This is a genomic window from Streptomyces sp. NBC_01454 (genome assembly GCF_036227565.1).
Classification (GTDB): domain Bacteria; phylum Actinomycetota; class Actinomycetes; order Streptomycetales; family Streptomycetaceae; genus Streptomyces.
Window position 1 is genome coordinate 282,194 of sequence record NZ_CP109462.1, and the last position, 54,482, is coordinate 336,675.

Below are 54,482 nucleotides of genomic sequence, written 5' to 3' on the forward strand. Positions count from 1 at the left end.
GATCTGGGCGGGCTCGGCCTCCCGCGTGGTGGTGATGTCGCCCTCCTGGCCGCCACCGGTCCAGTGGACGGTCCAGGTCGTGACGGCCGTGACGGTGAACGCCTTGCCGGGCAGGGAGTTGGATGTCTTGGTGTAGCGGTAGCCGCAGTCGGGACTGGGCTGCCCGCCGAAACGTTTCTCGTACGGCGTGCCCGCGGTGGTGCACACCTCGGAGCCGCCGTCGCCCATCGTGTACGCGATCTTCTTCACGTTGGCGGTCGCGGTGACGGTGATCCCCGGTGCGGACGCGCTGGCGGTCACCGGGCCCCAGGTTCGAGGGGCCTTGTTGTTCCAGATCCACACCGGCATGCCGACCAGGCCGGTCTTGCCCGCCTTGGGGGCGCTGCCGATGTCGGCGCCCAGGAGCCGCATCTTCTTGATCGCTTCCTGCGCGAGCTCCTCGGCCGTCGGGCCGCCGCCGAAGCCCGGCGGCGGGTTCAGGCTCCAGGTTGAGCCGCCCATGAGTTCACGGCCTGCGCCGGGGCAGGTCACGTTGTAGACCTTGCCCTTGGCGCGCTCGGCGTCGGTGGCGGGTGCCGCGGTGCCCCATTCCCAGTCGGCGGCGTCCTTGGCCGGCTGCGGCTCAAGGATCTCCCAGTAGCACTGGCCGGCCGGGTTGAACCAGCCCATGTCCGCGTCGTAGCAGGGGACTTCGCCGATGTTGTCCCACTCGATGTAGCACTTCGCGGAGCCGCCCCCGCCCCCGCCGTCCGGCTTCCCGCCGGGCTTCGGCTTCTCGCCGTTGTCGCCACCCCCGCCACCGCCCGCGTTGATGTCACAGTCGGGGACGAGCTCGGGGCACGTGACGCCCCCGCCGGGCTTGCCGCCACCGCTGGCGGCGGCCGGAGCGGCGGAGAGACCCAGGTGAAGAGGAACGGCCACGGCCGCGGCCGCGAGGAGAGCCCCGCGGCCGCGCAGGCTCAGCATGTTGACCCCTTGTCTATCGTGGAATCGGTGATCATCCACCGGCCGCTGCCGAACTGGGCCTTGGACGTCTGCACCTTGCGCCGGTTGTCACCGTCGAGCTGGGACTTCTTGCCCGTCTTGCGGTTCTCGGGGACGAAGGTGCTGCTGTCGACGCAGTCGACGATCGTGGCGCTCTTCGACTCGCCGCCCAACGACAGCGTGACCGTCGGGTTGTCCTTCAGCTTCGGCTCGCCCTTCACCACCAGGTCGTTGTTCTGGTAGTAGAAGGCGGCCGCCCGGACCTTCGCCAAGGCCTTGTCGGCGGCGTACTTCTCCAGCTCGGAGCCCTTGAACGAGCCGCTTCCGTAGATCTTGACCTGTTCCTTCCACATGCCGTGGTAGGCCGCCAGCACCTGCTCCCGGGCGACCTGCTCCGGGCCGGCAGACGGTGATGCGCTGGTGGTCGCGGGAGCGGACGGCTTCTTCGCGGCCGAGTCGCCCCCGCCTCCGCAGCCGGCCATGAGCACGACGGCGCTCAGACTCACTGCCACCGCGCTCGCGCCGGTCTTGGTGATCTTCGGAACGGTTACCTTGACGGACAGTGCCATGGGCATATCCCCCTCAATCGTGGTCGTGACGGTGCACCGTCCGGCACACCCGGCTGCAGTCCGGGCCTACCCAGTCAGGCGCGTGCGAGCTAAGGAGCGTACGTGGTCAACCTGCGTACCGGCATGGTCATTTCCCGCCGCCGGCCCCGTCCGGGAGGCGCCGAGAGAGCGGTACGCCGCGTATGGACCGCCGACCGGGCCACCACCTCGTACGGCTTGCGGAGTGCTTCGGCGGCCTGCCGAAGGACCCGGGCCTCCGCGGCGGCGAGCCCCCGCTCGGTTCTGGACCAACGGGCCTGCGGCAGTCCCAGGATCCGTGCGAGGTCGCCCTGCCTGAGGCCGGCCTCCACCCGGAGGCGAGCCAGATCCGCAGTGTCGACCGGGACGAGCAGCACGCGGACCTCGACACCGAGCGCTCTCGCCAGCGCCGCCACCGTGCTCAACTGCGGAGTGCGGCGTCCGAGTTCGTACAAGCTGATGTGCGCCGCGCTCAGGCAGGGCTCGTGCCGGGATGCGGCCTGCGCCAGCCTCTCCCTCGACAGATTCGCACCTGTCCGTTCGCTCAGCAGTGAGGCCGGAGCAAAGTCGGTCACCCCACGACCGGCCACCGTCACGTCCTTCCCGCGCGAACACGGCTCCGGGAGCCCTCGCGCTCCCCATCACCGCGGCCGACACGGACGCATTTGAACGCATGTGACACCCCCTCCGCACGCAACAGCACAGCCTTCAACCACCACCGCCCTGCCGTGAATCTGAGCGGTGATCACCCCGAATCTGACACCGGACCCCAAACCCGTCAAGATCGTTTTGTGATGCTTTCTCCGTTTTGTTTCATTGAGTATTTGCAGGCCGGCAACAGCCCCTGAATCGTGCGGACGTCACTTCGGAGCTGCCGACGTCCGGGCCTCCCCGCGGCGCGCCGCGTGCCGCTTCACCGCGGAACCGGCCGCCGCGGCACGCCGGTGTGCCGCCTCGACGACGGCGAACGAGGCGAGGAACGCGTAGAGGCACGCGGCGACACCCGCGCAGAAGGCGCCGAGCGCGGCGGGCAGCACCACCAGGCGACCCCACGGCGCCGGCAGGTAGATCGTCGTCATCAGCGTGCCGACGAGGCTGACGGCGAGCAGAGTGAAGAGCATGGCCCGCCCGACGGCGCGCGCCGTGGTCATCTCGGCGGACGGCCCTCCTGCGCCGGCCCCGCGCCACAGCAGTCGGCGCACGCGTGCGACCCGGCCCCGCGCTGCGGAGACGACGACCTCAGAAAATGGCTTCATGTGAATCCCTCGGACGGTGGGTGGGTGCCCGCCCCCTGCCAGGAGCCAGGGACGTGGGCGTGGGTGAGCGGACCGGTCAGGACGGCACCTATACGGCGATGGCCTCGGGGTAGCCCGCGGGCAGCGTGGGGTACCGGGACTGGACCAGGGCGAGCGCCGCCAGCGTCACGCCGCAGGCGATCCGGCCATCGGCCAGCCACCGGGGCATCTCCTCAGGTGCGATCCAGACGGGCTCGCTGACGGACTCCATGGCCTCCGGCCGGGCTGACTGCGCCGCCGTCGTGTCCACCGGCGCGACGAAGACATGGATCGAGGAGGCGATGATCCCGGTGTCGGCATGAATGAGGCCGAGCCGGCGCGGCGCCTGGCAGATCAGGCCTGTCTCCTCGCGCAGCTCGCGAGAGGCGGCTGCAGCGAGTTCCTCGTCGCCCTCGACTCCGCCCCGCGGGAACTCGAGAGACGCGGCATGGACGGGGTAACGGTAGGCGGGCACGAGGGCGTACCCCTCCGGGCCGACCGGAACGACGACGACGCCCTCCTGATTCCACTGCCACCGCAGGTACTGGCCGGCGGCGCCCGACGGCGCGACCACGTCGTCGTTGAACAGGGTGCCGAAGCGGTTGCGGAAGACAGCGACCTCCCGGACACGTCGTATGGGCGCCGGAACGTCGACGGGCTGTGCGGACCTGGGCCCGGTCACTGTGGTCACTTTGGCCTCCTTCGGGGGATCTTCAACGCCTATAGAGGTGCCGAGATCAGGCGGCGTGTGACATACCTGGCGGAACTTTTTCCCGCGCGCGGCGCCCAGGGGGCGGCCGCCGGCCGGGTACCTGGACACGGGCCAGCCGGACTCCGGCCCAGCTCGAAGGCGGCACCCGGTGTTCCCCGACCGCACCGAATCAAGGGCGGCGCCCTCCGGCTCGGTACCGACGCACCCGGCTGCCCCGCCCGCTCGGCACCGGGACTGAGCAAGCCGACAAGGGAGACGAGAACAACTTGGCCAAGGGCTTCCGCCGAACCACACCCCTGATCCGCCAAGGTCATCGCACTGGCTCTTTTGGCTCAGCTTGACTGGAGATTCACGGGGCGGGCTGGTCGAGGGGCGCGAGGGTTCGATATCCGTGGGCGTGGCTGAGCAGGTACAGCGCTGCCTGGAGGATGAGCGCGACGCGGTGCCTGGGCGGGGTGTCGATCAAGCCGTGGCAGACGTTGTTGCGCAGGTTCATGCCGCGGTCGGGGTCGACGAGGACAAGCTCCAGGGCGCGGCTCCAGTCTGCGGGATACCCGGCGGCCGGCATGCGGCGGATGAGTCCGCCCAGTTGGTCCACGGTGCCGGGTGTCTGCCCTTTGGCCACGGACACCATCGGGACTCGGGGGCGCAGGAGCTGTCGGAGGATCTGCTCAACCTGTGGCAGGGCGACGCACGCCGCCGCGTCGAACTCCCCCAGCCAGAAGTACCGGAAGGCGTAGGCGAGGGTTCGGGCGCGAGGCTCGGGCAGCACGCTGTCGTGGGCCAGGGCGGAGATCAGCTCGGACTCGTCGGGTACGAAACGCTCGTGGATACGGTCGAGCTGGTGGGCGGCGAGGTGCCCGAGGAAGTCCAACGCGAGGACCTGCAGTTCGACGGCATGGTCGTCGTCGGCGTCGACGGGCGGGGCGACCTGGACAGGTCCGGCGATGTTGATGCGCGTGCGCGGAATCCGCAGCAGGCCTTCCTGTGAGCGGGCGTCGTCAGCGTGCTCGCGCATCGCCGGATGGACGTCTACCGCAGTGCGCCACAGGGCGCTTCGCAGGTCTACAGCGGCGTCGATGTGCGCCCGCGCGCCGTTGAACAGTGCACGCGGGGGAGCGATTCCGCGACGGAGGCGGGTCCATCCCAGGGAGTCCGGATCGGTGTTCTGCAGGGCCATCTCGGCACGCACCCGCAGCTCGGACAGACCTCGATCCCGTGCTTCGGTCGCGGCCTGGGTCAGCAGGAGGTGGCGACGGAGGCCAGCGTTGATGTCGGCGTCGGCGGCATCGAGCAGGGCCTCGACGATCGCGGTCTCGATGTCGGTTCGGCGGGACCCGGGCGCCACCTCCCGCAGCAGCAGCTTGAGAAAACCGACATGGGCGTGCACATCGCCGGCATAGCGACGTGCGGCGCGTTCCGCGAAGTCCGTGATGTCGTAGCGCTGAACGCGCAGTCCTTCCAGAAGGCTGTCCACGATCGCCGGCTCGTCCTCGGGGTCGGCCAGGACCCGTTCGATCAGGGCGACCACGTCCTCAGTGACGCGCTTCTGCAGATCGGTCTGGTTGAAGGACCGGGCGAGCTCTCCGGCCCAGCGCAGGCACTCGGTCGCGAGCACCAGCCCGGGGACACGCTCGGGGGCGGCGAGCAGACGCGGTGCCGCGTCCAGGTACCCGGTGGCCGCGCCCCGGGCATGATCGGGCTTGCGGCCGTGTCCTGCGGCCAACAGCAGATGATGAAGGCGACCCCGGAGGAACGGGTCGCCCACGGCATCGGCGTACGCGCTCCAGATCTCCAACTGGTCGGCGGTGACCTCGGCCAGGCTCACAGACCACGACCTGAGCGGGCCGCCGAAGAACATCCCGGTGAAGTCCTGCGTCTTCCCGGTCCCAGACAGCCGGACCCGCAGCGCAGCGAGCAGCGCATCGCGCTGCTGCTCGACGGCCGTGTTCGTGCCGATGTCCGCGGCTGCGAGCACGATGGCCATGGCCTCATAGGAAACGGTGTCCTTCGCCGCTTCCGTGAGCGCGCCGAGAACACTCGGCTCGACCTGCGGCATGGGAGCCTCACTTCCGTCGTTGCCAGTATCGGCACGGGCTCCGGGCCGGCCCCACCGATTTTCTCTGGTCCGGTTCTACTCGGCTTCCGGGGCGCCTTCGCCGAGTCACCTGCCTCCCCGCCGTCCGAGCTCAGCGAGGCCGCCGTCCTTGCCGTGGCCGAGCAGGACTCCTGCGCGATCTCTCCTACTGGCTCGGGGCACGCAGCAGGCCCGCCGGCAGGTAGCCGGAGCGAACATTCAGCTCCCAGCCGTGTGCGTGCACGGCGAGGGCGGCCAGAGCGACGGCTTCGACCGGTAGCAGCGTCTTCGGTGCGGGATCTGCACCGGCCCTGTCGCGGTGTTCCAGGAGACGGCGGGTCAGGGCCCGCTCGAACGTGGCCTGGTCGTCGTCGAGGAGGACGCGCAGCAGCCGCTGGTCGGGGGTCAGCGTGCCCGCCTCATCGAGCCGCGCGGCGGCCGTGGCGCGCTCCTCAGCCTCCGGTTTGCGCACGGGCGGCACCCCAGGAGCGACCCAGGGCGACCGGGACGTCTCCACCAGGTGGAGGTAGAAGCCGAGGGCGTCCATCTCGGCCAGTTCGGCCGGGTCCGAGACCGAGTTCAGGGGCGAGTACGGCAGGCCGGAGTGGAACATCGGAGCGTAGTCCTCTTTCAGCAGAGGGCCGATCATCCGCTCCTGTTCCCAGATCAGTCCGGTGATCACGCTCAGCGCGAAGGTATCCACCCATGTCCCCGCCGTGGGCGCCTGGTCCACCGCGTCGCCGAAGGCGAAATCTTCGCTGCTGAGCTCCCTACCGATGAGGGGGAAGAAGACCTCGAAGTCCCCGTTGGGGCAGGTCCCAAGTGTTAGGACACCGAGCGCGCACTCCGCCGCCGTCCGCAGAGCCAGTCGGCCCGGCACGCTCTCCAGCGCGGGATCCTGGAGGGTGAGGGCGCCGACGTAATCGAGGAGCTCGTCACCCATCGCCTGAATTTCCTTGATGGACAGACTGTCGTAGCGCAGTCCGTGCCAGCGGCCGAAGGTCCGCCCGTCGATGTCCTCCAGGGCCTGACCGGTTCGGTCCTCGCCGACCTCGTGTCGCGTCACTTCCTGCACAGCTGCCGTCCTCCCCGTCAACAAGGGCAGCAGGGATCCTGCCGTCGCATGTCGCTGATCTTCAAGGCTTCATCTTCTCCGATGCGGCGGTCCGTTGTGCTGCAGTCCCCGCCCAGCGGGCCCTTGGCGTCCCCCCGCAGTCAGTGTCGGGTCGCAGCCGGGCGCTGACGGTCCAGGCGTCAACGTCGCAGCGGGTGAACCCGGTGGTCCTGCGCTGGGCATGGCTCGCCTTCCCCTAGGCTGTCCGACGTGCCCGATTTGACTGAACAGCAGGCGAGTGAACTGGCCGTTGCCGCTGCTGCTGCCGCCGTATTTCCCGTGCAGCGTGCCGTGAGTCCGCTGCTGTGCCGTATGGCCTCCGTGGACCCGGTGACGGGGCGGGCCGCCAACACCGCGGTGCTGCTGGACCTGGTGCGCGGCGACGAGGTCCACTTGCGTGCCGCGTTCGAGGTCGCCGGCCGCATGCTGGCCGGTGACGTCCGACCCGACGGCCAGGTCGTCTCGGTGGGCAACGCCGCCGACGATCCGATGATGCTGTTGGCCAGCGGCATCGTCCAACTGTGCATGCGCGGAGAGCCAGATCAGGCCTGGGCTCAGGTCGAACCACTCCATCCCGCCAAGCGGGCCGCTGTCCTGTCCATCCTGGCCGCCTTCCTCAACTACCAGTTCGCCGGTCTCGACCCGCTCGTCCTGGCAGCCGGAGAGTAGAACCGCGCCCATCCCACGCTCCGGCCACCGAGTGCCGCACGTGGCTCGTGTTCCGCCCGCGTGCCCGGACAGGCTCGAAGGCACCCCGGATGATCCAGGTCCCTGACAATGCCGGTATGGGCGAACTCCACGATGATGACCCGTCCGCCATGGAGGACACCGTCCTCGCCGTCCGGGTCAGGGTGTGCACGCAGGCTCGGGGCCATGACGCTGAGGATGTCGGGAGGGCGCTGCGCACTGCCGAATACAACGCGGGCTGGGCGCGCCACGGCGTCTCCGCGGCCCCCGACGGGTCGGCCGCGGAGACCGAGTGGGATGTCGAAGGGCGGGAGTGGCAGCGTCTCTTGGGCATGGTTGCTTCGGTCAGCAGGTATGACCCGGCCTGTGATCCCGTGGCGGTGGCAGCCCTGGAGGAGACGGCGCGGCGCGAGCGGGCGGCGCGGCGCGCCCGCGAGGCAGCCGACCAGGAAGCGCGGGATCGGCGCGACCGTGCCCTGAGGCGCGCGGACGAGCTGCTGGATCTGGCAAGGGCCGGAGCGCTGGACGACCGTGTTCCGAGCGCACCGGAGGACGCAGCCGTCTGGCGGTGGCTGCGCGGGCACCCGCGGAACACTGTTGCCCGCGTGGACGCCTGGATGGCACGTGCTGTGGCCAGCCGCGCCGGGGCGATGGCTGACCCGCTCACCCGGGCGGCGGCGCTCGATGTGCTGCCGCGGCGCGTGACTGCGCACGCCGCCCTTCTTGAGGCGTTGGCGGCCGCAGGCTGTCCGGCAGGGCAGGACTCGGCCTTTCCCGGTGTCCTCGCCGAGGCGGCGACGGAAGCGACCGTCGAGCTCGCTGCGTGGCTGACAGCCCGCAGGTCGCGGGGGGCAGCGCGGCGCCGCCTGGGTGAGCAGTGGTGTTCACGCCACGAGCCGGCGAAGCCCCTCCATTACGCCGGGGTCAGCGCCGTCGAGGAGGATGGCCAGCTGAGGGAACAGCAGCAGGGCCACGACTTCGGTCGGGGCATAGAACCAGGCGCCGTCCGAAGGAAGTTCGGTGAATGCGGGCGCCTGGAGGGTCAGCCGTCCGTGCCAGTCGGAGTACACGGTCGGAGCCGCAGGGAGGGTGACGGTGCCGGCGCGACCGATCGCCTCGACGATCCGTCCGCCGCGACCGCAACCCAGCGCGGTGGTCTTGCCCGCGGCGATCTGCCGTTGAAGGGTCTCGTGGGCGAACCCGTTGAGGGGGAAGGGGTACAGCCGTATTCGCTCGAACAGTGCGGCGTTCACCGTCCCGGTGATCTCCGGGGCGGTGTCGAGCAGGGTGACCGGCTTGACCGCGACGCTGGCGCCGGCCTTCGCCAGCACGACATCGCTGTCCAGCGCGCGCCGCACCACGGCCACCACGTCCGTGCGGACCGCGGACTCGGAGGGCTTCGTTCCCGAGGCCTGCGCCCAGTTCGCGGAGCCGACGGTGACGGTGACCTGGGCGGAGGCCTGGATGCGCTTGTGCGGTGCGGGGTTCACCTCTCCATGATCAGCTGTCCCGCTGACATTGTGGCGACCGGGCGCCTCTTCGTAAGACCCCTGGCCCGGGGTCCGTTCGGCGGTGCGGGGAGCCAGGGCCGCGGGTCGTGGTGTGGTGATCACTTCAGGGTTCCCTCGAACATGAGCTGGGACCCGCCCCGCTGTTCTGCCTGGACGGTCACGGGGCCCGGGACGGCGCGGGAGGGCACCGAGACGCGAACGGTGTCGGTAGCGGTCCGGTGCGGCGCGATGGGCGCGTCCTGGTACCCGAGGCCCGCGGAGACGGTGTCAGCGGTGGTGAGGTCTGCGCCGACGAGTACGCGCAAGGTCACGCCCATGCCGGAGCGGGGATCGTCGTCGGTGTTGCGTACGGACAGCTCGAGGGTGGCGTCGCGCCGGCCGCCCTTGTCTCCGGCCAGCTGCAGCGGGGAGACCCGGACACCGTCGGGTGACCACTGGCCCAGTGCGACCGCCGAGCCGGTGGCCGCGGTGCCCGCCGGCGTGGGGGTGGCGCGGGTGGGGGAGCCGGGCAGCGTGCCCTCGAAGAACACGGTGTCGGCCTCGGCCAGTCCGGCCTGGGTCGCTTCCAGGGTGACGGTGGCCCGCTGGCCTGCGGTCTGCGGCGGAACGGCCACGCCGAGGTTGGCGGTGAAGGTGGCGCCCGGCTTGACCTTGGTGCCGGCGTCCGGCTTGGGGAAGCCGACCAGGTTCTGGTCGGTGAACGGCTTCGTCTCGAGGCCGAGCTCGCCGACGCGGACGGTCACCGCGGTCTCGGGCAGCAGCGCGATGTCGGATCCGGTGTTGGTCAGGTCCACCTGTACGCGAGCGGCGGACCAGCCGGCGGGCAGCGAGCCGTCCGCCGGGGGAGTCGCCGTGTCCAGAGGGCGCACGGTTGCCTTCCACGCCTCGTCTCCGAGCTGCTGCTGGGAGCCGAGGGCGGCGATCCCGTCGGGCAGTCCGGCCGGGCTGGCCGTGGTCGGCCGGGAGGGTCCTGCATGGTCGCCGACTGCTGCTGTGCCGTCCTGGCTGCATCCGGTGAGGACGAGGGCCAGGAGCGCCGCGGCGCATGTGCCGGCCAGGGTGGCGGTCTTCATTGCGAGCTCCGTTGATGTGGGCGGGGTTGGGGCTGTGGAAGGGATCATGCCAAAGCACGGGATCCGCTCGACAGGCCGTCCGCCCTGCATCAGTGCCGCACCGGCGAATGTGGCCGGAATCGGCCTACGGGGTGCGTGGCGGGACGGAGACGTCGGGTGGAGTGCCGGAGGACTTGCTGGAGATGGTGGCTCCTGTGGTGCGTGTGGTCCGGTTTTCCGTGAACAAGCGGCCGTGGGGGAGGTTGCGTGTCGTCTGCTTCCTCCCCCGCTCGGCCGGTGGCTGAAGGGTCAGGGGGTGGCCGGGATGGCGACCAGGTAGTACTCGTTGCCGTCGTCGTCCGATACGAGCACCGGGTGCCCTTGGCCGACGGCGGCGAATACGCGGTCCTTGACGACGTCGGCGTGGTCGGCGGTCGTGAGAGGAGCCTTGAGACCGGACCGGACCGCCTCGTAGGTGGCGGGCTGGGGCCGGTATCGGTATCGCCCGCCCTTCACCTCGGTGATGGTCGCGATGATCTCTTCGTCGCTGATCGTGTCGTCGTAGCCGCGGAACCGGGCGAGCTGGCACGTGTTGACAGCGAGGATCTGGCGGTTGTGGTTGTTGCACAGCCTCCCGGGGGTCCCCGGGGGGTGGAAGTGAACAGCGGTGTCGATCGACGTGGGCAACGCAATCCTCCGTTGTCGGCGGCCAGTTGGTGCGCAGTGCAGTCGCGCTCTGGCTCGGGCCGGGCTGATGACATACAGCCTACATGAGTAAATCCAATTACGCAATATAGGTTGGCTTTTCCCGCCGCCCTCGAGACTCGATCATCTTCACCCCCGGTGGGCGTCCGGCGAAAGACCCTGCAAGCGGGACCGTGTGCCCGCTGCGCTGTCCCGTCAGGTCGTGAGGTTGGTGTCCACCGCCTCTCGTGGTGGGGTGTCAGGCGCGGGTGGGAGCGATGTAACGCCGGGCGGCGACCATGAGGCCGAAGGCCAAGGCGAGACCCGCCAGATGGGAGCCGCCGAGGACTGCCTTGGCGGTGGCACCGGTGAGGTCCTGGTCGTGGCTGACGACCCGGCCGATGGCGTAGCAGGCGCCCCAGATGATCAGCATGGCCACCGCCAGGATGCCGGCGCGCACGCCGACGGGGAGCCACTCCGGCCCCTTGGAGGGACCGATTTTGGTGTTGACGTGAGCAATGTGCGCGGCCAGGGCCTGCTCGCGGGTGCCCGCGGGATGGGGGGACATCCGGCCGCAGGAGCACCCGGCCCGGAAGCGGGCCGTACCGGCAGCGGCGGACTCGTCCTCGACGATGCCGAGCTGGGGCAGATGGCGGCCGTCGTCGATGGCGAACCGGTCGAGATCGAGCACAGCGTTCCCCTTCATCGGTTCTGGGCGGTGGCGAGGCCGACGACTTCCCACGACGGGGTGAGCCCGACGACTTCCCACGACGGGGTGAGCCCGACGACCTTCGCCCATCGGGTGACCTGCTCGTTGGTCACGAGACAGGTGTTGAGCTCCCAGCTCCGGTGCCCCTGCGGCCGGATATGGGTCAGGACTTCCGTCAGAGTCTCTTCGAGCTCCTTGATGCGGAGCTCTCCGGGCTCACTGGTCGTCATGGTGTGTACCTCCAGGAACAGGTATGCCGACCGTGTCGAGGGTCGTCGGCGTGGTGATTTGGGGTTCGTCAGCCCCCACCTTGCAGGCCGCCGAGGGTGCCGGCAGACCCAACTGTTCGGCCCGGGCCGCGATGAGCGCGTCGAGGTCCGGATACAGCTCCGGCCAGCTGGCGGGTGGGTTGACGGCCTGCGGTGGCAACGCCTCGAAGGCGAGGGCGAGACGGATGCCACGGTGCTGCTCGCCGACCACGGCGAGGAACCCGGCGCACCACCGCAGGGGGTGCGCCGTGCTGGGCTGGTCTCGGTGGCAGGCGACGATGGGCGCGTTTACGGGTGCCTCGGCTCCGGGGCACCCGTTTGCCCGTCGAAGCATGTCCATGTCCTCGTCGCTGAACTCGGTCAGGTCGGTGCTGGTCAGCCAGGGGCATTTCGTGCAGGGGCGTTTGCGGTGGTCGCGCTCCACCCCGGGTTCCAGAGAGAAGGTCCGCGCGCTCAGCTGGGACGCCGGCTCGGTCCCGGTTGCTGCGGCCTGCACATGTCCCGCCTCGTTGAACTCTTCGCAAGAGGAGGGGTGGTTCACGGGCTCTCCTTGATCGTGATGCGTGGCGCACCCTACGGCTGACGAAAGTCTGCCAGGGTGCGCTCGCGCGCGCTCGAACTATCCAGTGACCTATGACCGGGGACGGACCCGGCCGCGGCGCCTCAGCCCTGGGGGAGGGCCCCGGCAGCGAGGAGCGCCCGCCCGACTCGGCCCTCGCTGACGCCGGGTACGCCGCCGAAGGCCCCGGCGAGGTAGCTGTCGGCCAGGTCCTCGCCCCTGCCCGGCTTCGCGTCGGTGAGCGGGTAGACCTCGGTCGAGCCGTCCCGGCCCCGCTCGGCGAGCCACACGTGGTGGGGCTCCAGGCTCTGACCGTGCCGTGCACCGCCGAGAAGGGCGACCGAGTGGGACGTGCACAGCAACTGCGCGTGCCGGAGATTGGACCACGAGGCGACGAAGAGCGTAGCGATCTCGGCGGTGAGCAGCGGGTGGATCGGGCTTCCGAGGCCGTCGATGAGGATGACGCTGCCGTGCTCCAGCGCCCACAGAACGCGTTCCAGGACGAGCACCAGGGCGCGGGTGCCCGAGGACTCCATCGCCCAGTCCAGCAGTACCGATCGGCCTCCGGCGGTGGTGTGGGCGAGCTTGACCTCGCCGTCGGCCGGGTCTATCTCCACGGCGTCGACGCCGAGGTCGGCAGCCGTGAGCAACGGGCCGATCCGGCGGCGCAGTTCGGCCGACTCCGCGAGCCGGGCCCGGGCCCGCCCCTGCTGCTGCGCATCGCGGGGGGCGATGAGCAGCAGCTCGGTGCGGAAGAAGTCGTAGACCGTCCGGAAAGGGCCGACCTGGAGCAGCCCGCCCAGGGACAGAGTCAGGGTACGGTCGCTGCCGAGGTGTTCCAGCCGCCCAGTGTCCGGCGTGAGACCGTGCCACCGATAGACGCAGCCGCCCCAGTCGGTCCGCGCGGCGTCCCGGTCGATCCAGGTCCGCAGTCCGTCCGCGGCCGTCACACTGTGCAGCCACTCCCGCTCGATACCCCGGGAGCTGACGGCGAAGCCGTACGTCCACTGTTCGCCGTCGCGGACAAGCTCAATCTCGTACGTGCTGGGCTCCGCAGCGTCGTCCGGGCTCAGGGCGAAGGGCCGGTGAGCCGGTGAGGCGGGGGCCGTCTGGCGGGTGTAGGAGGTCAGTACGGCCTCACGCATCTTCGCCAGCGCGCCGAGGACGGTCGAGGTCCCGGACGCGTTGGCCCCGAACAGTGCGGCGACAGCGGTGACGGCAAGCGGGCCGTGCGGGGCGTTCATGGGGAAGGTGCCCGTCTCCTCCGTCTTGCCGACGGTCAGGTCCACCTCCTCGGTGTGCCGCGCCGAGCCGACGTTGGTGATCCTGAAGGCCACCAGGTGCGTCCCGGGGCGGGGGAGGCCGAAGTCCGTGGTGCTTGCTGGTGTGGAGACGGTCATCTCGGGCCTTCCGTAACGGGGGCGGGCTCACACCCCGGGCGATGCCCCAACCTTACGAAAGTAAATCCAATTACGCAATATCCTGGATGGGGTTAAGTGCGCGGCAGCGGTGCAGGTTCTCCCGGGAGCGGGAAACGCATGCTCTCGACGTCGGCCACGGGCGGTTCGTCCTCCATGGGTTCGTGCTCCCAGTATTCGAAGGCGTACCGGGTGGGGGCGTCGTCGGCGTGGGCCGGCACCGGGATGATTACGCCGTGGCACCGGACGAAGCGCCGCCCGTCCCGGTAGCCGAAGTGGCCCCGCTGACCGCCGCTGACAGTGAAGAGTCCCGGGTAGATCTTCCCGTTCTCCAGGACGAGCAGGCTTGTCGGCGGCAGGCGGCGCCACCTGCTGTAGCTCGACTCGCGCGACCAGTGGTCGCAGAACCAGGGCAGATCGCGGAGGGCAACGGCCTCCGCCGTCACGTGGAGGAACTCCACATTCCCGTTCGTGCGCCGGTCGGCGCGGCTCATCGTCATGCCGCTCTCATCTCCTCGAATCGGCGGGTTTCGCGCGGGGGCATCAGGCGGCCGGGCCTCGCCAGTCGGCTCGCATCTCGTCCCATACGTGCCCGAGCCACCACAGCCGGGCCGGGTTCTTTCGCCAGTACTTCACGGCCAGGAGCCGGTACCGCCCAGGGCGCAACTGCCCCATCCGTGCTGGGAGCGGCAGCGGAATGATCCTGCTCAGAGGGCGCTCGGCGTACTCGCGCGACGCGTTCTGGGCGTCCAGGTACGCGTCGCCGGTGGCGAACTTCGGGAAGGGGGTGATTCCGCGCCGGGAGCAGAAGCTCCTCCAGGCGTCCATGAAGGCCTGCTCATAGTCGTCGAAGTCCTCACCGTCGTGACGGGGTCGGAAGCGGAAGCGCAGCACGGCGTTCTCCAGAAAGTGATCATGAGGGGCGCGGGTGTGCCGAGCCTTCTTCGGCGCCGGGCCATGGGTGCCTGAACGGCTGGCCGCACCAGCAGATGTGATGGCTGCCGAGGGGACTCGTGCGAGTCTCGGGGGCGCGGTTGTCGGGGTGCCGGATCCGGCGGTACTTGGCGGCGCGCGACTGCTCGGTGGCGGAGGCCGCGCGGGCCTGCTTCGGGAGCACTATCCGAAGTGCTTTCGTACGGCGTCGGGGTGCTCGTGTTCGATCAGCCAGGCGCGCGCGGCCTCGGGGTCTATGGCCTCGTATACGAGCTGTGCGGGCGTGCAGTTGTTGTGCGCCAGAAACCACATCTGCTCCTGGGGGGCCCAGTAGAGGTACGGAGTCAGCTCCAGGCCGTCGGGGTCCTTCAGAACTCCTTCGAACTCCACCGCTTCACTGGACGAGAAGACGCCGTGCAGGAGACCGCCGGTGGCGGCATCCTGTACGGCGTAGGGGATTTGCATGGGTGGTGCGCCTCCGGGGCGTGAATTGGCGGTCCGACGGTTCACGGATCGCACGGGAGGTGGGTGGGTCGTAAGTAGCGCTGGCGGGACTCGAACCCAGCGACCCAGGACTTATAAGATCCGCGCTCTACCAACTGAGCTACAGCGCTGTGTGGTTGGACGGGCCGTACCCGATGGGGGGGGACCGGGTACGGCCCGTGCGAACGGCCGCTTCTCGCTTGCCGTTGACACAACTCTACAGCAAGAATTCCAATTAAGCAATATATGTCGGATGGATCGGCCCTGTGCGGCTCTCCGCCACGGCGCGCAGCCAGGGGGAGCGTCCGGCGGATCTCGCGTATCGCCCCCTCCGCCGGCCCGGCCACGGGGGGGAGCGCGGAGTCGTACCTGCGGTTCCCTGGCCCCGGTGGTGCGGGGCACCGAGACCTCCAGGACCGCAGAGGCGTCGCCCCTGCTGCGGAGCGCGCCGGTGCGGCGTGAGGCGGATGGGGTGCGCCGTTTTCTCTGGTCGACCTCCACTCCGACCCTGTACGCCCGATATCGTCTTGGATGGCGCGTCCGAGTGCCCCATGAACTGGGCAGTGAAAAACAGGGAGTTCGGGTGATTGAGGTGCAGCCAAGCGAGCGGATGCGGGACCTGGGGGTGGTCCAGTGCGGAGCCCCGATTCTCAATGAGCCGGCCCGCGCCTTCGAGCTGCCCGCCGAACGCGAGGCTGCCGAGGACGTCGTCGACCGGCTCTTCGCCGCGATGGAGCAGATCTCTCAGATCCATCTCTTTGCCAAGGGCATGGGCGTCGCAGCCCCTCAAATCGGCATCGGCCGCGCCGCTGCCGTCGTCCAGCCACCCACCCCGGACGCCCCGGCCATCGTGCTGCTGAACCCCCGGATCATCGCCCGCGGACCGGAGTCGGACGAGCAGTACGAGGGCTGTCTGAGCTTCTTCGACGTGCGCGGCCTGGTGCCGCGCCCGCTGACGGTGACGGTGGAGGCCACGGTGCTGGACGGCAGCACCGTCACCACCGTCTACGAACGCGGCCTCGCCCGGCTGATCCAGCACGAGATCGACCACCTCGACGGACTCCTGTACACGAGCCGCATGCGTCCCGGTGTAGCGCCACTGCCTGTGGAGGAGTACCGCCAAACCGGGCACGCTTGGGCCTACGAGCGATAGCCCGGCGGCAGACAGGAGCCGTCCGGACAGCGTGGACGCGTCCGTCAGACGAAGATCACGGGCAGGCCTTCGGCTCCACACAGAGTCAGCAGCGCCACCAGATCCCGGCCAGCTCGCCCGTTGTGGCTGTCAGGGCCCCACAGGAGCCCGTCGACGTCCTCGGCCGCGAGCGCGTTCAGTGCATCGTGCAGCACGGGGGCCAGCTCCCGAGCCTGGTCCGCTGAGATCTCACCGGCGTCGTCAGGGTGGTTCAGCAGATGCCGCAGCGGGCTGCTCACGCTGGTCCAGGCGGTGTCCCCGCCGAAGCCCTGCATGCGCGGCAGATCGATGCCTACGTGTGCGGCGAGCCCGCGACGGAAGAGGCGAAATCCGCCGTACGACCACTGCGGCCAGGGGTCGCGGGGAAGTGGGCCGGTCGAGCGTCCTGCTCGTAGCGAAAGCCCCATGGGGTTACTCCATTTCCTTCGGTGTGGGAGAGATGTACGGATGCGCGTCGTGCCGCCGGCCGGGCTGCCTGGTCGCTGCTCCGGCCGACGGTGAAGGGCCTCACCGGCCCAACGTCCCCTCTGTCGAAGTCCCTTGGGACTCGTCCGGGGCCAGGGTCTGCGGGCACGCCGCGTCCGCCGCGTCGTCGGCGCTCACCCGGGGAAGGCATTCGTGCCGGTCGGCCATGCGGTCGAGGCGGTCCAGCGTCCACCCCTGCCCGTCGAACCCGGCCTGCGTCGTGATGCCGCCGCACTGGTTGCAGCGGACCTCTTCGGCTACGACGGGAGGGGGGCCGCCAGGGGAGGTGATGACGACCTCGAAGTTGTCACGAGGCAATGCGCGTGGGGAAGCGGCCGCGGCGGCCTCGGCGCCGCCGGTGAGGAACTCCATGATCTCCAACGGCAACGCGATGTCGTGTCCCCGCTGGTGCACGCTGCGAACGGCGGCCCCCACCGCGTAGGTGACACCTCGATGTAGCTCGCCGACCTCGGCGGTCAGACGCTCCACCTCGGCCTCCGCCTCCAGCAGCCGGCGCAGTACGGGCCCCATGCGCTCCCCGCAGAAGGAGCGAAGGTTCTGGCAGTACCAGTCCTCCCGCTGTGAGGCGTGATCGTGCTGAGCGCAGTCACGGACAGAAACGGCGAGTACTTCAACCAGCCTGTCCTGTGCGGGCTTCGCGGCGCCGATCAGGTCGGCGATCCGGCCGCGCTGGTCGGCGTTCAGCGGACTGACGTTCATAAGGATGCTCCTGGGCTGATCAGGGGTACAGGGATGACCAAGTGCGAGGTGGTGAGCGCCCGGTCAGGCAGGGACGTTCTTGGGGTAAGGCTGTGGCTTGAGCCCGATGACGGTCCGCGTCCGTTCGGCCCGCGTGCGGCCCACCCGGAGGATGTAGCGATGATTTCCGGGGTGCGGCAGACGCTTGGCACCGATCTGCGCGAGACTCTGGTCCAGCCACACGCCGAGCGGCTGACCGGCAGGCCGGGGCGGTGCGCCCAACCGTTCGAGACGGCGAGCGACACCGAGCGCCCCGGATTCCTGGCGCAGCAGCTTCGAGCGGGCTCGCGCTGTCAACGTGGTCCCGTCCGGGAGGACGGTGAGCGTGCGCGCGGTGCCTCTGCCCGTGTACACGGCGGACAACGACTGATACACGATGCCCAGATGGCCCCGTGTTTGGATGATTTTGCCGTTTTCGGTCAGGCGCCAGCGCGGAACCGGATCACTGAACATTACGGCGCCCTTCAGCCCGCCGGCGGCAACGCGACGCAACGCGGCGGCGGTGAAGAAGCTCTCTCCGTTGCTGGGGACGGTTTCCGTCAGGACCAGGCGGGCGATCTCGGCGCTCTCGCGCAGCGGGACCAGGTGCGGGAAGGAGTTGGTGAGCACGCGCATGTTCATGGGGACGGCGAGCACCAGGACGCCGACCAGTGGTGAGCCGTCGACGGCGATGTCGTCGTCGTGGAGCTGAGCTTCCCGGTCCAGGAGGCCAAGACGGTGCAGAACGGCAGGCCATCCGGACAGGTAATGATGTCGTTGGACGAACGCCTTCGCGTCCGCCTCGTCGATCTCGGTCACCTCGTACCGGGCGGCACGGAACCCGCCCTCGGAGACATGTCGCCATGTGGGCGTGCCGTACCGCCAGCGCTGGGTGAAGCCGCGGGAGTCGCCCGCCTGCATCGCGCTCCGGTCGGCCGCGGTCGGCATGATGGGGCCCGTCATCGCTGCCGCCGCTGGTCCTCGGCGATGTGGTCGAGCAGGTCCTGCCGCCACCACAGTGCGTGCCGCATGCAGTTGTTCTCGTGCTGATGGGTGTCGCTGCATCCGGGCTCGTGGCGGCCTCCGTAGGACCAGGCGAGGCTGTCGGCCGAGACCACGTCCTTGTACGCGATCCTCAGGCCCGCCTTCTTGAAGCCGAAGGCGTGGATCCTGATACCGGCCTGCGCGAGGTCCGCCAGCAGCATCGTCGGAAGGTGCAGGCTCGGACGCCGGCAGATACTGCCCACACCGACCAGGGGTTCTTGGGTGAGGTCCACGCCCGCCTTCTCGTACATGCCGATGCACTGGAAGTAGCTGGGATAGGTCCACCCCTGGATCACGGGGATGATCGGCAGGTCGGGGGCGATCGACCGCAACTCGACGAAGTTCGCCACGGTCAGCGCGAGATGTTCCTTGAGCGTCTTGCCCGTCTTGCGGAGGACCTCCCATTCGCACATCCAGTCCTGCTGTGCTGCTGCGCGGAGTTGGCCCACCTCGTCGTGATACCGGCGCACCGCGGCGGCGTAGTCGCGGGCTGACTGGCGCCATCCGCCGTGGAGCGACAGTTCGCTGAATCCGCCGCTGTCGAGGAACCAGCCGTGCCGGGCACGGGGCAGGGACCGTCGGCCCGAGAGACGGGCGTGGGAGACGCACAGCGGGACGTCGGCGGTCTCCAGCCATCCCGGGTGGTGAGCGCCCAAGAAGAAGTCGAAGGGCGGCGCGGTTTCTGGTGCGGTGGTGGTCACGTGCGGTCTTTCGGGAGGATCTGGTCGGTGGGGTCGTGGTCGGGCCACGGCGCGGGCAGCGTGGGATCGCCGTCGCGCTCGCGGGCCTTGTCCAGTGAGCCGGCGGCCCGCAGGCGGGGGACATGCGTCTCGGCGGCCTGGTGGCCGCTGGGCCTGCGGCACGGCCGGCCTGCGGGCTCGGCGCAGCTGGGGCATCTGAGGGACAGAGGGCAGGTGTAGCCGTCGGTCAGGCCACCGCACCCGCACGGTGCCCCCAGCGGCGCCCCGGCCCGGTCGGTGAGGACGCCGCTGGTCAGGAGCGCTCGGAATTCGGCCATGAGCGCGGGACGGGGCACGGGCTGGACCCGGGGGGCGGCGGGCTGGTTCACGCCGTACGGCCTCTGCTGTCGCGGAAGCCTGCGGGGGTGGGCCAGGTGATGGTGATGCCCAGGCTCTTCAGTAGAGGGTCCAGGTCGGGATCGGGGAGTTGGGGCAGGAGGAGGGTCTTGGCGAAAGCGCCGAGGAAGAGGCCACTCAGGTCGAGGAGCTCGCCGATGGCCTCGTGGATCGCCGAGCGCTCGGCGGTGCCCCGGCCGACGATGAGCCGATGCGTCGTGAGGTCGAGAAGGTCGACGGCGAGAGGATGCGGCTCGCCGGGCAACTCCAGTTGGCAGCGGATCAGTTCGTGCCCGAGACCGGCGAAGCGATCGTGGAAGAGGTGCAGCAGCCGCTCCGCCTCGGTGTCCTGCGGCGCGCCCTTGAAGCCGGGGTGGGGGCGGAAGGGGCGGGTGAAGGGAACGGGGACGGACCGCGCGTGCCGCGCGAGCGGCCCGATCCGCGGGTCGCGGGTGGCCTTGGGAGAAGTGAGTGGGGCGAGCATGGAAAGCCAATCGGAGCGGTGACGGTGGGCGGGACGCCCGGCCACGCGGAGGCCGGGCGCCCGTTGGGGTCAGCTGTCGGGGAGGACCATCCGCTGGGTGGGTACGTCCCAGTGGCACTCGGAGTAGAGCCGGTTGAGGTCGGGCATGGCGTCGGAGGCGTCGGCCGAGCAGCTCTCCCATCCGTTCGGGCCGATCCGGGAGTAGAACCCGTACTCGATGCACTCGGCATCGCCGGGCCACTGGCCCGACCAGGTAGTCCGGCACCGGTCGCCTCCGTGGCCGCAGCCGGAGCGCTGGAGGCCGGTGAAGGCGCACCGTGCGACGGTGCAGTGGTCCATGTGCAAGGACCCGACGGAGACGAGGCAGCGCGGACAGGGCCCGTTGGCGAAGCGGTTTTGTGCGGCGACGACCGTCAGATGCTGGAGGCGGGCGCCGATCCACCCGGCCTTGTGGTCGACCAGAGTCTTGGCCAGGACATGGGACAGGTTCAGCGGCCCGGTGACGACGATGTCGCCCGTCTCCGTGACGGCCAGTTCGACGGTGGTGTAGCTGGTGCCGGTGATCAGGTTGAACGTGTAGGGGCCGCTGGTGAGTTCGGCCCGACTGGTGGTCACGAGGGGTTGGTCTTTCTGGGACGAGGAACCGGCTGGATCAGGCGAGCGGAGGAGCGGGCATGGGCCCGAGGAGCGTGCCGTAGGTGTTCTCGAACGCCTCGGCGGTCCCGTCACAGCCGGTGCAGGAGTCACGGCCCGTGACGCATCCGTGCGCGCACGGGGTTCCGTACAGGCTGCTGCACAGGGCCTTCACCGCGATGTCGGCGCGGTGGCCCGTCCAGGAGCGTGCGAGATCGGGACCGTTGGTGATCTCGGCGCGCGGACGGCCGTGTTCGTCCCGGCTCAACAGCACGTGACGGCTCGCGTAGTGGAAGAGCAGCCCGGTGGGTGCGGTGTAGACGCTGCTGGGCGGGTGGATGCCGTGAACGCGATGGTCACGGCACAGGTCGTTCCACACGGCGTCCGCGTGCTCGGCAGCGCGGGACGCACCGGATGCGGAGGCGTAGCCGAGGTAGAGCCGGGCCCCTTCATGCTCTGCGTGGATGCCGAGGCGGCTGTACAGCTGGAATCGGAGGCCGTACCAGGTGCCGCGGGTGACCAGGTCATCGAAGGTCTCGGGGGTGGTGTGGGGCAGCCGGACCATTTCGACATAGGCGCGGCGGGAGGACGTGGCACCGGCGATCCATCCGGTCGCCTTGCCGTGTGCGCGGCCGTTGCCGATGACCTTCAAAGCTGCGTCGGAGATCAGCAGACGCTCGCGCTGGCGAAGGCCCTGGGCGGCGGCATGGCCGTCCTCGGTGAGGAAGTAGTGACCCTTGTCGTTCACGGTGGCGAGGCCGATGGACACCAGGCGCGCTCCGTCGGGGGCGTGGACGTTCCCGCTGGAGTTGCCGAGCGCGGCAAGCAGTGCGGAGTCCTCCAGGGCGTTGGCGTCGGTGAACGGCGCGGTGGGGGAGATAGGCATGGTCTTCCTCGCGGTGGTGAAGGCCGCCGCCTTGCTCGGCATCCGGGCGGTCCCGGTCGGCCAGGCGGCGGCCAGCGCTGACGCGCAGCGCGGTCAGAGTGGAGCCGGAGGCGCAACATGCGCACCAACTCCCCTAACAATACTGCCATAAATCCAATTATGCAATCTCTGGGGTTGGGGTTTCCTCGGCCACGGTCTTCCCGAGTTCGGTCCGGAACGGGATCCCGTCGCCCGGCGCCGGGTTGCCCTGCTCGTCGCGAAGCTCCACGAGCAGCAGGCGGGCCAGCGTGTGAGCCGTCGGCCACGCCACCGTCCGTGCCAGCCGGCCGTCGGGTCCGACTCCCTCGGTCAGGGCCCGGAGTTGTCCGTCGTTGAGGGCGGCGCGGCGCCCCGCCGCGGTAATGATGAACGGGCGCGCCTCGAGGTTGGGGGCCTTCAGGTCCTGCAGTGCGTCGTCGCCCTCGAGCACGTACCCGTCGGCATCGTCGCGGTACACGTACTTGTTCTCGACGAACAGGGCCAGCAGCTTCCTGCCGACGCTGGCCGGCAAGTGTCCCTCGGGATGTACGGACGCCTTCCTCAGGTGGGCGAAAGCGGCGTCGGAGAGAGGTGTGGACGTCATAGGGGCAGCTCCAGGGGGTGTGGGGGCGATGGTCGGGCGGTCAGCGCAGCGTGAGGCGCTGCTGGTAGTGCCGCCCTGCGACGCCGTATGGAATCACGGCGCCGGCCCGCCGCGCCTGCCTCAGAAGGTCGTTGAGAGTCCGCGTGCTTTCCGAGGTGGGGGCGCGTGATGCGCTTGGGCAGCCGGTCCAAGGGCCAGTCGCCCGCAAGGCGAAGCGGGTATCGGATGTCGCCTCGGCGGTTGCGCGGACCGTGCGTCACGCGGCCGTTGGCGTCGTAGATGGTCAAGTTGTTGACGGCGAAGTACTTCCCTTCGGGGTAGAGACCCGCCAGGACGGCGCAGATGGCGTCGAGGACACCTGCGGTGGTCTGCTTCAGGGCGGCTCGGGCGGCATCCATCTCGTCGACGGCGTTGAGGCTGACGGGGTCCATGGCGTTCTCGTGTTCTCTCGGTGCTGATGGCGGCGCAGCGTGCCGCGCCGGGCGCGGCGCGGGAGGTTCGGTCAGTCGGTGCGGGGTTTGAGCGCGTGCCAGACCAGGAGGCTGGTGTCGTTGCCGTCGAGCCGCTGGAAGGCGCCGGAGCGTACTGCGGACTCCGTGGCGCTGAGCGCGCGGGCGAAGGCCCGGCGGTCACCGGACAGATGGGCATGGGCGCGAAATGCCGCGTCGATCTCCTGCTGCATGCTCTCGGCGCGGCGCGTGAATCCGTCGAGGACCCCGTGCACCCACTCGTCGTACTCATCCGGCACCCGTCGGAGAAGCACCGTCAGCGGGTCGCCGTCCGCGAGCCGCGCCGAGATCTCGGCGCGGGGAAGGTCGAGAGCCTTGCTGAGCTGCGTCACATCGTGCTGAGCGAACAGGGACAGGCCCTTGGCGCGCCACAGGTCTCTCACCGTCACGCCGCCCAGGGCGCGGTGGAGACGCTGATACTCGGCGTACTTGACCTTCACCCGGAGCCCGTTGGCGAAGAGGACCACGAAGCCCTCGCCGTCGATTCCCCGTGCGGCGCTTCCGTCCGGGCGGGTGTCGGTCCTGGTGAGCTGGAGCAGCTGGTCGAGCGGCATCGCGGGCCACTGGCGTACCACGTTGCCGACCCCGGCCCAGTGGTCGGCGACGGCGTCCAGGTCCAGCTCGGTGCCGTCGGCGCCGTGCGCCGCGAGCAGCACCAGGTCCTGACGGCCCCGGTAGTCGACGACCACCCGGTTGTCCGGGTACACGACCTCGGCGATGTAGGTGGTCCCCGGAACCAGGGCGGAGGTGTCGCGGTCGGCGAGGTGGCGCTGCGCCCATCTGGCCTGCGGGGAGTCGAAGGCGCCGGTCGTGACGACACGCCACTGCCCCCGCCAGAAGAAGACGAGGCCCAACGAGCCGTCGACTTTGTCGTAGATGCGGAAAGGGCCTGTTGGGAGTGGCGGCGCGTAGGGGAGGCCCCGCGCGTGGTCGACGGTGTTGAAGAACTTCCGCAGCGGCCAGGCCACGACCGTGCCGTCTTCGTCGCTGACGACCAGCCCGCGGCACCGCCTCGTGACCTCACTCCACGCGTGCTCGTACTGGCACAGACGCGTGTACGCGTACAGCGACAGGCCCAGGCCGGGGTGTCGGGTGCGGGTGACATGGCCGGCGTCGATCGCGGCCGACAGCTCCCGGGGGCTGAACAGGGAGTCGAGCGTGGGCATGCGGAGTCCTTCAACAAGATGCGGCGGCGGGAGGCGCCATCTACCACCGACCCTACGTCTATATTTCCATTTACGCAATTATTGATAGTGGGAGGTGAGGACGCGTTCGGCGAGAACGCGCGGCTCGTCGCCGAACGACAGCAGGGTCTGCCCGTCGACGGCCGAGTCGACAACGGACAGGTCGCTCCCAAGGGTGCGCGCGGTTCGCTCGACGGCCCTGCGCAGCACGGGCTCGTTGGCCAGCAGAAGCCGTCCCGGTCCTCCGGGGGCCGAGGCGAGCGCCGCGAGAGACATGGTGCCGGGACTCTGGTGGCCGGCGGAGCGGGCGTAGTCGAGACAGGCGTAGGTCAGGATGGCCGCGGGGGCACCGTCGGGGCGGTTGCGCTGCAGGCGGATCTGCCGGCCCCGCACGGCCGCCGCGCGGAAGGCGGGGACACCCGGTGCGTCGTCGAAGGTGAGGATGTTCAGCTGCCGGAACGGACTGGACAGGATCTCCTCAATGCTTGCCCGTGGCGCGTCCTCGGTCGTGGGCGGCGCGTACATGGCGAGCAGCGCGGTCAGGTCCCGGTCCACGACGTTGTCGCTGGGGACCCGCCAGCCGCTACGGTCCGCCGCCCGCTGCACGGAGGCCCGCAGCTCCGCGCGGCTGAAGAGGCTCATCCCCCAGACCGCGAACAGGTGCCAGAACGTGGGGACATGGCAGGGGCGCGCGCTCAGCAGCCACCAGTGCAGCAGCCAGAGTGTCCCCGGCTCCTCAAGCCACGGGTCGGCGCCGTCGTCCTCGTCCAGCAGCCACCGGCCGCGCTCGGTGGCCGCATAGCGGGTGGGGGCGCGGCCGCCGTCCACCGGCTCGATGAGACCGAAGGCCAGCGCCCAGAAGCGCATCGCGGGCACCATCGAGGAACCGACGGCGAACAGCACGGGCGCCGCGGGCCGCGAGAAGGCCTGCGGGTCCTGGCCGACCGCGGCGTGGACCTTGGGCAGCCAGCCCCACTTCGGCGGGTAGGAGCCGTGCCGGGCGAAGCGTGGCAGGCAGGTGTCCAGCGGGCCCTCGCTCATCGTCCGGCCTCCGCCCGTGCAGCAGCCTCGGGCCCCCGGCCGGATTTCCACGAGAGGTGAACGACCGTGGGGCGCTCGCCGGGTGAGTACACGAAGTGCCACTTCAGCCCTTCTCCGTCCGTCATGCGTCGCCGTCCCGCGCCGTTCGACGGGCGGTCGGGCTGTACCTGCATGCCGCGGGCGTGGGCGGCCTCGACCACTTTCCGGCCGGTCGATCGCGTGAACTCCGTGCCGAGCACCTCGCGGGCGAAGCGGCGCAGCACCAGGTTGGTGTAGCGGATGGGCAGTTCGGTCTGCAGTTCTCGGACCCAGCCCTTCTCCTTGCATCGACTCCGGCTGGGGACGCCAGCCTTGACCTGGGCGTACGTCCTCTCGCCGTGGGGGGTGGTGTAGCTGATGACGCGAGCGGCGTCGTCGGAGAGCAGGACGGCGAATCGCTCGTCGGCCTGCAGCCGCCAGGTGCCGTTCTCGAAGCGTTGATGCCGGCCGGTGGAGATGAGGTTCTCCAGCAGGTAGCGGATTTCGGTCTCCGCCGTCGACGTGTCGCCGCCGTGCTTCGCGCGGAACTGGTCGATCGCCGAGAGGGTGACCTGGATCATCGGATCGTAAGCCTTTGCCGGGGGCAGCGGCAGAGGCTCGTCGGTGAGGGGAAGGGGCTGGTAGGCGGGACGGCCCGGCGGCGGTGCATCTGTCCGCGTCTGCCGGTGCGGGCGGAGAAAGCCTGCACAGGCGCCGCACCACTCGGTACGCCGGGCCGGCCGGTGGCAGCGGCTTCCGTTGCGCTCGAATCGGGTGCAGTGCCCGCTCCTGGCCAGAGTGGCCGGGGACGGAGGGGTCGGTCGGGTGGACATGCGTGGGTCCTTGCAGAGGCGAGATACGGGATATGGGCGAGGGGCCGGAGGCCGCCCGCCCGGGCGAATCCGGGCGGGCGGGGTGGGCTATCCCGCGCGGCGGCAGTCGAGGCCGAGGACGAGGTGGCCGGGCGGAAGCCGATCCAGGTAGGTGTTGGCCAGGTCCAGGTAGCGCGTGCTGCCGGTCTCGGCATCGTCGTCGGCGTTCAGGAACGCCGGATTGGTGTGGAGGGTGCCGTCGAGCGTGAGCAGCGAGTCCCCGGGGACGGCGCCCCGCCGGGCACGCGCGATGAAGCTGTTGCGGTCCAGTGCGACCAGGGCGACCGTCTCGGCATCCCTAGGCCGCGAGCGGGGGGCGTCGAGATCTTCCAGGACCTGGATCTGAGGCTGAGCGCGGAATTTTACCTGCGGCAGGTAGGGGGCCTGAGGATGTAGCGCACGGAAGTCGCCGAGGGGGACGGCCGGGGCCATGTCCGCAGTCGCCATCTCCCACGCGTCAAAGAGTTCGGCCGCCTGACCGGCGCGCAGTTCGCGCATCGCGTCGAAGTCCAGAAGGTCCCTGCGGCCGCCGCTGCACCGCAGAGTGCCGTACGCGCGTCGGCTCTGGATGGCATCGCCGGTCAGCAGCTTCGTGCCCTCCCGGATGGCGAAGTGGGTGTCGTACCGCTCGAAGGCGGTCCAGGAGTAAATGTCGTCGCTGTACGGCTCGATCGCCTCGTCGACGGCCTCCGCCCACTCCCTGGGGTCGTTGAGGGGCGGAAGGCAGACGAGGGTGTGACGGGTGCTCATGTGGGTCCTGCGCAGTGGAGTGACGGGGAGGGACCGACCACGCGAGGGCGGCCGGTCCGTGGGGCTGCCGGGCGACGCGGGCGTCAGGGAAGCTGGAGGTAGAGGTCGTGGCCGGGCGTGAGGCCGCTCGCCAGACTGGTGAGGGCCCGGAGGATCTCTTCCGCCTGCCGGGCAAGGCCGTCCGGCACCGTCAGCTTCTCCTGCCGCTCCATGCCGGTGAGGGGCGCGATGGGCAGATACAGCGAGTCCACGCTGTAGCGGACCGGAAGCGGCTGGGACCGTGTCGGTTCGAAGGCCGTGGCGCGGACCACGAGGTGACGGGCCGTCGCCCCGGCCTCCTGGGCCAGCGCGCTGGCGATGACCGGCATAAGGAGCCGGGCAAGCTGTGAGAGGCGTATCCCGGTGAGCCGCTCGCGGGCCGCGAAGAGGATGTCGTACGCAGCATTGCTGTCGAGCTCGGTGATCTGGTCGAGTATCGCGCGGATGTCGGTGCTGTTCTGAGTGGTCATTGGCGGGCCTTCCTCGGAGCGAGACGGTCGCGGCAGTGCCAGCGACGTTGGCCGGAGTCGCGGCTTCGCCCCGGCACGCTTCAAACTCTACGCCTGTAAAACCAATTAAGCAATATCTGACGTGTATGGATCGGCTACGAACGCGTCCCGGCGCGCTGTGGCGCCCGCGCGCTCCAGCTGCGCCTGCGCCATACCGCTGTCGCCGGCGAGTGCATCGGCGCAGGCGATCACGACGTCTGAACCGAGCCGCCACAGGAGGCTGTTGGCTCCGAGCACGGCCACCGTGAGCGGATCGATCTCGGCGGCGACCCAACGGTATTGGGCCGGGTCCCGGCCCGTGTCGTGCAGCAGGCGGGCCTGCGCCCGCCACATGGCGCCCGAGCCGGCCGCCGCCTCGCCGATGACCGTGCCCGGCGGAAGGTCATCGGCGAAGTACTCGACCATGTGATCGGTGACGACGTCGGGCGTGTGGAACGCGCCGCGGCCGCTCTTCTCCCCGCGGTTGCTCAGCTGCTGCAGCAGCCGCCCCAACAGGTCGGTGGCCAGGTAGCGCTCGGGGTCTGCCCCGAACTCAAGGACGCCGCCCTTGAACAGGTGGCGCGTCAGCTCGGTGACGGTGTCGGCAGTCTGCTGCGACGGGTCAGCCAGCCACCGCCACAGCAGGTGTGCCCGCTCGACGAGATACGGCTGAGTCAGCCACAGGTGCGCCCACATCTGTCGGAGCACGGCCACGAGGCCGGCAGGCTCCAGCATGGCGATGTCGTGGGCCAGTTCCGGGCTTTCGGCGTCGGCGAGCGGCAGCAATGCGAGAGCAGCCGTCGTACCCAGGGGAACCTCCAACGACGAGCCGGACGGCCACAGCGACGTGACCGTGCCGATCAGGCGCCGAGCATGCGCCTGAGGGTCCTCGGGCAAAAACGCCCGCCGGGCATGTGCCGAGGGGAGCCACGTCGGATCCCGCAGAAGCGTCCGGTCGGGTTCTTCACTGTTCATGGTGCTCCTGTTCACGCGGCGCGGTCGGCCGTGACGGCGTCGAGCATCCGGACCGCGTCCCGGGTGGCCAGGGCGAATGCCGTGGCCTGGCGGATCGTGTCCCGGTGGGCCTGCATCGCTCGCTGGTGGGCGAAGGCCTCGCGGCTCAGGTCGCCCTGGGCAAGGGTGTCGCCCACGACCACGACCGCTCTCGGGCCGAGGTCCCAGACGACGGTGTTGACGGCAGCCCCGGCGGCGGCGAGCGGGTTGAGCTCCTGCATGACCCAGGTGCGCTCGTGCGGATTCAGTCCGCGCTCGCGCATGCCCTGGACTGCCGACCGGAACATGCCGCCGGTGCCGGCGGTCGGCTCGTTGAACGACTCCCCGACGGGGGAACCCTCGGTGGTGTCCATGAGCATGCGCGCCATCAGATCGGTGATCTCGGGCGGGGTGTGGTACTCGCCCAGGCCCTTGCGTGAGCTGTTGTGCCGAAGGTTGGTGATGGTCCACGACATCAGGTCGATGTCGCAGCGGAAGTACGGGTCGCTGTCTCCGGTGTACTGGAGCACGCCCGCGCGCAGTGCGGCCCGGGTGACCGCCGCGATCCCGCGCAGTTCCTGTTCACCGAGGTCTTCCTCCGTCCAGCGGAAGATCGGTGCGGCGACGTCCATGAGGTCGGGCCGCAGCATCCAGGTCGCGGCGTACACCTCGGCGTAGCCCTTGACCAGGACACGCGGGGGCTGGGCGGCGATGTAACTGGAGAGAGCGCCTGCATGCGTCGCGCCCTGAGACTTGACGGGCCACAGCGCCAGGGCCGCGACGACGCCCACCGGGATGTCCATGCGGCTGCTGCCGCAACTCCCGTACCAGGCATCGGCGATCGATTCCCCGAGGTCGGCGCCGCTGCGCCGCGTGATGTGAAAGCGGGGCGGGTTGCTGACTCCGGCGTGCCGGGCGCACCCGGGATCGGCGCAGTCGGGGCTGTCGGCGGCCGGCGCCTCAGGAACGAGAGCGAGGGCGGGGGTGGGGGCGGACTGCCGGACGGAGGACAGGGCCTCCGTGAGACGGGCAGCGAAATCAGGCTGGGCCATGAGAGAGCTGACTTTCGTGCTGTGCTGGTGAATTGCGTCGGGACCAGAGGGCGCGGCAGGTGGCTGCGGCGACCGCGTTGTCAGCAGGGACCTGCTGTGATCCGTGTCGCGGGGGCGACCGTGGGCCATACGACGGTGCCGGGCGTGACGTGTGCGCGCTCCCGGCTGAAGTGCCGCCGTGCCGCGAGCTCGGCGCCGTCGGCGCGGGCCTGCGTGGTCTCGTAGGACGACAGGCCGCCGGCGTACAGGGCGTTGTAGAGCGCGTCGTAGGCGGCGGCGTTCTCGTCGGGGGTGCGGTAGACCGCGAGGAGAGCCATGCGGTGGCCGTGATCGACGAACGCGATGGTCCACGCGTCGAGGGCTGCCGGCGGGTATCCGGCGGCCTGCGCGTCGTCGAGGGCGTGAGTGAAGGCCGCAGTGTCGACCGATGTGTACTCGTGCCAGGGCAAGGTGCCGTGTCCGGGGGCGAACCGGCCGGCTGCGTCGGGTGTGCAGCGCTCGACGACTCTCGGCGGGCGGCCGCGGTCGAGGATCTCGGCGATCCCGTCGGCGAGCCGGATCCTTGGGGTGTCCGGTGTGACGGTTCGGGCCTCATCGGCGATCTGGCGCATCACCTGAGCCGTGAAGCGGGGCAGGACCATTCCGTCGCGCCGGTGGCCGAGGACCTCGGCGTCGTAGGGCCCGAGCTCGTTGTAGGTGACCGAGGAGGGAAACCACTCGGCCACAGGGCCGGAGGGCTGGGGGTTCATGCTGGTGGGTCTCTGTCGAGGAGAATCCGCGGGCCTGGGCGCCGCGGCGTGATGTTCGTAGACGAAGGGTGCGATCCGACGACACGTCGGACGGAGGCTCTCGCCACGGTTCACTAACAGTACTGACATATTTCCAATTACGCAATCTACCTGGTGCCGCCGACCCAGAGAAGCCGGAACGCGGCCTTGAACTGCTCGTGGCGGGCCGGCGCATCAGGAAGCGCACGCCGTAGCCGGACCCGGAATTCCGGGCCGTGGGACCGGCCGCGCGGACGGGTTCCGTGCACCAGCTCGTGCACCAGGACGTACTCCAGAAGCAGCGGCGGGAGCTGGAAGACGGCCCAGTGCAGCGTCAGCTCGTGGGCGTGCTCCTGGTAGATCCCGCCACGCCGGCCAAGGTCCCGAACTGCGAGCTGCGGCAGCGGACGTCGGGTCCGCAGGCGGGACCAGCGGGCCGGCGCCGCCGTCTCCAGCCAGACGCGGCCGGCCCGGGCGTACCAGTCGATGATCGGCCGCGCGCCCTGCCGCGTGATGTCGCCGCGGTAGGCCACGAGCAGACCTGCGCCCACTTCCTGTCGGAGGTGAACCGGGACGGGGGTGTCGACCAGGTAGAGGCGGACCGGAGTGCCCAGCCAGGTGAGCTTGCATCCGTCCGCGAGGTGCTTGTCAGGGTGCAGCGGGGCGCGTTCGGCCATGCGCTGGGCGTGGAGTTCGAGGCGCGAGGCGTTCTGCCGGACGAACCGGATGATCTCGCCCGGGGTCGACGTCGGCACGACACGGACAATGCGCCGGCCGTTCAGCTGTGTCGTCAGCGCGTGCCGTGCCCGCCGGTGCGACATCACGACGTCGAAGGTGCCAACGCCGAGGGTGCCGTCGGCCTCCAGAGCCGCGGTGATGTCATGGATGAGGGTGTCGGCCTCGGAGCCGCCCGGGGCGGCGGTCGGTGTCATGGAGAAACTTCTTTCGTCAGGGTTGGTGGTGGACGCCGGCGCCCGTCGGCGCGTCCTGCAGTTGCGCACCGGCGGCAACGCGTGCGGCGGCGCCCTGGCGGGAGTCGAAGACTCCCGCCAGGGCCGTACGGCCGGGGTGGTTATCGGGGATTGGGGATCTTGCCCCAGACGTGAACGGGACCCTTGGCGGGCCGTACAGGCATGCCCTTGGGGCCGTTGTGGTGACCGGCGATGATGCGTTCGGCATGGGCACAGCCGTCGGGGTGGGCGCGCGTGTTCAGGCACCGGTTGGGGCTGCGGTAGGGAGCGACATCCCAGCGGAAGGCCGTACTCGGCGCCCGGCGCGGCTCGCTCGCCTGCTGGTCCTTCTGAACGGCATCCGGCGAGGGCCGGTGGCGAGGCAGCAGCCGGACGACGTTGACGTCGCCTTCACTCAGTCCTTCTCGGCGATCGCGCTTGCGCCCGGCCCGGTCGCGGTGGACCACCTCCTTCTCGGTCCATGCGTGCTTGCCCTCCTGGGCCATCAGCTGCCAAGCGGTGTACACGATCTGTGCCCAGGCGCCCGTCGTGCCGAGCGGCGTGCTGGAATCGGGGAAGCGATCGCCCTTGCGCAGCACCGTTTCGTTGTCCCACATGAGCTCCGGCTGCCGACGGTAGAACTCGGCTATGTCGCCCGCCCGTACGGCGCTGTGCTCGTCCAGGGGCAGCAGTGCGTCGGGGTCGAGCGTGTCGTAGATCCGCCCGGCCGTGTAAAACGTCAGCCAGATGCCCTGGCGGCCGGGTGCGATCAGCCTCCTGCCGTGCACCGAGTTGGCGAACCACCGAGCGGCTCCCCCCAGGACCTGATCCGGGCTCCACAGAGACCAGGAGACGCCGACGATCGGAGTCGGCACGCTCATCTCGCAAAGGTGCTCGGGAGCATCCGGTCCGCCGGCCTTGCGGTCGTACGAGCCGATGGGATCGGCGAAGACCATCAGGCCGCTGGGGGAGGGCAGACGGTCCGTGGTGATCTCTTCCGTCGGCGCCGTCCGCCCGGCGGCGACGGCCAGCCCGGTCATGTCCTCGTCGGCGAAGTAGAGGCGGGCGTCACGGAGCCGCTGCGACTCCTGCCCGCACAGGACCAGCGAGGCGGCGGAGTGAGGGTCCGGGGCTCCGGGGAGGTACGGGTACAGGGAGGAACTGCCGCGCCGCAGCGACTCGGCCATGTTCAGCAGCCCGAAGCGCGTGCGCTGGTGCTCCTCCATGGCCTGGCGCAGCTCGGGAAGGCGCTTGGGCTCAGGGGGAGTCCAGGTGTGAACGACGGGAGACGGCAGTGAGCCGAGGGTGCGCATGATGCCTCGTCAGTAGCTTGTGCGTGTGCGAGAAGGCGGGGGCGAGTAAGCCGCACCGGCTCCAATAAGCTACATCTATAAATCCAATTAAACAATAAGTCTCTCAGTGGCGAGGCCCCTCCACCACGGAACGCGCGTATCCGTGAGCTGCCTTGGTGTCCTTGGGATTGCCCAGCACGGTGGCGAGCGCGTACACGAGCCCCCGGAGCTGGTGGCTGATGCTGTCACGGGTGATCCAGTCCTGTGCCGCATCGCATCGCTGCCGCGCTTCGGCGATCTGCAGGGCCAGATCCTGTGCGACGTGTGCGAGCGCGGCCCCGCACAGGGCGTCGACGTCCGCGGCGGCACGCTCTTCCGGCACGCCGGCGTCGGCGAGCCTGCTGATCATGTCGCGGCGCCGGCTCATCAGGTCGGTCGCGGAGGGTTCTCGGCCGCCGCGGGCGGTGACGGTCATTCTGCTGGCTTTCTGGACGGCGGCGGCGGAGGCCTGTTGGGCTCTCCGCCGCCGGAGGGGTGTAGGGCGGCTGCGGCGACTCAGAACACCGGGATGATCACTCCCTGCGCCACGTCGCCGAAGGCGGCCGCGTTGACCAGCGTGGGGGCCACCCAGCGGACCTTCTTCCAGATCCGGCCGGGCCCGTGGAGGAACGTGTGCGGATGACCGCGTCGGATGTGAGGCAAGACGGAGCCGCCCAGTGCGACCGCGTGCTCACGAAGTCGCGCGACTCTGCTGTTGAACGCCGCGATGGCTGGCCCCAGCCTCCAGCCCACCTGGTAGACGGTCGCGGGGCGTCCGCCCTTGGCGTTGTGGCGGCCGCGCATCGGGGCGGCCGACGGCGTCGGCATCACATCGGGCCGGTCGCTGCACATGTAGAGCATGTGCGAGATGACGAGCACCGCCAGGCGCCGCACGTAGCCGAGGGTGGCTGTGTCCGCCGACCGGGGCCCGCCCTCGGCCAGTTCGGTCAGACTCACGCTGTCGTCGACCATCTTGCTGACCGTCGTGGTCCCGGCGGCCGCGTTGGCGAACAGCAGCACTGAGCCGAGTCGGCCGTGAGCGGGGCGCACCAGAGCGCTCACCAGGTACATGGGGGTGTCGTCCGTGATCTCGGAGGTGCTGCATACGCCGCGCAGAGCCGGGCGGCCGACCACGAGGAAGCCCAGGACTTCGGATGGCGCGCCCTCGCTGTCGGCGACCACAGCCGGTCTCCTGAGCATGAACAGCGGGTCGGGGTGAGGAAGATGCCGCAGAACCTCGCCGGGGAACTCCGTGTCGACCTCCATGTCGACCAGGCTCTCCGACAGATCGGGATCAAGGTCATAGGCGACTTTCGTCCTGCGCCACTGCCGCACGGCGGCCACCATCTCGGCTCGCCCGATGAACATCTCGTCCCCGAGACCGCCGCGCGGACGCGGCATGTGGGAGGGGTCGATGTCCTCGCCGAGCGCCATCGGCACCAGGCCCATCAGTCCGGCCGCGCGCAGCGCTTCGCTGTGGGCCGACTCGATCTCTGTCGTGATCCGGTCCGCCAGGGAGGAGGCCGACCGGAAGTCGGTACGCGTGTAGTGCGTCCGGGGAGCCTCGGGGCCGCTGCGGGCGCGCGCCAGGAGCGGGATCAGTTCCGCCTTGGTGTAGTCGCTGGGCGGGGGGAGCAGCCGGGATGAGACGCCGGGGAGGGTGAAGGTCGGCCCAGGGGTCGGGCCGGGAGACGAAAACGTGCCTCGGTCGAGGCATGGGGATGGGGGAGTCACAGGACAACCTCGTCAGGATGGAACACGAAGGGGGCGCTGGATCAGCCAGCGACCCCCTAAGGATACCGCATTATATCCAATTATGCAATTTACTGCGTTTCGCCCGCGGCTCCGCGGCTCTCCAGCGTGACGGGCGCGGTCACCTTCGCGATGTCTACGCACGCAGGCGTCTCCTCGCGAATGTCGGGGCCTCCGTTGCGGCGGCCTGTGCCGGCCACCAGGCCGCACTTCCTGTGCTCGGACCCGTTGTCGAGCACCTTGAGGTAGAGGTGAACGCACTCTGCGCAGCGCATCCCGGCCGCGAGCGGGCGCAGCGTCGCCGGATGGATGTCGGCGTCCAGGAACTTGCGTATGGAGCCGCGGCCTGCGTGGCCGGGAGCCTGAACCGTGGTCCGGGCCTGGGTGTTCGGGGCAGTGGGTGTGTTGGTCATTTCATTTCCTTGTTCCTGCTGTGCGATGTCGTGAGCGGCTTTCTCTGGCCTTCGCCGCGGCCGCGAAGGTGATGAGTGATGCCGTGGCGGCGACGGCGATGCCGTATGCCGAATACGTGCTCATCCGGGCCAGGGAGTCGATCGCGAAGGCGATGCCTGGAGCCTGCGGTGGGACTATGCCCGTCGCGGCCTGGGCGGTCATGCCGAGACCGGCGGAGGCGGTTGCCGTCACGGCGAGTCCGGGGACGAAGTGCCGGTGTGGCGCGATACGTGTCCCGCTGTTGGCCGTGCCCTTCTCGGTGATGGTCACAGGAGCCCGAGGGCGGGGTAGAGGGTGACCGTCCAGAGGTCGACGATGCCGTCGGGCCACCTCTCGTCGCGGTGTGCCTCGTCGAGGCGGACGGTCATCTTGGGGCGGAAGGACATCCCGGGGAGGGGGTCGGGATCCAGGACCGTCCCCTGCCAGTTCTTGAGGTAGTCGATCACTCGGTCCCCTTCCCGGACCTGGGCGATCAGCGCGAAATGGAGACTGCTCTGGGCCTGCGGGTAGCGGGCCACTCGATTGCGCAACGCGCGGTAGCGGTTCGTCTCGGCTGCCGAAGCGTCTCCGCGCAAAACGGCCATCTCAAGGCGGCCGACTTCATCGGCCTGCTGGGAGTAGTCGGCGAAGGCTGCCTTCTCGCCGTCGCGGGCGAGCAGATCGAGGGGCTCGTCCCAGATCGGGCATGCGTCCGGGTCCGGGACGGCAGCGGTGAGGATCGCCACCTGGACGGCGCCGACCTCGTAGACGCGGCGTACCACGCCCTGGCGGCCTACCAGGTCCGTCACCGTTTGGCCCAGCCAGTCGGACTCGGTGAGGGGGATGGGGGCGGGAATGGAGTCGTTGTTCACGAGTTACTCCTCGGGGGAGGCGGCGGAGGGTGCCGGGGCCAGCCGATCGACGACCCGGTGCCGCTGGAGGTGAGTGTCCTCGAGGCGGGACGGAGGTCGGCGGTGTCGGTACGTCACTCGGGGCGCGAACGTCTTCGGTGCGGGCTTCGCTGTAGCCGCTGCGCGCCGTCGCTGTCGGCACCCTTCCGCAAAGAGTACGCGAATAAAACCAATTATGCAATATCCGAATGGCTTGCGAGAGCGTCTTTCAGTCGGTCCTCCGCGAGCCGGCGGCGGACAGAGTCGGCGATGGCAGACCAGACCTTGCCTCGGGCCGGGTCCTCGGGAATCGATGGTTCACCCTGCACCCCTCGAACGGTGATCACGGTGTCTCCCTGGGGCGGCCTGATGCGGTGGACCAGGATCACGGTCGGAGTGCCGTGCCCCGGGATGTAGGCACCCGAGGTATCGATCACCCACCTCATATCGAAAGCCGGGAGGTACTGCTCGATGAACTTGCGGCCGAACTCCCTCTTCATGAACGAGTTCGAGGTGAGCTGGGCGACATGGCCGCCGGGGGCCGCGAGCGAGAACATCAACTCGCAAAACGGCAGCGCCAGGGGGAACTTGCCGGCCGCGACCCGCGGGTACGCCTTGCGGATCAGATCACGCTGCCGCGCATCGGCAACCACGATGTAGGGCGGATTGCTGACGACCGCGTGGTAGCGGCAGCGCTCGAGAAGTGGTTCCTCACGATCCAGCAGAGAGTTCGCGCAGGCGACCTGGACCGGCCACGCGCGCGGCAGCTGATCGATGCGGACTTTCAGAATAGAGGCGCTCGTGGCCAGCAGTCGGTACCGGGCGAGCAGTACCGCGTAGGCGTCCAGGTCGACGCCATGAACGGTTTGAAGGGCACGCTCGATCGACGCTTCACTGCTGAGGTGCGCCCCGTATGCGCGGCCACGGCGGCGGTAGACGCGGGCGGAGTGGAAGGCTTCCAGAAGGATGTGACCGGTGCCGCAGGCAGGATCGATCATGCGGACGGCTTGCGGTCCGATCTCGTCGGTGGCCGGCTCCAGTGAGAGCTCCAGAAGGAGTTCCGCGATCCACGGCGGTGTCTGGCACAGGGCTCTCGACCTGCGCGCGTCGGCCGACAGCGCCTGGTAGGCGTCACCGAGACGGTAGCCATCGACGCGGTGCGGCCCGTCGTCCATTACCTCTCCGCCGGCCCAGAAGTCCCGGAGGACCGTCCACGCGGCCGGCGTGAGGGGCGCCGTCCAGAACGGGACCACCTGCGGATCGAGGAAGCCGGCCAGGCCGGGGTGGGCGGACGCCAGCTCCGTGATCACCCGGCGTACGGCGTCCGGCGAGCCAGGCGGCTCGGTTGCGGGCACCAGCGCGTGGCGGACGCAGTGGTGGGCCACGGCGGTCACGTGGGCCCATGACACCGCCGCCGGGGTGTCGATACCGGTGGCCAGGTTCTGGACAAGGCGCTCGTGGGCGCGGGCGGAGGGCAGGGGCACGTTCATGGAGATCGTTGTCCAGCAGTCGATGTGACGTGTTGTCAGAGGAATACGTCAAGGATGAATTCGCCCAGCCACACCAGGACGAGGACGGTCACGCCAAGCTCGATTGCGAGCTGGGGGTCGTCGGTGAGGGCCCTGGTGATGAACGCGACGACCGCGCCCAGGGCAAGGCCGAGCAGAAAACGATGTGAAAGGCGCACGGAGGTATCTCGTTTACAGGGATGTGAATGAGGGTGGTCGAGGTTCGGCCCGGTGGCCCGAAGATGACGCGGGCCCCGGCGTCACCGTGAGACGAGGAGCGCACCGCCGGACTGGGAGATGGTCATGCCTTCGCTGCGAAGGAGCGTGGAACACAGGGACCGCAGTCCGCCGGCCGACCATGGCCCGGCGTGTCCGAGGCCGGTTTCCGAAGCCGGGTCCGGGGACCACCACGCGACGGTGACGGCCTCGCGCAGTGACTCGACCAGGACTCCGCTCCCCTCGCACGACCGCCGGTCGGCGAGTCGTACGTGGGGAGCCAGGATCGCCAGCACCTCTCGTCCGAGCTTCTCGTGGCTCTGGCCGGGGGGCCCGGAGCGCACCAGCGCACCGAGCGGCCGGTAGACGGTGTGGTCGTGAGGGTGATGGACGATCACGACGGCGCGTCCGGGGCCTGCCAGGCTCCGGCTGTGTCCGACAGCCACGCAGAGCTTGCGTACGTCCCGTCCACGGACGGGAGGTGCACCGCGGTGGGCAGAGCGAGGGCTGTGGTCCGCCGCGTAGTGATCATCCCGGATGAGGGTGAGCGCATGCGTGACGTCGCTCATGCGCTGGGAGATCTCGCCGGCCCCCGGGTCGCCGCTGGCGGCGTAGCGCCACAGCGTGGAGACCGCCCGTGCGGCCGGTGCCAAGTCGGCTTCCTCCAGAGTGGGTTGCGCCGAGCTGTCCCTGATGAGCCAGTCGATGATCTCTCCCGCGTACGGCGCGGAAAACGGGGCGCCTTTGAGGAGTTCCAGGAACTCCAGTGCTTCGGGTTCGGGCAGGCGAGGTTCCGTCTGCATCACGGATCTCCTCGGAGGTTGGGGCCAATGGGGAGCGGGCTGCCTTCCACCCCCCCACAAGTCCGATAGTACAGCAATATTTCCAATTAAGCAATGTCTAACAGAATCGCTGGGAACTCCCGTAGTCGCCTTCAGCAGGACACGGAATTGCGGCAAATCTTTCAGACGAGCGCGTTTGTTATCCCTGCGGAGGCTTTCCCTCCGCCTCCGATGCCCCTCGTGAGAGGCGCCGGCGGATCTCCGAATAGATCGTCTCCCGATACCACATAGGCTCGAATACCTCAGGGCGCTTCCGGTCCTTTGGAACGCGGTCTGGGGCCGCAATCTGTTCGCGCAGCAGATACGCCTGCATCGTGCGCCGCTGCGCAGGTTTTCCGCTGAGCGCGTTGCCGCGGATGACGCCGTATTCGCTGATGCCCAGCAGGTCCTTGGGATGCCCTTCGGGGAGGGGCTTCACGAACTGGGGTTCACTGCCGGCGTAGGCCGTCCACACCCGGGTCCTGTTCGCACGCACCCACGTGTCCACCGCCGCCTGGTCCCAACGCCCCTCCGACACGGGAGGAGGGAAGGCGGTCGCCACGACTTTGCCCTTGGCGTCGCGCCGCTCCTTGGCCTTGGTCCACACATCCACGGCCTGATAGCTCATGTTGAATCGCTTGGCCATCTCGGAGCGGCTCTCGGTGGCCGGCGCAGGACGGGCAGCAGCCGCAGGCTTGGCCGCCTGTGCGCTGGGAACCCTGGCGGCTGAGACCGTCTCCGACGTGGGCGGCCAGTACTGCGGCCGCATCGCCTGCACCCAGGAGTCGACACGGTCGACGTCCCGCAGCCCATCGTCGTCTGCGGCCGGAAAGTTGACCAGCTTGATCCAGGCAGCAACGTCCTTCGGTGATGCGCCGTACCGGGCACTGATTCCCGCGTCGTCGATGCGGCGACTTGTCATGGACGGTCCTTGAGGAGAGGGCTGGTGGTCGTCGAACTTACTGGTCGTCGTCCTGCGGGCCGCTGCCGGCCGCGGCCTTCGCTGCAGAGCTGCGGCGGCCGAGCGGCCGGAGCAGGTACGGCAGGGCGGTCTCGGACGTCCACATCGGCTCGTCGACCGCAGGCGTCTTGCCGTCGTTCGGGAGCCGATCGGGCCGCGCCAGTACGCCGCGTGAGATGTACGCCCGGAGAGTGGACTCAGCGGTGGGCTTCTCGCGGCCCTGCTCGCGCGCGTCGAGTTCGGCGATCACCTTGAGGGTGAGGGGGCCCGGGTTCTTCTTGAGGTACCGCTCCAGGAACTCGCTCGGCTTGCGGAGCTCGTGTGCGGCTGGCGTAGCGGGAGCCGCCTTCCCTCGCGACGCCTGCCGCGGTGTGGCGAGGAAGGGCAGGGCAGCCTCCGGGGTCCACATCTGCTCGTCGACCGCGGGCTCCTTGCCGTCGCCCGGAACACGGTCGGGCCGTGCCAGCTTGCCCTGCGAGATGTAGACACGCAGGGTCGACAGCGCCGTCGCCTTCGGCCGGCCCTGTTCCCGGCCGTCGAGCTCGGCGATCTTTTCGAGGGTCAGCAGGCCCGGGTTCTCCTCGAAGTACCGCTTCAGGGACTCGCTCGGCTGCACCTCGGCAGCCTCGTCCTCGGCGGCCGGCGCCGGGCTACGCCGGCTCGCCGGTCGGCAGAGGTACGGCAGGGCGGTCTCGGGCTCCCACATCCGTTCGTCGACCGCGGGCTCCTTGCCGTCGCCTGGAACACGGTCGGGGCGCGCCAGCTTGCCCTGCGATACGTAGATCTTGAGAGTGGTGAGCGCGGTCGGCTTACGCCCGTGCTCCTGGCCGTCGAGCTCGGCGATCTTTTCAAGGCTGAGCAGGCCCGGGTTCTTCGCGAAATACCCCTTCAGGAAGTCGCTCGGCTCCCGCTGTTCGTCGCCACCGCTCTTCCGCCGGACGTTGCGCCGACGGGTGATGTAGGCGTAGGCCGTCTCCCGGAACCACATGTCCTCCTTCACCGCCGGCTTGCCCCCATCGTCGGGGCGCCGATCGGGCCGGGCGAGGTCGCCCTTGGAGATGTAGGTGCGCAGGGTCGCGATCGGCGTGGCCTCGCGGGAGAGGAAGCGGCCCTCAAGCTGTCCGATCAGCTTGAGCGGCAGGAGGTCCTTCGCATCGCCGGCAGGCAGCGCGGTGGCCTTCTCCTTCTGCTTGGGGTGAGCCGCGACCCAGGCCTCCGGCTTGTGCTCCAGGACCCACTCGTCGACGGCTGTCTCGTCGTACAGCTGGGTCTTGCCCCAGCCCTTGTCGAGGAAGCCGGGAAAAGTCGGCTCGAGCGACCAGGAGGCCGCAGTCGAACCGCCCACCTTGTATCGCTTAGCGATCTTCTCGAGAGTGGTCTGCTTGATCTTTGAGTTTGCGGGAATCATCGTCTGCTCCAGGGCCTGCGTGGCCTGATCGTCTCCTGCCGGCGGAGTGAGGTGCCGGCGAGTGATGCTGTTGTACGTGGCCAGCGGCCCCTTCCCAGGTTCCGCCGGTAGGCCGGAATGACGCAGGGAGAGACCAGGCTCACAACGTACAGCGATACATGCAATTAAGCAATTCACGGGTGTGTCGGGGTTGACCCGTCCTGTGGGACGGCGTGCGAGCGGGCCCGGGAGCCTGTGCTCCCGGGCCCGCCCCAGGTGTCGTGCCGACGCGGCGCGGTCCTGTGCCGGCGCGCGCGGTCGTTTGAAGTGGAAGGTCAGGAAGCGAGGTCAAGGGCGGCTTCGGCGGCGCGCTGCCGCTTCTCCGCGAGCTTTTTGTCCAGCGCTCGCTGCAAGCTGGAGAAGGTCTCGCTGCCCTGCCGTTTGAGCAGCATCGGGATCCGGTTGGCTGGGATTCCGACCATGTGCGAGTCGCTCAGCACGGACAGAAGGTCTGATTCTGTCTGATCGGTATAACCTGCTTCCTCCAGCTCGGCGACAGTGGGAAATACGTCGGCGTGGCGATCGGTTTCCAGATCGAGCAGCTTGTCCTCCTTTCCGCCCAGGCTGTAACACCACAGGAAATTCTTTGGCGGATTCGGCTCGACCAGCCGTCGAAATCGGGACACGGACTTTGTGTAGCAGTAGAACCAGGTGTCCTCAGGCGCATTCCGCATGATTCGCAGCCACGCCTCAAGATATTCGTCGGAGAAAAAATCGCCGGAATCGTGCAGTCTGATCCATTTTCCCCGGTACCGCTTGTGGCGGAGCTCCTCCGCCATCTGGGCTTCCCAGTCGGCGAGAGCGTGCTTCACCATCCACATGTTGCGCTCGTGCGCCGCGAGCACGACCGGCCACCGGTAGGTGCCGACCCGGGCGTAGCACAGCTTCGCGCACGCCCCGGCCTCCGGGCAGGCGTTGTATGTCGTGCCGTCCTGGAAGCGACCTCCCCACGCCGGCAACGGCCAGTTGAAGATCCCTTCGGCTCGCAGCTGCCGGTTCTGGGTCAGGAGCCACCGGCGCGGCTTCGGCGTCTTCGTGCGGGATTCGTCGGTCGTCGTGTTGGTGCTCATGTCGTGCTTTCCGTCTGGTCACAATCCCCGGCATCGGCCGGGCAGTTGGCGTGGGGCGCGGCACAGGCGTGCACCCCGAACTTGGTGATGCCGCCCGGCGTCATCAGCGCCAGGTACGCGAGACCGATGTCCAGTTGGGTGCCGGTCTCGGCGGTGTGCTTCGTCTTCTGGAACTGGAGGGCGTCGCCACGGCTGCCGATGGCGGTGGCCGCTTGCGCCCGGAGCGGATCCAAGGCGTGGGCCGGCATGCGGCACACCTCGAGCATGGCGATCGGCAGTGCGAACAACAGGTGCTCGGTGAGCCCGTCGTGGAAGATCTGCTCCTTCTCGGTGAGCCGGCGGGGAGCCGGTACCGGGACGACGGTGATGTGCTGTTCGGCCTGCGGGAACGGGGAGGACGAGCGGGGCATCGGTACTTCTATCTGGTTCAGTGCGCGGTGCACGGGTCGCCGTACACCGCGGGTTGGGCTGTTGTCCGTGGGTCCGGCTACTCGCGCGGGAGCGGACAGTCGCCGCGATGGGCGGGTGACGTGCGGTAGTGCGGGGATTCGGCGAGGTTCGGCGCGCTGTTGAGCCAGTCTCCGTAGTCGGCCATGCTGCCGATGCGGACCGTGGGCACAGGTGCCGCGCACTGCGGGCACGGAGCGATGATGCTCAGGGTGAAGCGCCGGTCACTGTCGTACGCCGCGAGGAACTCGCGGGGGTCCGGTCCTTCCGAAATCCGTAGCCGAACGGCCTGGCCAATGGAGCCTTCACCCAGGAGGTGGAGATCGTCCGCCCTGCTCGTGATCGCCACCCACCGTTTCAGTCGGAGGACCTGGCGCAGCATGCTTCTCGCATGGTCGGCGGTTGCGAAGGTGGCGTATAGAGACGACCCGCTGCCGGCATGGCCTGCTTGACCACTTCTCGACCGCTGACTGGCAGCGCGGATCGCTGCTTGGTCGAGCCGAGCGAGGCTGCGCGTGCTCATGATGAACTGCAAGGTCAACTCCGTTTGTCATGCGGCTGGTTGATGGGGCGGGCCCGGGCGGCCGGGGGGAGGCGCGCCCGGGCCCGGAGCCTCCGCCGCGCTGGGAGGGGGAGGCGGAGGCTGAGCCGCACAGGGCGGCTCCTTCACGGTGGTACGCGGGGCGACGGTCGAACACGATCCGCCGCGACACCTCGACTCTACAGCAGTAAATCCATTTAAGCAATACTCGGGGCCGGAGCTCGGCACTGAAATCGTCTGTTCGGTGGCCTCGGCGGCCTGGGGTGCAGCCACCGCGTGGAAGGTCTCAATGGACGGTGGTGCTGGCGTGCTCGCCGGAACCGGTGCCCTTTCCGTGATGGGCGGTGCGTCATTTCGGCAGACGCGGCATTGCCGGCTGCTTAGGCTGACGAAGTGACGAAGACGGTGGTGGCGGTCCTGTGGGACTTCGCCTGGACTCTCATGGCCCCCGAGCCGGCGGGCCGGTGGTTAGCGAGGGGCTTGGCCGAGGCCGGGATACGGGTGCAGGCGGACGAGCAGGCCGCGTGGGCGGCGACGGCCGCTGCAGCGGGTTTCCCCTGCCCGGCGACGCCACGCCGCGACCTGACGCCGGACCAGCTCGCGGCATGGCGGCACCGCGCGCTGGGTCCGGAGATCCATGAGGCTGTCTATCGGGGCCTCCTGGAACGCGCCGGGCTGCCGTGGCCCCGGGCAGCGCAGGTCCTCTACCGCCGGCACATGGCTGCCGATGGATGGCAGCGGTACCCGGATGCGGCCGATGTCCTGAAGCGGCTGACCGCAGCCGGGTTGGCCTGCGGCGTCGTGAGCAACATCGGATGGGACATCCGTGTTCCGCTCGCTGCCGCCGGGCTGCTTCCGTACCTTGGCACGGTCGTGTGCTCGTGCGAGGAGGGTGTCCGCAAGCCGGATCCGGCGTTGTTCGCCATAGCCTGCGAGCGCCTGGGTGTCGACCCGGCCAGAACCCTGATGGTCGGCGACAGCCCGCACGCAGATTCCGGGGGTGAGGCGCTGGGTATCCGCACCGTGCTGGTCTCCCCGCAGCCGCCCGACGGTCGCCCCACCGGCCTGCTGCCTGTCCTCGCTGCAGCGCAACTCTGCTGATCACAGGCTTCCACCCCGAGGATCGCCCCCACAGAGAGGATGGTCATGCCACTTGAACCAGAGGTCCCCGACTGCCTTCCCCGGCCACCCCGGGATGCCCCGTGGGACTGGGCCGTCGCCGCGGATATCCCCCCGGAAAGCGAGGCGGCTATCGAGCGGCTCCACGCCGTGAGCCAGTGGCACGGCACGCAGATTCTTAAGGTCTTGTTCGCCCAGAACAACCCCGACGAATCGCGCCTTCAGGAACTGCGAGCCGAACGGGAGGCGTGCAGAGCCGACCTGGAGACGCTGTGGACAGCTGAGCCCTTGGTGGCCATCGAGATCGGACACAAGTGGTCATAACCCGTCCCACGCTGTCGGGCTGCTCCGAAGATGTCGGTAGGCGGCCACTGGCCTCGGCAACGTGAAATCTTCCGTGCGCTGCTGAATTCTTCGGTGCGGCCCGACCGTGGTGACGTCGGTGGTGACTGCCGACACATCGTCACTACACGCGCGTGGGCGGCCGATCGGCATCGTTAGTTGCGTAATTGGAAATGATGCTGTAGAGTTGAGTCATCAACGCCGGAGAAGGTCACCGGCGAGCAGTACAGAAGGGTGGCGAACGAGTTGTTCACCACTGAGCAGAAGCCCGTCTTCGTCTATGGCACGCTCCGTGCCGGACAGGGCAACTACCTGGGCATCCTCCAGGGGACCACGGTTCAGGAGCGCCCGGCGACTCTGAACGACTACACGCTCTTCGGCGCGGGTGTCCCCTTCGCCGTCAAGCGAGAGGGCCGCATCGTCGTCGGTGAGGTCATGGACGTGGACGCCGAGCTGTGGACCACGGTGCTCCGTCGCCTCGACCGGCTCGAAGGCTACCGGGGTGAGGGGCGCGAGAACATGTACGACCGCAAGGTTCGTACCGTCACTCTCGCCGATGGCAGCACGGTCGAGGCGTACGTCTACCTCGCGGGCGAGTCGTCCCGCCGCTGGTTCACCGACGCTGACGAGATCCCCGGCGGGGACTTCGTCAAGGCGGAATCCCGGTACTCCTGGTAGTCCGCATCGCCACCGTACGAACCCCTGTCCGGGGCGGCGGATGGCACAACCCATCTTGAAACACCCGTCAGGCCGCGCGCGGCGCGGCCTGACGGCTTGAGCAGTACACCTCGGCCCCTTCTGGGCGCCCGAGGCGAAGTAAGGAACAACCATGTGCGGTCTGTTCGGAGTTATCCGCAACCAGACCTGTGACCCCACTCGCGCGACCATCATGTGCGTTGCCCTGGGCCAGCTGGCCGAGGAGCGGGGTAAGGACTCGGCGGGGCTGGCATTCGCCACCTCCGCGACCAAGAAGCTGGACCGGCGCCCGGTCACCAACCGTCGCGACGTGACGGCGGGCGGCTGGCGGATCATCAAGGGACCGGGCCGGTTCCGCGACGTGTGGAAGCCCGCCTACAACAGCGCGCTCGACGCGGCTCCGGTCGCTCTCGGGCACACCCGCTGGGCGACCCAGGGCGGGACGACGCTGGTCAACTCCAGCCCGTTGCAGGTGGGTCAGCTCATCGGCACGCACAACGGAGACGTGGACACCTGGCCGCTCCGGTCGGACTTCGGTCTCCCGCGTCCGACCGGGGGCACCGACACCGAGGTCCTGTACCAGGCTCTCGATCAGGCGGGCGGGGTCATCCTGCCCACCCTCGACGTCCTGGAGTCCACCGTGGGCCGGGCTGCGCTGGTGTGGACCGACCGGCGTTGGCCGCAGTTGGTCATGCTGGCGCGCACGGCGGTGAGCCCGCTCTCCGTCGCTGTCGACACGGACGGGAACCTCTACTGGGCGTCCAACCCCGGGTGGTTCGACAAGGCCGCCCGTGCGGCGGACGTCTCCATCACGGAAGTCCTGATGGTTCCGGAGGGAACGCTGATGATGGTGGACTACTCCTCGGGGGCTCCGGTCCCGATCGACCAGCGGAAGTTCACCGCGACGGCCCGTGCCAAGGACGACCGTCTGGCGCACATCGTCGCCTACCGGGGCTTCAGCCTGGATGACCAGCTGGCCGACGAGGAGGTGTGTGGCCACCGGACGCTCCGGGAGCCCCAGCGGTCACGGTCCGTGCCGCCGACGCTCTGGCTCTCGCCCAAGTAAGTCCACCGACCCGGGAAAAGGGGCTGGGGCACCGCATGTTGCGGTGCCCCAGCCCCTTTTCCCGTTGGGCACTCAGTACTGGCCGTTGTGCCAGCGGGTGCCGGCGAACAGCGCGGCGACCTGCGCTCGGTTCTCCTCCCGGCTGAAGATCCGGTCCACCATGCTGCGGAACGACCGCGTGGTGTTGGACCACGCCTCGCCGGTCAGCCGCCCGCGGTGGCCGGCCGCAGCCGCGGCCTGGCGGTGGTGCCCGACGCGTTGCCGCGGCGGCGGCGCCGTGGTCCCGGCCTCCCGCAGGGCGGCGTTCGTCAGGCCGAGCGACACGTTGACCTGCGCCTGGATGGTCCCCGGATCCAGCGATCCGTCCCACATCCGGAACTCGGCGTGGTCGCTCTCCCGCCCGTTGACGGACTGGAAGTTCAGTCCGATGTGGTGACTGTTGTTGTACCGCTGGACGGCCGAGACCGAGGTGTAGGGGCTCGACGGCTGGTTGTTGGGAGTGCACCACTCCAGGCCACGGTGATTGTCGCTGGCCGGGTTCTGGGCGATCCGGTAGATGACATCCTCGTACCCGGCCACGGTGTTGATCAGCTGGTTGTGGTTGGCAACGGTGTGGTCGTAGTCGGGGACGGCCACGTGGACATGGCCGCCGGTGCGGGCACTGGCGATGCCTCCGTTGCGCTGGACGATCTCGCACACCTGGGCCAGGTTGTTCCACGTCTGCGGCTCGTCGTAGAGAATCGGCGAGACGATCTCACCGGCGACGGTGCCGTCTCTCTCCAGCCGCCACGCGTTCGGGGCGTCGGTGTATCCCGCGTGCTGTGATGCGTGCCATCCATGCATGTGCGGGTCTGGTGCGATGCCGGCTGCGTGCAGTTCGCGGGCGATCCGCTGGTTGGCTTCCTGTCGCGCGGAGTGAGACATCGACGAGGGATAGTCGAACTCGATTTCGACACCGAAGGCACGCCCGCCTTCGCGCGCGCCGAGGCCGCCGGTGGCGTTCTCCGTCAGGTACGGCACCAGCGCCTCGCCGGCCGACCTGCGCTCGCGGGCCTGGTCGTACGCCTCCTGGAAGGCGTCCATGTCTTCGGAGTAGGAGCGCACCGCGGGTTGGGCCGCCCGCTCGGCACGGGCCTGGTCCTGGGCGGCGATCGAGGCGGCATGTTCGGCCGCCACCTCGTCCAGGACCTCCTGAGCGGCGGCCCGGTCGATCGCCGAGCGGCCGCTCGCGCCGAATTGCTCCTGCACCAGGTTGGCCACCGCGGCCTGGTGGGAGCAGGTGCCGTCCTCGTCGCCGGCGTGCATGTCGCCGCCGGTGCACCGCAGGCTCTCCGGGCTCACCTGGATCTGGCCGTCCGGGCCGCGGGTGACCCGAACGTCGCCCTCGATGAAGTGGCGCCCGTCCTCGTCGGAAACGCTGGCACCGAGGTTGACCAGGGCGTCCTGCTCGTCGGTCACCTGTCCTTGGATGGTGTCCGGGTTGCGCGGCAGGAACAGCAGGTGGTCATCGCCGCTGACCACGTAGGTCTGCAGAATCGGTGCGTCGACCGGACTGGTGTCGACGAAGCGCACCTCAGCGCGCTCCGGCCGTTCCTCAATGGTCAGCGGCGCAGCCTCGGCGACGAGCGTGTCCGTGCCCCGCGTCGGCGCGACACTGTGGTGCTGATGATCTATTCGGCTTCCCGAGCCCACGTCATTCCCCCCGCACGTTCGGCGGCAGCGCACCCTGCTCGGCCGCCAGTTGGATCACGCCGGCCTGGTGGAGCGAAACCAGCAGGCTCCACTCGTCATCGGGCTCGATCCAGATCAGCGCCTCATCCGGCCCCTCGGGACGAGGCAGCCGACCGGCCGGCTTGTAGAACGTGGTCACCAGGACCAGCGGGACGGGCGCATCCCAGCGGCTGACCACCGGGGGCGTGTCCCGCGGGGCGAGAATCGCCTGCTGCTGCTCGGGGCTGCACTGCGCGAACTCTTCCGACGCCGCGAGCACGGCCTGCAGCTGCACCTGGAGACGCAGGGCCAGCCGGATGCGTGCGGCAGCCTTCTCCTTCGGGCTGATGAGTTCGGGGTATTCCGGAATCAGGCCTTCCATGAGCTCGGTCGGGGTGTCGGAGTAGCCGCGCCAGCTCCCGCCGTCGTAGATCATCTCGAAGACGTAGTTGCTGCCGTTGTCCTTCTTCGGAGGGTCCAGCGGAGTGGCGGCGGAAGAGGCGTTGCGGGTGCGGATGAAGGTCATGGCATCTCCAGGGGTTAGTGCCGCTGCCAGCGGGTTTGTTGGAACAGAGCGGTCGCCTGCGCCTTATCCTCAGGGCGCTGGAAGAGCGAATCGACCATCTGCCGGAAGTTCGCGGTGGTCGTGCGCCAATCGTCACCGGACAGCCGCCGGCGCTGTCCGACTCCTGCCTGGCGCCGCTGCTCGCGATGGCTGCCCAGCTGCATGCGCGTGCCCGGGACGGTGGTGTCGTCCCGGACGGCTGCGGCCGCCATGCCCAGGGAGAGCTTGACCTGCGTCTGGATCACAGAAGGGTTGAGCGAGCCGTCCCACAGCCGGAACTCGCCGTGCGCGCTCTCCCCGCCGCGCCGCGCGCCGCTCAGGTTCACGGCCATGCCGTGGTACGACTCGATCTGCGAGATCGCCGTATACCCCTGCGACGGGACCGGGTTGGGACGGCACCAGCGTGTACCGCGGTGTTGATTGCCCTCGGAAGCGGGGTTCTGGGCGAGCCGGTACAGCACGTCCTCGTGCGCGGCGTACGTCTGCATGAGCCGGGTGTGGTTGGCAACGTCGTGGTCGTAGTCGTGCATGCCCACGTGGACATGGCCGCCTGTGCCGAACGAGGCTCGGCCGCCGTTTCGCTCGATGATCTCGCAGGCAGTCGCGAGGTTCTGCCAGGACTGGGGCTCGTCGTACAGGATCGGCGAGACCAGCTCGCCGGCCACCGTGCAGTCCTGCTCCAGCCGCCATGCGTTCGGCTCGTCGGTGTATCCCGCCTCCAGCTGGGAGTGGTATCCGTGCTGCCGTGCCGTGCGGGACAGGCCCGCATCACGCAGTTCGCGGCCGATGTTCTGGATGGCCTGACGCCGGTCGACGCCGGGCTGGATGTCGAACTCGATCTCCACGCCGAACCCGCGACCACCCTCACGGGCCCCGAGCCCGCCGGTCGCGTTCTCCGTCATGTACGGAACGACCTGCTCCCCGCGCTCCGCTCGCTCGCGCGCGGCCTCGTAATCGCGCTGGAAGGCGTCGAAGTCGTCGGTGTAGCTGACGGCCTCGTTCTCCGGCCATTGCTCGCGGGCCTGCTCCTGGAGGGCGGTGGCCGCCTGGTGCTCGGCCGCGACCTCGTCCAGGACCTGCTGGGCGGCGGCACGTTGGACGGCACGGTCGTCGGCGCTGCTCCAATCCGTAGGAAGGCCGCGCTGGCCGGGCACCGACACGGCAGGGTCAGTCCCCCACAGTTGTGCGATCGGGCCGTCAGGATGGTCCTCGGATCCGGGGCGCCCGAACTCATCCTGGAGCCTCTGGCGGAGTTGATAGAACTCGGCGGTCTCCTCGTCGGTCGCGGCATTCTCGGACACCCTCGTGCCGAGCCGCAGTACTTCGCCGATGAGCTGTTGCTGTTCCAGACCTCCCAACACGTCGATGGCTTCGTCGGGCGCGGTGATGGTGGTGCCCGCCGTCGTGGCGACGAGATGGTGCTGGTGGTCGATCCTGCTGCCGGACCCCATCGGTGTGGCCCCCTTTCTGTACTCGGTTTCTGTCCGTCGCCCTCAGCGAGGTCGACGGGGGTGGGTGTGGCGGTGAGTGCTACCAGCCCTGGGATTCGGGCTGTTGCCAGCGGGTGACGGCGTAGAGGGCGGCTGCCTGCGCTCTCTCTTGCCGGCGGTGGAAGATCTCGTCGGTGAATCGACGGAAGCTGAGGCTGTTGGCCGCCAGATCCCCGACGGTGAGCCGCTGATCGGGCCCCCACTCCTGGCGGTGTCGGCCCAGCGACATCGGCTCGCTCCGCCTGGATGCCTGTGGTCCCCCGCGGACTGCTGCGGCCACCATGCCGAGGGAGACGTTGACCTGCGTCTGGATGACGGCGGGATCGACCGAGCCGTCCCACAGCCGGAACTCGCCGTGGTCGCTCCGTTGGCCCCGCGCTGCCGTGAGGTTGACGGCCATGCCGTGCCGGGCACGGCTCTGGACATCGGGCAGGGACCGGTAGCCGCCCGAAGGCACGTGGTTGGGCTCGCACCACTCGGTTCCGCGGTGTGCGGAGTCCGGGGCGTTCCGGTTCGCTGCGAGCCGGAACAGGACGTCCTCGTAGTCGCCGTACATCTGCATCAGGCGGTGGTGGTTGGCGACCTCGTGGTCGTAGTCGTGGAGGCCGACGTGGACGTGGCCGCCGGTGCGCTCGCTGGCGCCGCCGCCGTGCCGTCGGACGATCTCGCAGACGGTGGCGAGGTTCTGCCAGGTCTGCGGCTCGTCGTACATGATCGGCGAGACGATTTCGCCCGCGACGGTGCAGTCGTCTTCGAGGCGCCATGCGTTGGGGGCATCGGTGTATCCGGCGTACTGCTGGGAGTGGTAGCTGTGCATGTCCCTGTCCCGGGCCAGGCCGGCCTCGTGCAGGTCACGGCCGATGGCACGCAGCGCTTCGTGCTGATCGTCCCAGTCGCCGTCGGTGTCGAACTCGATCTCCACGCCGAAGCCGCGCCCGCCCTCGCGGGCGCCCAGGCCCCCGGTGGCGTCTTCCAGGAGATAGGGCACCGCTTGCTCACCCCGGATCTCCCGGTTCCACGCCGCATCGTGGATCTCGCGGAAGGCCTCGAAGTCCTCCACGAAGCCGGTCTCAGGCTCAGTCGGCCATCGGTCACGGGCCTGCACGGCGAGCGCTGCCGATGCCTGGTGTTCCTCCAGTACTTCGTCCAGGACCTGCTGCGCCGCGGTGCGCTGCAGGGGGATGCCCGCCGGCGGTTCGCTGGCCCGGGGCGGGAAGCTGGGGCTCTCTTCCTCGGCCTCTTCACGCTCGGCGTCCTCAATGAGGCCGTGGCCGTTCCACAGGTCGTGCTCATGTCGGAGCCGATCACGCAGGCCCCAGTACTCCATGGCCTCCTCGAGCGTGGCCTGCCCGTTGTTCGCCTCCCAGTCGGCCTGGATCTGCAGGGCCTGGTCGATGAGCTCACGCTGCGCCTCGGGCATGAGGTCGACCTCGTTGGCTGGGGCCTCGATGGTCAGCCCCGCCGTGGTGGCGACGAGGTGGTGCTGGTGATCGATCCGGCTGCCCGAGCCCATTGTTAGGCCCCGTTCCGTGCGGTGATCGTGCCGTCGGCGAGACCGGCGTAGAAGCGGACGTTGGCGGTGAACAGGTCCTCGGTGCGCGCCTGGGTGTCGACGCGGCCCTCCTCCGTCATGACCGCGCCGTGACGGGCGTACTGCAGCGGGTTCTGGCTGATCAGGTACAGCCGTCCGGGGAACAGCGCCTTGAGAGTGGCAATGCGGTCAGCGCGGCTCGCCCCGGTGAGGACCATGGGCAGGTCGGGCGGCAGCGTGGCGGCCAGGTAGGTCAGCCCGGGCACCGCCATTTCCTCCCAGTCGGCCTGGGTGCGGAAGGTCTGCAGGTTCATGGCGAGGGCGGGCGGGAGGGTGGGGGACTCGTCGAGCCAGTCCAGGTAGCGGTCGAGGTCCTCCAGCCGCAGCCAGTAGATGTTGGGGACCGCGGTGACCCCTGCGGAGGAGAGCTCGGCGGCGAGCATCAGGTTGCGCCGCATGTTGATCAGGTTCTCGGCGCGGGGCTGATTGAAGTACATCGACGCGTTCGGGGTGAGGACGAGGTCCCACTCCTGGGCGGCGAGCATGTCGGCGAAGCCGTCGGCCTTGCGCCGCGTCCAGTAGGCCTCGACGAGCGGGTCCTCCGCGTAACCGCTGAGGATCGCCTTCTGATCGGGGCGCAGGTCCAGGAACTGGTGGGCGGTCTTGCCCTCCCACCGTGGGAACAGCTTGTGCGTCTTGGGGCTGATGACACGGCGCAGCCCGAGAGCGTAGGCGGGCCACTTGAGCTGGGCGTCGAGCGTACGCACGTCGTGCCCGTCGACCTGGGGGGTGAAGAGGGGCAGGTCGGGAAGGGCTCCCGGTGCGCGGAGTCCGGTGAAGTGCATGGTGCCGCCGATGTCCTTCATCCAGGCTTCGCGGTCGGGTCGGGTGCCGCAGCGGATGGGGCAGCGGGTGCAGGCCAGGCCCGGCTCGCTCCCGGGGACCGGGTCTTCGGCACGGGCACAGCCGCAGTACTCGCAGCTGGAGGTGCAGCCCGAGCAGACGGGCTCGACCGCACGGGGGTTGTCCATGAAGAAGGGGCAGTTGTTGCAGTCGCAGCCGGACGCGGGGGCCGGCACCGGCTGGCCGATTCCGGGCATGGGCAGGGAGACAGTCATGCGGCAGTCCTTTCAGCGCCGGCGCTGGTGTGGCGCTGGAGGTCGGTCAGGAGCATGCGGAGCGAGCCCGCGTCGAATCGGTGCAGGGTGCGGCCCTCGGCCAGCTGAGAGTTGAGGGCCCGCAGCCCTTCGAGGGCGGAGGCGAGGACGGGCGGGTCGACGGGGTCGGCCGTGTCTTCCGGCTCATCGCCGACCGGCGCCTCTTCGTCCAGCTCCGTTCCGGCCGGCTGCACGGAGGGATCCTGCTGCCCGGCCTGTCCAGGTGAGCCGGCAGGGTCCAAGTCCTCGCGCGTACCGCCCCGTTCGGACGGGATCCGCTGGCCGGCCTCCTCCGCCGCCGCGGAATTGATCTCCTCCTCGCCGTTCTCGGGCGTCGACCGGGTCAGCGCTGCGGCCCGCTCTGCGTTGGCCTGTTCGTACGAGGTGACCGCGGCAGTGGCAGCGGCCTCGGCCGGCATCTCCGGATTCGTGGCCTGAGTCCGGGTGGCGGCGGACAGCAGGTCGGTGCGGCCCAGACGCTTGACGGCTTGCCACAGCTCGTTGGCGGCTTCGCGGCGGCCGCGGCTGAGTCGGGCCAGGTTCGTGCGCGCGGCGAGCGCGACCTGGTGCTGGTCCATGTCCGCGGACAGCTCCCGCGGCAGAGTCCGGAAGGCGGCCACGACCTCGCGTGCGCGCCGCGGGGTGATCTGCAGGCCGAGCCGGCGCAGCACGAGGTTCCACGGAGCAGCGAGGTTGGCGTCGCTGCCGCGTAGCTTCTCCATGGCTTCGAACCGGGCCACCGGGTCTTCCAGCCGCTGAATCTCCTCGCTCACCTCGATCCCGGCGTTGTCGAGCTGGGTGCGCAGGATCGCGCTGCGTTCGAGCAGCAGGGCGCCCGCGAGCTCGCCGGGCTGAAGGTCCTCACGCGCGAGGTTTTCCACCAGTTGCCAGGTACGGCGGTCCTCATCACTGATGGGACCCGGGCAGATGACCGCGGGCAGTTTCTCGAAATGCGGGTTGTCCGGCTGGTTCACGGCGCCCCAGCGGCAGGCGCGGTAGCGGCGCTCGCCGATCACCAGGCGCCGCTGGACGCGGTCGTCGGGGCCGGGCAGCTCCTCCACCAGGACGGGATGGAGAACGCCGACGGCCGAGATCGAGGTGATCAGATCGGCGAGCCCCTCGGGGCTGGTGCTCGGGCCGGGGCCACGCCCCTGCACGTCGGTGTAGACGGAGCCGCGCATCGGCAGCATCTCGAAGCGACGCTGGCGCAGTTGATCCGAGCTGTCCAGCGCCTCGGCCAGGCCCAGAACGGCGGGCGTGGGGGCCGGTATTTCTTCAACGGCGGTGCTCATCGGCGGAGCCTCCTTTCACAGCTAGTCGTCAGGCGGGGTGCGCCCGGCCCCGAGGGATGGCGAGTGACAGATCAGCGGGGTTGAGGCCGGGCCGGCGGATGTCGAGAGGGCCCTGCGGCGCCCGGATGACGCAGGAGCATGTCGGTCGGGGGGTGCCGCTCCTCGGGCGTGCCACGCAGCAGCGGGGTGAAGATCCGGCCGAAGGGGCCCTGCTCACGCAGCTGCTGGAGGGTGGTGACCCCGACCGAAAGATGCCGGGCGAGCCGCGCCAGGCGCGGGTCCACGCGCGTGAGCGTGTACAAGTCCTCGGTGCGGTCGGCGAGCCGTTTGGCCAGGGTGGAGCTGGACACGCCGTCGAGGATGATCAGCAGGCGCGGGAACGCCGGATAGGTGTGCTGCCACGCTGGCCGGGTCGACGCCGCGGAGCGCCGCGCACGGTCGGGGTGCTGAGGTACGAACTCATAGAGCCGTCCGTACGCGGAGACCTTCTTGGCGAGGTCGGCCGCGGTCATGGTGGCCCGGTCGAGCTCGATGAACAGGTTGAGCATCGTGCGCGCCCCGCGGTGGACGTGCACGTAGTGCAGGACCGAGTCGGAGATGACGTGGTCGTCTTCGAACCGCCGCATCCCGTCACGGATGCGGTGGGCGACCTCCGGAGTCCAGGACAAGGGCGTGCAGTCATGGCCGAGCCGGCGGGCGTGCGTGACGAACGCGATCCCCACCTCGTTGACCGCCAGGGTGTGGGCCTGGCGTGTGCTGGCCGCCGAATCGGGCGTGACCCGGTAGCGGCGGGAGAACACTTCCGCGGCCTGTTCCACGGCGTCGGCGCCCTCTTCGGTCAGGAACCAGACGTACGGCTGGTTGAGACGGTTGCCGCCGCTGGACTCGCCCTGGGCACGCAGGCGGTGGACCAGGCCGGCTTCTTCGAGAGTCCCGAGCTGCCGACGCAGGTAGGACGAGCCGCGGGCGCCCGGAGTGAGCAGCCGGTGCAGCTGGTCCGTGGTCATGAGGCGGTGCTGGTAGAGAAGCTCCAGAGCCGACTTGGCGAGCGCCTGGAAGGACTGGACGCGCTGCGGCTGAGACAGGGGTTCGTGATCGGTCAGCGTGCTCATCCCACTCGTGATCCCTTGTTCTTGACGAGGAAGGTGACGTTGTCGGGAACCGGCGCCTCCTGGGGCGGCGGGCCCGGGTCGTCGTCCGGCGGCTCCGGGCCGTCGTTGACCGGCGGCTCATCAGGACCCT

General features: G+C 69.4%; 64 protein-coding genes and 1 tRNA gene (2 of these 65 running past the window's edge). 6 read left to right on the forward strand and 59 right to left on the reverse strand.

The window, feature by feature from the left end; translation table 11 throughout:
• From OIU81_RS41205 to OIU81_RS41235, 7 genes are all read right to left on the reverse strand, one after another.
• On the reverse strand, positions 1–966 hold the 5' portion of the coding sequence (locus tag OIU81_RS41205) for a hypothetical protein (protein WP_329156116.1). It extends 36 nt beyond the left edge of the window; only the first 966 of its 1,002 coding nucleotides appear in the window; the start codon lies at positions 964–966; its stop codon lies beyond the left edge, outside the window.
• A complete protein-coding gene (locus OIU81_RS41210) occupies positions 960–1,553 on the reverse strand; it encodes a hypothetical protein (protein ID WP_329156118.1) in 594 nt (197 codons plus the stop codon). The genes OIU81_RS41205 and OIU81_RS41210 overlap by 7 nt, the downstream gene beginning before the upstream one ends.
• An 89-nt stretch (positions 1,554–1,642) precedes the next feature.
• Positions 1,643–2,161 carry a helix-turn-helix domain-containing protein gene (locus OIU81_RS41215; protein WP_329332133.1) on the reverse strand — a complete coding sequence of 173 codons (519 nt, stop codon included), beginning with the start codon at positions 2,159–2,161 and terminating at the stop codon, positions 1,643–1,645.
• 270 nt (positions 2,162–2,431) lie between these two features.
• Positions 2,432–2,827 (reverse strand): hypothetical protein, encoded by a 396-nt coding sequence (locus OIU81_RS41220; RefSeq protein WP_329156121.1) that lies wholly within the window; start codon positions 2,825–2,827, stop codon positions 2,432–2,434.
• 88 nt (positions 2,828–2,915) lie between these two features.
• Positions 2,916–3,536: an NUDIX hydrolase gene (locus tag OIU81_RS41225; protein WP_329156122.1), complete on the reverse strand. Its 621-nt coding sequence runs from the start codon at positions 3,534–3,536 to the stop codon at positions 2,916–2,918.
• Between the two features lie 370 nt (positions 3,537–3,906).
• Complete coding sequence (locus OIU81_RS41230; RefSeq protein WP_329156123.1) at positions 3,907–5,616, reverse strand: DUF4209 domain-containing protein; 1,710 nt, start codon at positions 5,614–5,616, stop codon at positions 3,907–3,909.
• A 184-nt stretch (positions 5,617–5,800) separates the two neighbouring features.
• Complete coding sequence (locus OIU81_RS41235; protein ID WP_329332136.1) at positions 5,801–6,700, reverse strand: immunity 49 family protein; 900 nt, start codon at positions 6,698–6,700, stop codon at positions 5,801–5,803.
• A gap of 258 nt (positions 6,701–6,958) precedes the next feature.
• Here OIU81_RS41235 and OIU81_RS41240 point away from each other — a divergent pair, with 258 nt between their 5' ends.
• Entirely contained in the window at positions 6,959–7,417 is a 459-nt protein-coding gene (locus tag OIU81_RS41240; RefSeq protein ID WP_329156125.1) for a hypothetical protein, read from the forward strand.
• Between the two features lie 902 nt (positions 7,418–8,319).
• Here the strand turns inward: OIU81_RS41240 and OIU81_RS41245 are convergent.
• The 11 genes from OIU81_RS41245 to OIU81_RS41295 form a co-directional block, all read right to left on the reverse strand.
• Complete coding sequence (locus OIU81_RS41245) at positions 8,320–8,925, reverse strand: hypothetical protein (RefSeq protein WP_329156126.1); 606 nt, start codon at positions 8,923–8,925, stop codon at positions 8,320–8,322.
• A 119-nt stretch (positions 8,926–9,044) separates the two neighbouring features.
• Positions 9,045–10,019: a hypothetical protein gene (locus OIU81_RS41250; RefSeq protein WP_329156128.1), complete on the reverse strand. Its 975-nt coding sequence runs from the start codon at positions 10,017–10,019 to the stop codon at positions 9,045–9,047.
• A 288-nt stretch (positions 10,020–10,307) separates the two neighbouring features.
• The gene (locus OIU81_RS41255; RefSeq protein WP_329156130.1) at positions 10,308–10,685 is read right to left on the reverse strand and encodes a hypothetical protein; all 378 of its coding nucleotides are present in this window, start codon (positions 10,683–10,685) and stop codon (positions 10,308–10,310) included.
• Between the two features lie 256 nt (positions 10,686–10,941).
• Complete coding sequence (locus OIU81_RS41260; protein WP_329156132.1) at positions 10,942–11,373, reverse strand: hypothetical protein; 432 nt, start codon at positions 11,371–11,373, stop codon at positions 10,942–10,944.
• 11 nt (positions 11,374–11,384) lie between these two features.
• Positions 11,385–11,621 (reverse strand): hypothetical protein, encoded by a 237-nt coding sequence (locus OIU81_RS41265; protein WP_329156134.1) that lies wholly within the window; start codon positions 11,619–11,621, stop codon positions 11,385–11,387.
• A complete protein-coding gene (locus OIU81_RS41270; RefSeq protein ID WP_329156136.1) occupies positions 11,608–12,201 on the reverse strand; it encodes a DUF6283 family protein in 594 nt (197 codons plus the stop codon). The genes OIU81_RS41265 and OIU81_RS41270 overlap by 14 nt, the downstream gene beginning before the upstream one ends.
• A 122-nt stretch (positions 12,202–12,323) precedes the next feature.
• Entirely contained in the window at positions 12,324–13,619 is a 1,296-nt protein-coding gene (locus tag OIU81_RS41275) for an AAA family ATPase (RefSeq protein WP_329156139.1), read from the reverse strand.
• A 92-nt stretch (positions 13,620–13,711) separates the two neighbouring features.
• A complete protein-coding gene (locus OIU81_RS41280; RefSeq protein ID WP_329156141.1) occupies positions 13,712–14,137 on the reverse strand; it encodes a hypothetical protein in 426 nt (141 codons plus the stop codon).
• Between the two features lie 43 nt (positions 14,138–14,180).
• Complete coding sequence (locus OIU81_RS41285; RefSeq protein WP_329156143.1) at positions 14,181–14,531, reverse strand: hypothetical protein; 351 nt, start codon at positions 14,529–14,531, stop codon at positions 14,181–14,183.
• A gap of 222 nt (positions 14,532–14,753) precedes the next feature.
• Positions 14,754–15,035 (reverse strand): hypothetical protein, encoded by a 282-nt coding sequence (locus tag OIU81_RS41290; protein WP_329156145.1) that lies wholly within the window; start codon positions 15,033–15,035, stop codon positions 14,754–14,756.
• Between the two features lie 75 nt (positions 15,036–15,110).
• Positions 15,111–15,184: transfer RNA gene (locus OIU81_RS41295), tRNA-Ile, on the reverse strand.
• A 452-nt stretch (positions 15,185–15,636) separates the two neighbouring features.
• On the opposite strand from OIU81_RS41295, the gene OIU81_RS41300 reads away from it, so the two are divergent.
• Positions 15,637–16,206, forward strand: a complete 570-nt coding sequence (locus tag OIU81_RS41300) for a peptide deformylase (RefSeq protein WP_329156147.1) — start codon at positions 15,637–15,639, stop codon at positions 16,204–16,206.
• Between the two features lie 44 nt (positions 16,207–16,250).
• On the opposite strand, the gene OIU81_RS41305 is transcribed toward OIU81_RS41300, so the two are convergent.
• From OIU81_RS41305 to OIU81_RS41465, 33 genes are all read right to left on the reverse strand, one after another.
• A complete protein-coding gene (locus OIU81_RS41305; RefSeq protein ID WP_329156148.1) occupies positions 16,251–16,652 on the reverse strand; it encodes a hypothetical protein in 402 nt (133 codons plus the stop codon).
• A 100-nt stretch (positions 16,653–16,752) separates the two neighbouring features.
• Positions 16,753–17,430, reverse strand: coding sequence for a hypothetical protein (locus tag OIU81_RS41310; RefSeq protein ID WP_329156149.1), 678 nt, complete (start codon positions 17,428–17,430; stop codon positions 16,753–16,755).
• Between the two features lie 63 nt (positions 17,431–17,493).
• The gene (locus OIU81_RS41315; protein WP_329156150.1) at positions 17,494–18,267 is read right to left on the reverse strand and encodes a Mom family adenine methylcarbamoylation protein; all 774 of its coding nucleotides are present in this window, start codon (positions 18,265–18,267) and stop codon (positions 17,494–17,496) included.
• A 140-nt stretch (positions 18,268–18,407) separates the two neighbouring features.
• The gene (locus tag OIU81_RS41320) at positions 18,408–19,193 is read right to left on the reverse strand and encodes a deazapurine DNA modification protein DpdA family protein (RefSeq protein ID WP_329156152.1); all 786 of its coding nucleotides are present in this window, start codon (positions 19,191–19,193) and stop codon (positions 18,408–18,410) included.
• Positions 19,190–19,561, reverse strand: coding sequence for a hypothetical protein (locus OIU81_RS41325; RefSeq protein ID WP_329156153.1), 372 nt, complete (start codon positions 19,559–19,561; stop codon positions 19,190–19,192). The genes OIU81_RS41320 and OIU81_RS41325 overlap by 4 nt, the downstream gene beginning before the upstream one ends.
• The gene (locus OIU81_RS41330) at positions 19,558–20,052 is read right to left on the reverse strand and encodes a hypothetical protein (protein ID WP_329156154.1); all 495 of its coding nucleotides are present in this window, start codon (positions 20,050–20,052) and stop codon (positions 19,558–19,560) included. Before OIU81_RS41330 ends, OIU81_RS41325 begins: the two co-directional genes overlap by 4 nt.
• Before the next feature lie 69 nt (positions 20,053–20,121).
• Positions 20,122–20,667, reverse strand: a complete 546-nt coding sequence (locus OIU81_RS41335; RefSeq protein ID WP_329156156.1) for a hypothetical protein — start codon at positions 20,665–20,667, stop codon at positions 20,122–20,124.
• A 37-nt stretch (positions 20,668–20,704) separates the two neighbouring features.
• Complete coding sequence (locus OIU81_RS41340; protein ID WP_329156158.1) at positions 20,705–21,571, reverse strand: hypothetical protein; 867 nt, start codon at positions 21,569–21,571, stop codon at positions 20,705–20,707.
• A gap of 157 nt (positions 21,572–21,728) precedes the next feature.
• Positions 21,729–22,193, reverse strand: a complete 465-nt coding sequence (locus OIU81_RS41345) for a hypothetical protein (RefSeq protein ID WP_329156160.1) — start codon at positions 22,191–22,193, stop codon at positions 21,729–21,731.
• The gene (locus OIU81_RS41350) at positions 22,190–22,624 is read right to left on the reverse strand and encodes a hypothetical protein (protein WP_329156162.1); all 435 of its coding nucleotides are present in this window, start codon (positions 22,622–22,624) and stop codon (positions 22,190–22,192) included. Before OIU81_RS41350 ends, OIU81_RS41345 begins: the two co-directional genes overlap by 4 nt.
• A gap of 71 nt (positions 22,625–22,695) precedes the next feature.
• Positions 22,696–23,868, reverse strand: coding sequence for an RNA ligase (locus tag OIU81_RS41355; RefSeq protein ID WP_329156163.1), 1,173 nt, complete (start codon positions 23,866–23,868; stop codon positions 22,696–22,698).
• 78 nt (positions 23,869–23,946) lie between these two features.
• Positions 23,947–24,927, reverse strand: coding sequence for a DUF4007 family protein (locus tag OIU81_RS41360; RefSeq protein WP_329156164.1), 981 nt, complete (start codon positions 24,925–24,927; stop codon positions 23,947–23,949).
• Positions 24,924–25,526, reverse strand: coding sequence for a hypothetical protein (locus tag OIU81_RS41365; RefSeq protein WP_329156165.1), 603 nt, complete (start codon positions 25,524–25,526; stop codon positions 24,924–24,926). The genes OIU81_RS41360 and OIU81_RS41365 overlap by 4 nt, the downstream gene beginning before the upstream one ends.
• A 339-nt stretch (positions 25,527–25,865) precedes the next feature.
• Entirely contained in the window at positions 25,866–26,567 is a 702-nt protein-coding gene (locus OIU81_RS41370; protein WP_329156166.1) for a hypothetical protein, read from the reverse strand.
• Positions 26,568–26,650: 83 nt separating this feature from the next.
• Positions 26,651–27,076, reverse strand: a complete 426-nt coding sequence (locus OIU81_RS41375) for a hypothetical protein (protein ID WP_329156168.1) — start codon at positions 27,074–27,076, stop codon at positions 26,651–26,653.
• A 105-nt stretch (positions 27,077–27,181) separates the two neighbouring features.
• Entirely contained in the window at positions 27,182–28,069 is an 888-nt protein-coding gene (locus OIU81_RS41380) for an N-6 DNA methylase (protein ID WP_329156170.1), read from the reverse strand.
• An 11-nt stretch (positions 28,070–28,080) separates the two neighbouring features.
• Positions 28,081–29,139: an N-6 DNA methylase gene (locus tag OIU81_RS41385; protein WP_329156172.1), complete on the reverse strand. Its 1,059-nt coding sequence runs from the start codon at positions 29,137–29,139 to the stop codon at positions 28,081–28,083.
• Between the two features lie 80 nt (positions 29,140–29,219).
• Positions 29,220–29,888: a hypothetical protein gene (locus OIU81_RS41390; RefSeq protein ID WP_329156174.1), complete on the reverse strand. Its 669-nt coding sequence runs from the start codon at positions 29,886–29,888 to the stop codon at positions 29,220–29,222.
• Between the two features lie 146 nt (positions 29,889–30,034).
• A complete protein-coding gene (locus tag OIU81_RS41395) occupies positions 30,035–30,838 on the reverse strand; it encodes a YgjP-like metallopeptidase domain-containing protein (protein WP_329156176.1) in 804 nt (267 codons plus the stop codon).
• A 140-nt stretch (positions 30,839–30,978) separates the two neighbouring features.
• Positions 30,979–32,169 carry a hypothetical protein gene (locus OIU81_RS41400; protein ID WP_329156178.1) on the reverse strand — a complete coding sequence of 397 codons (1,191 nt, stop codon included), beginning with the start codon at positions 32,167–32,169 and terminating at the stop codon, positions 30,979–30,981.
• A gap of 103 nt (positions 32,170–32,272) precedes the next feature.
• The gene (locus OIU81_RS41405) at positions 32,273–32,623 is read right to left on the reverse strand and encodes a hypothetical protein (protein WP_329156180.1); all 351 of its coding nucleotides are present in this window, start codon (positions 32,621–32,623) and stop codon (positions 32,273–32,275) included.
• A gap of 80 nt (positions 32,624–32,703) precedes the next feature.
• A complete protein-coding gene (locus OIU81_RS41410) occupies positions 32,704–33,921 on the reverse strand; it encodes a hypothetical protein (protein WP_329156181.1) in 1,218 nt (405 codons plus the stop codon).
• Positions 33,922–34,010: 89 nt separating this feature from the next.
• Positions 34,011–34,352 (reverse strand): hypothetical protein, encoded by a 342-nt coding sequence (locus OIU81_RS41415; protein WP_329156183.1) that lies wholly within the window; start codon positions 34,350–34,352, stop codon positions 34,011–34,013.
• Between the two features lies 1 nt (position 34,353).
• Entirely contained in the window at positions 34,354–34,662 is a 309-nt protein-coding gene (locus tag OIU81_RS41420; RefSeq protein ID WP_329156185.1) for a hypothetical protein, read from the reverse strand.
• Positions 34,659–35,243: a hypothetical protein gene (locus OIU81_RS41425; RefSeq protein WP_329156186.1), complete on the reverse strand. Its 585-nt coding sequence runs from the start codon at positions 35,241–35,243 to the stop codon at positions 34,659–34,661. Before OIU81_RS41425 ends, OIU81_RS41420 begins: the two co-directional genes overlap by 4 nt.
• Positions 35,244–35,455: 212 nt before the next feature.
• Positions 35,456–36,655, reverse strand: a complete 1,200-nt coding sequence (locus tag OIU81_RS41430) for an Eco57I restriction-modification methylase domain-containing protein (protein ID WP_329332144.1) — start codon at positions 36,653–36,655, stop codon at positions 35,456–35,458.
• Positions 36,656–36,786: 131 nt separating this feature from the next.
• Positions 36,787–36,948, reverse strand: a complete 162-nt coding sequence (locus OIU81_RS41435; RefSeq protein WP_329156189.1) for a hypothetical protein — start codon at positions 36,946–36,948, stop codon at positions 36,787–36,789.
• An 81-nt stretch (positions 36,949–37,029) separates the two neighbouring features.
• Entirely contained in the window at positions 37,030–37,788 is a 759-nt protein-coding gene (locus OIU81_RS41440) for a hypothetical protein (protein WP_329156191.1), read from the reverse strand.
• Positions 37,789–37,966: 178 nt separating this feature from the next.
• Positions 37,967–38,728 (reverse strand): hypothetical protein, encoded by a 762-nt coding sequence (locus OIU81_RS41445; RefSeq protein WP_329156193.1) that lies wholly within the window; start codon positions 38,726–38,728, stop codon positions 37,967–37,969.
• A 37-nt stretch (positions 38,729–38,765) separates the two neighbouring features.
• Positions 38,766–40,175, reverse strand: coding sequence for a hypothetical protein (locus tag OIU81_RS41450; RefSeq protein WP_329156196.1), 1,410 nt, complete (start codon positions 40,173–40,175; stop codon positions 38,766–38,768).
• 314 nt (positions 40,176–40,489) lie between these two features.
• Positions 40,490–41,284, reverse strand: coding sequence for a GP88 family protein (locus OIU81_RS41455; RefSeq protein ID WP_329156197.1), 795 nt, complete (start codon positions 41,282–41,284; stop codon positions 40,490–40,492).
• Positions 41,281–41,694: a hypothetical protein gene (locus tag OIU81_RS41460; RefSeq protein ID WP_329156199.1), complete on the reverse strand. Its 414-nt coding sequence runs from the start codon at positions 41,692–41,694 to the stop codon at positions 41,281–41,283. The genes OIU81_RS41455 and OIU81_RS41460 overlap by 4 nt, the downstream gene beginning before the upstream one ends.
• A 77-nt stretch (positions 41,695–41,771) precedes the next feature.
• Positions 41,772–42,113, reverse strand: coding sequence for a hypothetical protein (locus OIU81_RS41465; RefSeq protein WP_329156201.1), 342 nt, complete (start codon positions 42,111–42,113; stop codon positions 41,772–41,774).
• Between the two features lie 552 nt (positions 42,114–42,665).
• On the opposite strand from OIU81_RS41465, the gene OIU81_RS41470 reads away from it, so the two are divergent.
• The 4 genes from OIU81_RS41470 to OIU81_RS41485 all read left to right on the forward strand — a co-directional run bounded on the left by OIU81_RS41470 (position 42,666) and on the right by OIU81_RS41485 (position 45,495).
• A complete protein-coding gene (locus OIU81_RS41470) occupies positions 42,666–43,373 on the forward strand; it encodes an HAD family hydrolase (protein ID WP_329156202.1) in 708 nt (235 codons plus the stop codon).
• A gap of 45 nt (positions 43,374–43,418) precedes the next feature.
• A complete protein-coding gene (locus OIU81_RS41475; protein ID WP_329156203.1) occupies positions 43,419–43,715 on the forward strand; it encodes a hypothetical protein in 297 nt (98 codons plus the stop codon).
• Positions 43,716–43,967: 252 nt separating this feature from the next.
• Entirely contained in the window at positions 43,968–44,411 is a 444-nt protein-coding gene (locus tag OIU81_RS41480) for a gamma-glutamylcyclotransferase family protein (RefSeq protein ID WP_329156204.1), read from the forward strand.
• Between the two features lie 151 nt (positions 44,412–44,562).
• Positions 44,563–45,495: a class II glutamine amidotransferase gene (locus OIU81_RS41485; RefSeq protein WP_329156205.1), complete on the forward strand. Its 933-nt coding sequence runs from the start codon at positions 44,563–44,565 to the stop codon at positions 45,493–45,495.
• Between the two features lie 72 nt (positions 45,496–45,567).
• Here the strand turns inward: OIU81_RS41485 and OIU81_RS41490 are convergent, their stop codons facing one another.
• From OIU81_RS41490 to OIU81_RS41525, 8 genes are all read right to left on the reverse strand, one after another.
• Positions 45,568–47,187 carry an amidoligase family protein gene (locus tag OIU81_RS41490; RefSeq protein ID WP_329156206.1) on the reverse strand — a complete coding sequence of 540 codons (1,620 nt, stop codon included), beginning with the start codon at positions 47,185–47,187 and terminating at the stop codon, positions 45,568–45,570.
• A gap of 1 nt (position 47,188) precedes the next feature.
• A complete protein-coding gene (locus OIU81_RS41495) occupies positions 47,189–47,731 on the reverse strand; it encodes a hypothetical protein (protein WP_329156207.1) in 543 nt (180 codons plus the stop codon).
• A gap of 14 nt (positions 47,732–47,745) precedes the next feature.
• Positions 47,746–49,221, reverse strand: a complete 1,476-nt coding sequence (locus OIU81_RS41500) for an amidoligase family protein (RefSeq protein ID WP_329156209.1) — start codon at positions 49,219–49,221, stop codon at positions 47,746–47,748.
• A 79-nt stretch (positions 49,222–49,300) separates the two neighbouring features.
• Positions 49,301–50,773, reverse strand: coding sequence for an amidoligase family protein (locus OIU81_RS41505; RefSeq protein WP_329156211.1), 1,473 nt, complete (start codon positions 50,771–50,773; stop codon positions 49,301–49,303).
• A gap of 2 nt (positions 50,774–50,775) precedes the next feature.
• Entirely contained in the window at positions 50,776–51,909 is a 1,134-nt protein-coding gene (locus tag OIU81_RS41510) for a DUF4417 domain-containing protein (protein ID WP_329156213.1), read from the reverse strand.
• The gene (locus tag OIU81_RS41515) at positions 51,906–53,240 is read right to left on the reverse strand and encodes a ParB N-terminal domain-containing protein (RefSeq protein ID WP_329156215.1); all 1,335 of its coding nucleotides are present in this window, start codon (positions 53,238–53,240) and stop codon (positions 51,906–51,908) included. The genes OIU81_RS41510 and OIU81_RS41515 overlap by 4 nt, the downstream gene beginning before the upstream one ends.
• Positions 53,241–53,311: 71 nt before the next feature.
• On the reverse strand, positions 53,312–54,352 hold the full coding sequence (locus OIU81_RS41520) for a replication-relaxation family protein (RefSeq protein WP_329156216.1): 1,041 nt from the start codon (positions 54,350–54,352) through the stop codon (positions 53,312–53,314).
• Positions 54,349–54,482, reverse strand: partial view of an ATP/GTP-binding protein gene (locus OIU81_RS41525; protein WP_329156217.1) — the 3' portion only. The gene runs 2,236 nt beyond the window's last position; 134 of the gene's 2,370 nt are visible here — the last part of the coding sequence; its start codon lies beyond the right edge, outside the window; its stop codon occupies positions 54,349–54,351. The genes OIU81_RS41520 and OIU81_RS41525 overlap by 4 nt, the downstream gene beginning before the upstream one ends.

Excerpts from the sequence above, each read along its gene's own strand:
- OIU81_RS41210 (WP_329156118.1), bottom strand. The coding sequence starts at position 1,553 with ATGGCACTGTCCGTCAAGGTAACCGTTCCGAAGATCACCAAGACCGGC.
- OIU81_RS41220 (WP_329156121.1), bottom strand. The coding sequence starts at position 2,827 with ATGAAGCCATTTTCTGAGGTCGTCGTCTCCGCAGCGCGGGGCCGGGTC.
- OIU81_RS41230 (WP_329156123.1), bottom strand. The coding sequence starts at position 5,616 with ATGCCGCAGGTCGAGCCGAGTGTTCTCGGCGCGCTCACGGAAGCGGCG.
- OIU81_RS41250 (WP_329156128.1), bottom strand. The coding sequence starts at position 10,019 with ATGAAGACCGCCACCCTGGCCGGCACATGCGCCGCGGCGCTCCTGGCC.
- OIU81_RS41265 (WP_329156134.1), bottom strand. The coding sequence starts at position 11,621 with ATGACGACCAGTGAGCCCGGAGAGCTCCGCATCAAGGAGCTCGAAGAG.
- OIU81_RS41275 (WP_329156139.1), bottom strand. The coding sequence starts at position 13,619 with ATGACCGTCTCCACACCAGCAAGCACCACGGACTTCGGCCTCCCCCGC.
- OIU81_RS41280 (WP_329156141.1), bottom strand. The coding sequence starts at position 14,137 with ATGACGATGAGCCGCGCCGACCGGCGCACGAACGGGAATGTGGAGTTC.
- OIU81_RS41290 (WP_329156145.1), bottom strand. The coding sequence starts at position 15,035 with ATGCAAATCCCCTACGCCGTACAGGATGCCGCCACCGGCGGTCTCCTG.
- OIU81_RS41305 (WP_329156148.1), bottom strand. The coding sequence starts at position 16,652 with ATGGGGCTTTCGCTACGAGCAGGACGCTCGACCGGCCCACTTCCCCGC.
- OIU81_RS41310 (WP_329156149.1), bottom strand. The coding sequence starts at position 17,430 with ATGAACGTCAGTCCGCTGAACGCCGACCAGCGCGGCCGGATCGCCGAC.
- OIU81_RS41330 (WP_329156154.1), bottom strand. The coding sequence starts at position 20,052 with ATGCTCGCCCCACTCACTTCTCCCAAGGCCACCCGCGACCCGCGGATC.
- OIU81_RS41340 (WP_329156158.1), bottom strand. The coding sequence starts at position 21,571 with ATGCCTATCTCCCCCACCGCGCCGTTCACCGACGCCAACGCCCTGGAG.
- OIU81_RS41345 (WP_329156160.1), bottom strand. The coding sequence starts at position 22,193 with ATGACGTCCACACCTCTCTCCGACGCCGCTTTCGCCCACCTGAGGAAG.
- OIU81_RS41350 (WP_329156162.1), bottom strand. The coding sequence starts at position 22,624 with ATGGACCCCGTCAGCCTCAACGCCGTCGACGAGATGGATGCCGCCCGA.
- OIU81_RS41355 (WP_329156163.1), bottom strand. The coding sequence starts at position 23,868 with ATGCCCACGCTCGACTCCCTGTTCAGCCCCCGGGAGCTGTCGGCCGCG.
- OIU81_RS41360 (WP_329156164.1), bottom strand. The coding sequence starts at position 24,927 with ATGAGCGAGGGCCCGCTGGACACCTGCCTGCCACGCTTCGCCCGGCAC.
- OIU81_RS41365 (WP_329156165.1), bottom strand. The coding sequence starts at position 25,526 with ATGATCCAGGTCACCCTCTCGGCGATCGACCAGTTCCGCGCGAAGCAC.
- OIU81_RS41370 (WP_329156166.1), bottom strand. The coding sequence starts at position 26,567 with ATGAGCACCCGTCACACCCTCGTCTGCCTTCCGCCCCTCAACGACCCC.
- OIU81_RS41375 (WP_329156168.1), bottom strand. The coding sequence starts at position 27,076 with ATGACCACTCAGAACAGCACCGACATCCGCGCGATACTCGACCAGATC.
- OIU81_RS41380 (WP_329156170.1), bottom strand. The coding sequence starts at position 28,069 with ATGAACAGTGAAGAACCCGACCGGACGCTTCTGCGGGATCCGACGTGG.
- OIU81_RS41385 (WP_329156172.1), bottom strand. The coding sequence starts at position 29,139 with ATGGCCCAGCCTGATTTCGCTGCCCGTCTCACGGAGGCCCTGTCCTCC.
- OIU81_RS41390 (WP_329156174.1), bottom strand. The coding sequence starts at position 29,888 with ATGAACCCCCAGCCCTCCGGCCCTGTGGCCGAGTGGTTTCCCTCCTCG.
- OIU81_RS41395 (WP_329156176.1), bottom strand. The coding sequence starts at position 30,838 with ATGACACCGACCGCCGCCCCGGGCGGCTCCGAGGCCGACACCCTCATC.
- OIU81_RS41400 (WP_329156178.1), bottom strand. The coding sequence starts at position 32,169 with ATGCGCACCCTCGGCTCACTGCCGTCTCCCGTCGTTCACACCTGGACT.
- OIU81_RS41405 (WP_329156180.1), bottom strand. The coding sequence starts at position 32,623 with ATGACCGTCACCGCCCGCGGCGGCCGAGAACCCTCCGCGACCGACCTG.
- OIU81_RS41415 (WP_329156183.1), bottom strand. The coding sequence starts at position 34,352 with ATGACCAACACACCCACTGCCCCGAACACCCAGGCCCGGACCACGGTT.
- OIU81_RS41440 (WP_329156191.1), bottom strand. The coding sequence starts at position 37,788 with ATGCAGACGGAACCTCGCCTGCCCGAACCCGAAGCACTGGAGTTCCTG.
- OIU81_RS41445 (WP_329156193.1), bottom strand. The coding sequence starts at position 38,728 with ATGACAAGTCGCCGCATCGACGACGCGGGAATCAGTGCCCGGTACGGC.
- OIU81_RS41450 (WP_329156196.1), bottom strand. The coding sequence starts at position 40,175 with ATGATTCCCGCAAACTCAAAGATCAAGCAGACCACTCTCGAGAAGATC.
- OIU81_RS41455 (WP_329156197.1), bottom strand. The coding sequence starts at position 41,284 with ATGAGCACCAACACGACGACCGACGAATCCCGCACGAAGACGCCGAAG.
- OIU81_RS41460 (WP_329156199.1), bottom strand. The coding sequence starts at position 41,694 with ATGCCCCGCTCGTCCTCCCCGTTCCCGCAGGCCGAACAGCACATCACC.
- OIU81_RS41465 (WP_329156201.1), bottom strand. The coding sequence starts at position 42,113 with ATGCTGCGCCAGGTCCTCCGACTGAAACGGTGGGTGGCGATCACGAGC.
- OIU81_RS41475 (WP_329156203.1), top strand. The coding sequence starts at position 43,419 with ATGCCACTTGAACCAGAGGTCCCCGACTGCCTTCCCCGGCCACCCCGG.
- OIU81_RS41485 (WP_329156205.1), top strand. The coding sequence starts at position 44,563 with ATGTGCGGTCTGTTCGGAGTTATCCGCAACCAGACCTGTGACCCCACT.
- OIU81_RS41495 (WP_329156207.1), bottom strand. The coding sequence starts at position 47,731 with ATGACCTTCATCCGCACCCGCAACGCCTCTTCCGCCGCCACTCCGCTG.
- OIU81_RS41500 (WP_329156209.1), bottom strand. The coding sequence starts at position 49,221 with ATGGGGTCCGGCAGCAGGATCGACCACCAGCACCATCTCGTCGCCACG.
- OIU81_RS41505 (WP_329156211.1), bottom strand. The coding sequence starts at position 50,773 with ATGGGCTCGGGCAGCCGGATCGATCACCAGCACCACCTCGTCGCCACC.
- OIU81_RS41510 (WP_329156213.1), bottom strand. The coding sequence starts at position 51,909 with ATGACTGTCTCCCTGCCCATGCCCGGAATCGGCCAGCCGGTGCCGGCC.
- OIU81_RS41515 (WP_329156215.1), bottom strand. The coding sequence starts at position 53,240 with ATGAGCACCGCCGTTGAAGAAATACCGGCCCCCACGCCCGCCGTTCTG.
- OIU81_RS41520 (WP_329156216.1), bottom strand. The coding sequence starts at position 54,352 with ATGAGCACGCTGACCGATCACGAACCCCTGTCTCAGCCGCAGCGCGTC.